Genomic DNA, 55,885 nt, shown 5'->3' with positions numbered 1-55,885 from the left:
ATGTACGGCAACACCATGATGCTCACCGCGCTTCTGGAGCGGGTCGGTCTCACGGCGTCGGAGCCGTGTGTGTTCGACCCCGTCTCGCCGTACGTCTTCCTGCGCATCGTGGATCCCGACACCGGGCAACAGGTGGCGGAGGGCGAGCGGGGCCAGGTGGTGGTGAGCCACGTCAGCAGGTCCATGCTGATCCCCAACAACAGGGAGCGGGACACCGCGTTGCGGGTCCGCCCGGCTGACGGCCACGCCGGGGACGCCGTCGCCGACGTCGCGCCGGTTCCCGCGGTCGAGGGTGAGACGGTCATCGAGGGTGTCTACTGATGGCCCCCGTACCGACCACCGAACCGCTGCACCTCGACGCCCTGGGCCCGCGGGGCACCTACCGCACACGTGTGCCGAGCACGGTGACCGACGTGGCCGGTGCACCGATCGCAGGGCTGAGTCTGGTTCCCCCTCTGTACGTGGCTCGGGCGATCGACGCCCTGCGCCACGCGCCGCCGATCGCCGCGGCCGACCTGGAGACCGTGTTCGCCACCGCCGGGGAGGCCTTCGTCGCGGGCACCGTGGGGGGCTTGAGCATCCGGGAATACGAACGTCACGTCAGCCGGACCTCGGGCACGCCGCTCGCCGTGGTGCGCGCCGCCACCCGGGGCACGGCGTACTTCGTACGGCACGCCGCCTCGTCCGCCGACCGTGGAAGGCCGCGCGGCGCCGCCCGCGACCTCAGCGACCCCGTCCTGCATGAGACGCACACGGTGTGGGCCCGTCAGGGCGAAGTGTTCGCCGTCAACGCATCCGGCAACCATCCCGGCGTACACCGTGTCTGGCTGGAGGCACTGGCGCTGGGTTACCGCGTCGCCGTGCGCCCGTCCCGGCGCGAGCCCTTTACCCCCCACCGGCTCGTCGCGGCACTGCGTCAGGCGGGAATCCGGGACGACCAGCTCATGCTGCTGCCCACCGACCACGCGACCGCCGACACGCTCGTCCACGGCGTGGACCGGGCCGTGGTCTACGGCGGCGACGACGTGGTGACCAAGTACGCGCACGACGCGAGGATCCTGCCGCAGGGGCCGGGACGGTCGAAGATCCTCGTCACCGCGGACACCGACTGGCGTGACCATCTGGACGCCCTCGTCGCGTCCGTCGCCGGCGAGAGCGGCACCGCGTGCGTCAACGCCACCGCCATCCTCATCGAGGGCGACCCGGCCCCGCTCGCCGAAGCCCTCGCGGCACGTCTGGCCGTCCTGCCCAGCCTTCCCCCGCAAGACGAGAGGGCCCGTCTGCCGGTGTGTCCGCAGGAGCGGGCGCGAGCCCTCAGCGCGTATCTGAAAACGGTGGCGGCCGGGACGCACGCCTGGCTCGGCGGCGACGGGATCGCCGACGACCTCGGAGACGGCAGCGCCGTACTGCGCCCCGCCGTGCACCAGACCGCGAGCGCCCGAGCCCCTCAACTGCGCACCGAACTGCCCTTCCCCTGTGTGTGGATCGCCCCCTGGACCCGCGCGGACGGCATGGCGCCGCTGCGCGACACGCTGGTGCTGTCGGCACTGACCCGGGACCGGGACCTGTGGGAGGCCCTGGTCGCGGAACCCAGCATCGCCAACGTGTATTTCGGCGATGAGCCGACCCACTGGATGTCGCCGGGCGTCCCCCACGACAGCTATCTCTCCGACTTCCTGATGCGGAGCAAGGCGGTGTACGAGGGCCCGTCCTGAACGGCGCTCGCCTCCTCGGCGCGGGCCTACCGTGAGCGGCGCCCGCCCCCTCGGCAGGGCGACGACCGTCGCTCCGACCGTCCGGCGCGGTGGTCTGCGGTCACTCGGCGCATGACCGCGGGCCACCGCGCCTTCGCCGTGCCGGGCGCGCGCCCGTTTTTTCTCCCCCGCGCTCAGTGGGGCAGGACCAGCATCACGGCCGTCCCGAGCGCCATCGCCCCTTCACCCACGTGCCGTGACGGCGTCGCCGCCGCGGCACGGCGCGCCGCGCTCACGGCCGAGCGCAGCGAGGGCATGGGGCGGGTCAGCGACCACGGCGCATACGCCAGCAGACAGGACGCCAGCGACAGCGTGATCACGGAGCCGCCGAGGGGGACACCAGCGCCCAGAGCTCCGGGCCCGGTGGAGTGCGCAGCCGACCCGAGGTGTGCGTGCGCCGGTCCGGTCCCGGTGTGCGGCACGCGCAGCATCCAGACCATCGCGGCCATACCGACCGCGTGCGGCAGCCGGTGGGTCATCGCCGCCCTCCTCCCGGCCTCCCGTCGGCCGACCGGCAGGAGAGACCACACCGCGCCGGCGGTGAAGACACCGCCGGCGACGGCAGCGGGCCCCGCGCGGACGTCGATCCAGGGCATCGCCGCCATGGACACGGCCATGGCGGCGGCCAGCAGCCGGTCCACCCGGACACCGAACCCGGTCCTGGGTGACCCGACGCCCCGCGCCAGCCCATGCAGGAGCACCGCCACGAACAGCAGCGTCAGCAGGCAGTGCACCAGGACGACGGGCGTGCCCATGCCGGGTCCGTGCCCGGTCAGGCGGTGGGGCGCGGTGCCCGCAGGTCGGCGCGCCCCGCCAGTTCCTTCTCGTCGACCAGTTCCAGCATGGGCTTGCCCGGAGCACACATCATGGTCACCACGAACCGGGTCCGCGCGTCGGAAAGCGCGTTGCCGTCCTGGTAGTGGATGGCGTCTCCGCCGGGCTCCCAGAAAGTGCCGCCCGCCTCCACCACGCGCTCGGGCTCGCCCTCGAGCTCGAAACGGACCGCGCCCTCGACGACGTAGCCGAAGGCGGGCCGGAGTGCCGGTGCGGGGGCGTGCCCGGGTCGCCCGGCTCCCACTCGACGAGAATGGTCATCGCCGACGCCCTCTCCGGGACGGTGATCGGTGCGGCGTCCTGGAGCACCTTCGCCGCCGTCATCCAGCCGGCGGTCCCCTCCTGGTCGCCGTGCCCGCGGTGGCCGTGGGCGGAGTGGTCGTGTGCTGACATGTTGTCCGACACTGTGTTGCACCTTCAGTGGGCGTGAACATCGTTCGTCACTGGTGACCGGAGGCCGGGCGCAGGTGTGACAACCGGCCTCCACACAGTCCTTTCACCCGTCGACCGCGGTCTTCCGGAGCATGGGGCGGGCAGCGATCCGGGGGCAAATCTGGCGGATCGGGCACAACGATTGCCACCGTGTGACCGGGGATCGCGAAAGAGATAGCGTGAGCAGATGCGGCCCGCAACACGTGCCTTTCCCCCTCGCGTAGCATGTAGGGCGCAAAGCCAGAAGGGACGACCCATGCGCGCTGGCGCCCACCCCGACACGTTCGACCGCGGTCTCGACGACTTCCTCTCGGCCAGACCCCTGTTGTTCGGCATCGCGTACCGCATCCTCGGCAGTGCCGTCGAGGCCGAGGACGTCGTCCAGGACGCCTGGCTGCGATGGCACAACACCGACCGCGCGCAGATCCATGAACCAGCCGCCTTCCTGACCACGGTCACCACCCGGCTCGCGATCAACCTGGCCCAGTCCGCGCGGGTACGCCGGGAGTCCTACGTCGGGCCTTGGCTCCCCGAGCCGGTCGACACCACCCAGGACCCGCACCTGGGGGCGGAACGCGCCGAGGCGGTCGAGCTGGCGGTGCTGTTGCTGATGGAGAAGCTCAACCCGATCGAACGCGCCGCCTACGTGCTGCGGGAGGCGTTCGAGTACCCCTACCAGCGGGTCGCCGACATCCTGGAGACCAGCGACGCGAACGCTCGGCAGCTGGTCAGCCGGGCGCGCAAGCGCCTGGGCGCCGAGCGCAAGGAGCGCGTCAGCCCCGCGGCCCACCGGCGTCTGCTCGAAGGCTTCCTCTCTGCCGCACGCACGGGAGATCTCTCCACCCTGGAGGACCTGCTGACCTCGGACGTCGTCAGTTATTCGGACGGCGGCGGCATCCGCGGCGCGTCCAGGATCCCCGTCATCGGCCGCGATCACGTCTCGCGTTACCTGGCCGCCTTCGCCCCGCGGTTCTGGCCGGACGTCGAGACCCGGTTCGTCGAGGCCAACGGCCGGCCCGCCGTGCTCGTCGCACGGGACAACGCACCGGTGGCCCTGTTGTGCGTGGACGCGTCCGAGGCCGGCATCGAGCGCATCATGTGGGTGATGAACCCGGTCAAGCTGAACCCCTACGTCCTGTCCCTGGGGGCCTGACCCGCACCCCTGCACGCCGTCCCTGAGTGGCTGACCCGCCGGTCCGCCGCACGCCCGGGCCAGGCCCGCCGCACCGGGCCCGGGCGGTTCACCACGGGAACCACAGGTCGGCGTCGACGGCCTCCTCCTTGCGGGCGGCGAATCCGGACAGGTCGTTCTTGACCGCGTGCTGCGGGGGCAGGGCCGCGACCACGGGATGGTCGGCCCGCGCGGCCCGCCCGGTGCCCGCCCCCGGCGCGTCGCGGAAGTACTCGGCGTTCACGGACCGGTACTGCGCCCACAGCGCCGGCAGGTCGTCCTCGTGGAAGACGGCCTCGACCGGGCAGACCGGCTCGCAGGCGTGGCAGTCGACGCACTCCCAGGGATTGATGTACAGCGTCCGCTCGCCCTCGTAGATGCAGTCGACCGGGCACTCGATCACACACGCCCGGTCCTTGACGTCGACGCACGGCTCGGCGATGACGTAGGTCATCGTCCCCACCTCCCCTTCGCCGGCCGGCGGTTGCGGACCGCACGGCCTTCGTGCGCCCAGCCGGTGTGCGGTATGACCGGCCCGGCCGCCGGGGTGTGACACCGACAGGCGGGCCCGGGCCGGGGCGGCGGTGTCACAAACCGTCACTCCACCTGGTCGTAGCAGGTGCCACCCCAAGCGATGGGAGCAATCGTGGTTGCCACCGAACGGCGTCTTTCCACCACAGTGCTGGTGATCGGCACCGGCGGAGCGGGCCTGCGCGCGGCCATCGAGCTGGCCGAGGCCGGCGGCGATGTCCTCGCAGTCGGCAAGCGCCCCAAGGAGGACACCCACACCTCTCTCGCCGCTGGCGGGATCAATGCGGCCCTGGCCACGATGGACCCCGAGGACACCTGGCAGCAGCACGCCGCCGACACCCTCAAGGAGAGCCACCTCCTCGGCGACCCCCGCACCGCCGAGATCGTCACCCGGGGAGCCGCCCTCGGCATCGACGACCTGGAGCGCTACGGCATGGCCTTCGCCCGGGAGGAGGACGGCCGGATCTCCCAGCGCTTCTTCGGCGCCCACAAGTTCCGCCGCACCGCCTTCGCGGGCGACTACACGGGCCTGGAGATCCAGCGCACGCTCATCCGGCGCGCGAACCAGCTGGACATACCGGTGCTCGACAACGTCTACATCACCCGTCTCCTGGTCCACGACGGCGCCGTCTTCGGCGCCTACGGCTTCGGCCTTGCCGACGGCAGGCGCTACCTCGTGCACGCGGACGCCGTCATCCTCGCGGCCGGCGGCCACACCCGGATCTGGCGGCGCACCTCCTCACGGCGCGACGAGAACACCGGCGACTCCTTCCGGCTGGCCGCGGAGGCCGGAGCCCGGCTGCGCGACCCGGAACTCGTCCAGTTCCACCCCTCCGGCATCATCGAGCCGGAGAACGCGGCCGGGACCCTGGTGAGCGAGGCAGCCCGCGGCGAAGGCGGCATCCTGCGCAACGCGCTCGGCGAGCGGTACATGAACCGCTACGACCCCGTACGCATGGAGCTGTCCACACGCGACCGGGTCGCCCTCGCCTCCTACACCGAGATCAAGGAAGGCCGCGGCACGCCCAACGGCGGGGTGTGGCTCGACGTCTCCCACCTGCCCCGGCAGACCATCATGAACCGGCTTCCCCGCGTCTACCAGACACTGCTGGACTTGTAGATGCTGGACATCACCCGGGATCCCATCGAGGTCGCGCCCACCGCGCACTACTCGATGGGCGGTGTGTGGGTCCGCCCCGAGGACCACAGCACGGACCTGCGGGGCCTGTACGCCATCGGTGAGGCCTCCAGCGGACTGCACGGCGCCAACCGGCTCGGCGGCAACAGCCTCATCGAGCTGCTGGTGTACGGCCGCATCACCGGACAGGCGGCCGCCGCCTACTCGGAGTCCCTGACCGCGCAGCCGCGCTCGGCCGCCGCGGTGGCACAGGCGCGTGCGGAGGTCGACGACCTGCTCGCCGCGGACGGACCCGAGAACGTGCGCGCCCTGCAGCGCGCGATCCGCAACACCATGACCGAGCACGCGGGCGTGGTCCGTGACGAGGAAGGGCTGCGCACCGGGCTGGCGGAGCTGGACGCCATCGAGAAGCGCATGGAGAACGTCGGCGTCCATCCGGACATCGCGGGCTTCCAGGACCTCGCCCACGCCTTCGACCTCAAGTCGTCGGCACTGGCGGCGAGGGCCACGCTGGAAGGGGCGCTGGAGCGGCGCGAGACACGCGGATGCCACAACCGCAGCGACTACCCCGACATGGATCCCGCGCTGCAGGTGAACCTTGTCTGGTCTCCGACCGACGGCATCACCCGCGAGCACATCAGCCCTGTCCCCGACGAGATCGCGGCCCTGATAGAGGATGTCTCGGCGGACGGAAAGCTCGTCGAATAGGAATCACCCTGCCCGGGAGAAGATTTCCGGAGTTTCGAGAAAGGTGTCACAGCGCCGATCAATTCCCGGTCCTACCTCGTGCAAGCGCCAGATGAGAATGAGTGAAAGGAACGTCCCCATGAAGGTCGTAGTGATCGGCGGCACCGGACTGATCGGCTCGAAGGTCGTCAGCAAGCTCAACGAACACGGCCACGAGGCGGTGGCGGCCGCCCCGAACACCGGCGTCAACACGCTGACGGGCGAGGGCCTGGCCGAGGTGCTGGAGGGCGCGGCCGTCGTGATCGACGTCTCCAACTCGCCCTCCTTCGCGGACGACGCCGTCATGGAGTTCTTCCGTACCTCCACCACCAACCTCCTCAAGGCTGAGGCGAACGCCGGTGTCACCCACCACGTCGCCCTGTCGGTGGTGGGTACGGAACGGCTCCAGGAGAGCGGCTACTTCCGTGCCAAGCAGGCGCAGGAGGAACTGATCAAGGCCTCCGGGATCCCGTGGTCGATCGTGCACGCCACACAGTTCTTCGAGTTCATGAAGGGCATCGCCGAGTCGGCGACCGAGGGTGACACCGTCAAGCTGGCCCCGGTGAAGATCCAGCCCGTCTATTCGGACGACGTCGCCGCCACTGTGGGCCGCACCGCCGTGGGCACGCCGGTCAACGGTGTGGTCGAGGTGGCCGGTCCCGACACCTTCCAGCTGGACGAGCTGATCCGCAAGGGCCTGGCCGCCAGGAACGATGCGCGTACGGTCGTCGCCGACGTGCACGCCCCGTACTTCGGCGCCGAGTTGCAGGAGACCACGCTCCTTCCCGGCCCGGACGCCCGCATCGGCGAGACCCGTTTCGTCGACTGGCTCGCCCAGCAGCAGTAGGCGCGTCTTCCCTGGCCTGTCGTTCCACGCCCCGTGGAACGACAGGCCTGTTTTTTGTACGGCGCCGTAGATCAGCCGGCGCGCAAGGCCGGTTCCGCATCCACGCCGATGAAAAGTGCTCCAAAAAGCACTGTCACAGCGTCCTTGGTCCCTCGGTCGTTGAGGGGGACACGATCGCCGGGTCTGTGAGCGCCTTGTGGCCGCATTCCGACAACCCGGGCCCCGGAGGAATGGAGTCAGAGGGACATGTATCCAGAGGCATCCCCCACAGAGGCACCTCCCGCGGACAGGAACCTCGCCGAGGCCGTCACCACCTTCGTGGAACTGCGGCCCCGGCTCTTCGGTATCGCCTACCGCGTCCTGGGCAGCGCAACGGAAGCCGAGGACGTCGTGCAGGAGGCGTGGCTGCGCTGGCAGCGGACCGACCGTTCGGCGGTGGTCAGCCCTGCGGCGTTCCTGTCGAGCACGACGACGAGGCTGGCCATCAACGTGGTGCAGTCCGCCCGCGTGCGCCGCGAGACCTACATCGGCCCCTGGCTGCCCGAGCCCATCGACACCAGCATCGACCCGGTGGCCGGCGCTGAACGCGCCGAGGCCCTGGAACTCGCCCTGCTCCTCGTCCTGCAGAAGCTCACACCCACCGAACGGGCCGCCTACGTGCTGAGGGAGGCCTTCGAGTACGGCTACTCGGAGATCGCGGAGATACTGCGCCTCACCCCGGTCAACGCCAGGAAGATCGTGAGCAGGGCGCGCAAGCACCTCACGGACGACGAGCGGGACAGTGTCGACATCCAGGAGCACCGCAGACTGCTCGATGCTTTCGTCGCGGCCGCCCAGGAAGGGGACGTGGCCTCGCTGGAAGCGCTCCTGACGCCCGACGTGGTCAGTCTGTCCGACGGAAACGGGCTGCGCGGCGCTGCCCGCGTACCCGTGATCGGTCGTGCCCGGGTGGCGAACCTGTCGACCGCCTCGTCACGCTTCTGGCCGACGGTCGAGATCGCACCCGTGCAGGCCAACGGGCGCGCCGGGGTTCTGCTGTACCGGGACGGCCGGCCCGCCACCTTCATGACCATCGCCGCCACACGGCGGGGGATCCACCGGGTTCTGTGGGTGTTCACCCCCGACAAGATCGCCGCCTTCCTCGGATCCCGCGCCCACTGTGCGCCCCTGCCCTCGCGTCCGGTGGACGCCGTGGCACGTGAGCTCACCCGGGAAGGGAACGGTTCCAGCTACGCAGCTTGTCGGGGTTGAGAACCGCCCAGACCTGAACGACCGGCGAGTCCGCGATGTCGAGGGTCAGCACCGCGGCGACCTGATCGTCGCACCGGGCGACGAGGCCGGTGCGCCCGCCCCCGTCCGTACCCGGCTGGTCGACCGGCCTGATCAAGACAGAAACTGCGGCATGATTTCACAACACACCGATGATGTGCCACTTAGTGTCACGTCTTCGTCGGTGCAGAGACGCCCGACGGGTCCGCCATCCGCAGCTGGGCGGGGGGCGGATGCGGCAGGGCCGCGCGGTCACGGGCCCGCAGTCCGTCGAACGCGATCTCCAGGAAGCGTTCCCACGCCCGCGGTTCACGGTCCAGCAGCGGCTGGGCGGTCTGGTGGATGCCGCCGAGGAGCAGCACGATGTCGGTTCCGGTGATGTCACCGCGGACGGCTTCTTGTTCTCTGGCCCGGGCGGTGAGGTCCTCGACCGTGTCGCAGAGCCGGTCGATCGCCTCGCGTACGTTCGCGTGCTGCAGCGAGGGCCGGCCGATGACGTCGCAGAACGCGCGGTCGGCGGCGAGCAGGCCGATCCCGTGTCCCATGAAGTCCTTCAGCGCACGGCCGGCGTCATCGGCGCGCAGGAGCCGGTCTGCCGTCTCGAGCAGCCGGTCGAGCAGCTGCATCATGATCGCCGCGAGAAGGTCGTCCTTCGTCGGGAAGTGCCGGAACACCGTGCCCTTGGCGACGCCGGCCCGCTGGGCGATCGTGTGCATCGACACATCCACCCCGCATTCGGCGAAGGCCTCGGTGGCCGCTCGCAGGAGCAGCCGTCGATTGCGCACGCTGTCGGCCCTGGCCTGCACTGCCGCTGTTCTCCCGGTCATGACACCTCCCTCTGCGTGTCACAACATTAACACTGAACATGACTCGCGGGTCATATTCAGTGTTACGCTGGCACAACGTGACCCCTCGGGTCATCTTCTCGGGCCGCCCTGTCCTGTCCTCGCACACGACACGGCCTGCCCGTCTCACCCCACTACCCCTTTCGGAGTTGACATGAGTTCCGTTCTCGACCCCAAGGTCGTCCTTGTCACCGGCGCCTCGTCCGGCATCGGCAGGGCGACCGCACTGGCGCTGTCGAAGGCGGGGGCCGCCGTGGCCGTCGGTGGCCGCAGGACCGACCGGCTCGACGCACTGGCGCAGGAAGCGCCCGGGGAGATCCTCGTCCTGGACATGGATGTCAGCGACCCCGAGTCGGTGCGCAAGGCCGTCGACCGGACCGTCGAACGCTTCGGCACCCTCGACATCGTCGTGAACAACGCCGGTATCATGCTCACCGGCCCCGTCCTTGACGCCGATCCCGCGGAATGGACCCGCATGGTGGAGACCAACCTGCTGGGCTCCATGTACACGGTGCACGCCGCGCTGCCCCACCTGCTGCGCTCCCGCGGCGCGGTGGTCCAGATCTCCTCCACCTCGGGCCGTATCTCCTCGGCCGGCGCCGCGGTCTACTCCGCCACCAAGTTCGGCGTCAACGCCTTCGCCGAGGCGCTGCGCCAAGAGGTGACCGAGCAGGGGGTCCGCGTCGTCGTCGTGGAGCCGGGCTTCGTCTCGACCGAGTTGGCCGACCACATCACGGACCCCACCAGGCGTGCCGCGGTCAAGACCATGGCCGAGTCGATGCGGACCCTTCAGCCGGAAGACATCGCGGCCGCGGTGGTCTACGCCGTCACACAGCCCGACCACGTCGCGGTCAACGAGATCCTCGTACGCCCCACCGACCAGTCCCGCTGATCACCCCTGATCACCCGCGGGGCGGCAACCACCGCCCCGCACCCCCTGTTTGCAGCCGAGTACGGGTACACCGGCCGTCACAGTCGGGCGCCCCGCACGGTCTGAGCTTCGGGAGGCACAAGTCGTGCCTCTGCCCGTACCTCGGCTGAGAGGCAAGCATGAACACGCGCATCGTTACCGTGGCCGAAGGAAAGCAGCTCGCGCGCTCCGTGGCGATCGGTACACACCGCCTGACAGCCGACGAACCGGAGCCCGTCGGCACCGACACCGGCCCCACCCCGGGCGAACTCCTCCTGGCCGCGCTCGGAGCGTGCACGTCCATGGCGGTGCGGGCCTACGCTCAGCGCCACGAATGGCCGCTGGACCGGGTGGACGTCGCGGTCCGCTTCGACGCACAGGGGCAGGTGGTCAAGAACATCGGGCTCGTCGGGGAGTTGACCCCCGCGCAGCGGGACCAGCTCCTGACAGTCGCGGGACGCTGTCCTATCCATCGGCTGCTGACCAAGGACGTCACGATCATCACGGTGCCCACCCTGCTCGCGGAGCCCGCACCGCTGCCGTGACGCGTCAGGCCCACACAAGAACGCGGGGTGGGGGGGGGGGGGGGGGGGGCGGGCCCCCCCCCCCCCCCCACCCCGCGTCCGTCAGGCGCGGGCCTCCGGCGCTCAGGCGGTCGCCTGCGCCGCCTCGTTGATCAGACGGGTCACGTCACCGGGGCGCGAGACGCTGACCGCGTGGGAGGCGGAGACCTTCATGACGGAGGCCCCGGCCCGCTCGGCCATGTAGGTCTGCACCTGCGGGGGGATGTTCCGGTCCTCGTCCGCCACCAGCACCCAGGAGGGAATGTCCCGCCACGCGGGCGCGGACGCGCCCTCCGCCAGCGCGGCACCGGCCACCGGCCGCTGTGTCGCGGCCATGACGGCCGTGGTCTCCTCGGGGATGTCAGTGGCGAACTGATCGTGGAACTTGGCCTGTTCGATGTACAGGTCCATGACCTGCCTGCCGTCGGGCAGCGTCACCGGCACGGGCCGGAGCGTGTCGCCGAGGGTGCTGCCGGGGAACTTGCCCGACAGGGTGGCGGCGCTCTCGCCCTCCTCCGGCAGGAACGCCGCGACGAAGACGAGCGCCTTGACCTCGGGCAGTCCCTTGGCCGCGTTGCTGATGACGGACCCGCCGTAGGAATAGCCGACAAGGACGACGGGACCCTCGACGGACGTCACGATCTGCCGGACGTAGTCGGCGTCGGTGGTCAGTCCGCGCAGCGGATTAGCGACGGCGATCACCGGATAGTCGTGCCCGAGCAGCTTGTCGACGACGCCGTTCCAGCTGGAGGCGTCCGCGAACGCGCCGTGTACGAGGACGATGGTGGGCTTGTGTGCACTCATGAAAAACGGCCTTTCGACGTGCCGGGGGAATGTGGTCGGGTGTGCGGTGTCAGTCGGTTCCGAGAGCCTTGCGCAGCACGTGGATGGCCTGCTCGATCGCGGCGGTCGACGCCTGGGTGCGGCGGACCGTGTTCAGCATCATGAAGTCGTGCAGGGAGGCGTTGTAGCGGATGCTGGTCGTCGGCACACCGGCCTGGATGAGCTTGCGGGCGTAGGCCTCGCCCTCGTCGCGCAGCACGTCGTTCTCGTCGACGACGACGAGCGCCGGCGGCAGGTCCCGGAGGTCTTCCAGCGTCGCCCGCAACGGCGAGGCGGTGATCTGGGCGCGCTCGGCGGGGTCGGTGGTGCAGGCGTCCCAGAACCATTCCATGGCCTTGGCCGTCAGATGCGGGCCGTGCGCGAAGGTCCGGTAGCTCTCGGTGTCCTGGGCCGCGTCGGTGACGGGGTGGTACAGCGACTGGTGCACGAAGGCCACGTCGCCCCGCTGCTTGGCCATGTGGGTCAGCGCGGCGGTCATGTTGCCGCCGACTGAGTCACCGGCGACGGCCAGGCGGGAGGCGTCGAGCCCTTCGCCGGCGCCCTCGGTGGTGATCCACCGGGCGGTCGCGTAGGCCTGCTCGATGGCGACCGGGTACTTGGCCTCCGGGGAGCGGTCGTACTCGACGAAGACCAGGGCGACGTTCACCCCGACGGTCAGCTCGCGCACGAGCCGGTCGTGCGTGCCGGCGTTGCGGAGGATCCAGCCGCCGCCGTGCACGTAGAGGATGACGGGCAGGGGGCCAGAGCTGCCGACGGGCTTGAGGATGCGCACCCGCACGTCGCCGACCTCCGCCGGAACGGTGATCCACTTCTCGTCCACGTCGGGCTTCTCGATGAGCTGCGCCTGCACGTCGTCGAGCAGCTTGCGCGCGCCCTCCACACCGAGCTCGTACAGCAGCGGCGGCTTGGCGGTCGCGTCGGCGAAATCCTGCGCGGCGGGCTCGAGAGCGATGTCGCTCACGGTGTGTTCCTTCTCCGGCGGTCAAGGAGGACTTTTCGCACCATGGGACCAGGCCCGCAGTAGACGTGTGACACCAAAAGGTCCCGGGCCGTCGAGCGCGGCCCGGGACCGGACACCGGAGCAGGGGCTAGGACCGGAGTGCGCCGGGCTTCGGCAGCGGCTCGCCGTCCACGAAGAGGTCGACGTGCTCGTTGTAGAAGGCCGTCAGGCCCGCGATGCGGTTGGCGTGGATGGTCGGGAAGTCGTACGCCCAGGCGATGTCCTCGTGAGCGGCGGTGGCGCCGTCGAACGACCAGTAGCCGCTCGTCGTTCCCTTGTACGGGCAGCGGGTCACCGTGTCGGTCCGCCGCAGTCGGGCCCAGTCGACGTGCGCGCGGTCAAGGTAGTAGCGCGTCGGCAGGCCGGTCTCGAAGAGTTTGACGCACGCCGGCGCCTCCGCCAGGACCACGCCCTCCAGCTCCACGCGGACGCTGCTGGAGGAACGCACGGCGTCCACACGCGAGTACGGGCTCCTGGGGTGGACGAAGACGGGTTCGTCCTCCTCGAACCAGTAGTCGATGGCCGGCCACTCGAAGCGCACCGTGCCCTGGAGCGGCGCCGGGGCGTCCTTCCCCCACACCCAGGCGGCACCGGGGCGCGAGTCCCCGTCCACGGACAGAGTGTGCCGGTGCGCCGTGCCCGCACCGTGCTCCTCGGCGACCCCTTCGTCGTCGAGGACGCCGTCGACGAGGTCCCGCACCGGGATGCTGAACTGCGGATAGGCCTGCCACTCCCAGACGTACAGGGCGCGCCGCGTGTCGAAGACGGTTCGACCGCCGATCACGCCCCTGATACGGCGAGGCACCGGCTCCACGTGCCCGACGGGCACGAGGAAGCTCGGATGCAGAACACTTTCGGTTTCCATGGTCATCACCTAAGTCGGTCGGAGGTTCCGCGCCCGTTCGGACCGGACGCGGAGAGTGTGTGCGCCCGGGACGCCCGCATCCTCGGGCCGTCGCGGACCGCGGGGTTCGTCCGGCGTCGACGCGCACAGCGCTGAGCTGGGCTTGTTTCGCTGTCACAGCAGGTGGCGAAAGCCGGTCTGTGCGGGGAGACAGTCCCCCGTGGAGAGGAGATCACGCCGTGCACACGGGTACCCATTATGGCGCCAGCACTCTTGACACTAACAAAACAACCTTCTCATGCACACTGTGCACACTGTTTCCGAGGGCCGGACCCGGCGGCGGCCGGGCCCGGTAACGCGCCGGGCCACACCACCCGGTACCGCCAGCCGCGCCCGACCGGAATCGCGGCTCCCTCCCCCACCGCTCCTTCGTCGGAGGATTCGCATGTCAGCCCTGCCCCTGCTCGCCCCGCTGCGACGCGTCACGACCGACGTGCTCGAAGTCGCCTATTACGAGACGGGCTCCCCCGACGGTGACACCGTCGTCCTTCTGCACGGTTTCCCCTACGACATCCACAGTTACGTGGACGTGGCCCCCCTGCTGGCCGAAGGCGGATTCCGCGTCATCGTCCCCCACCTGCGAGGGCACGGCCCCACCAGATTCCTGTCCGACTCTCTTCCCCGTTCCGGCGAGCAGGCGGCCCTGGGGGCCGACGTCATCGCGCTCCTGGACGCCCTCGGCATCGAGCGGGCCTACCTCGCCGGCTACGACTGGGGCGGTCGCGCGGCCACGGCCGCCGCGGCGCTGTGGCCCGAACGGGTCCTCGGCCTGGTCTGCGTCAACGGCTACCTGATCCAGGACATCGGCGCCGCCATAAACCCCATCTCCCCCGAACTGGAGGCAGGTTTCTGGTACTTCTACTACTTCCTCACCGAGCGCGGTCGCACCGGACTGGCCGCCGATCCACGGGGCGTCGCCCGGGTCATCTGGAAACGCAACTCCCCCGTGTGGGCCTTCGGCGAAGCCGAACTGGAGCGGGCCGCTGAGGCCTTCACCAATCCGGACTACGTCGACGTCGTCATCCACTCCCACCGGCACCGGCTCGGCCTGGCACCGGGCGCGGACGCGTACGCCGATCTGGAAGCCCGCCTCGCGGGCCTTCCTCCGATCACCGTCCCCACGGTCACCCTGGACGGCACCGCCGACGGCAACTTCCCGGCGACCGACGGGTCATCGACCGCTCACCACTTCACCGGCCCCTGCCTGCACCTCCAGGTCGCGGACGCCGGCCACAACCTGCCGCAGGAACGCCCCGAGGCATTCGCCGCGGCGGTACGGGACGTACGGGCCCTGCGACGGGGACACCCCCGCCACGACTGCCTCACCCACTGACACCCGAACGCGCGGCACCGCGGCCCATCGCCGCGCCGACGTCACATCGGACCGTGCCCACCGGTCACATCGCGTGCGGGCGGGCACGCGGCCGCCCGACTGCCTCAGGAAAGGAAAACCACCATGTCGTACCCCTACCCGGAGCAGAAGTACTTCGGAGACGACGGCGAGGTCAGCGCCGTGTTCCGGCCTGCCGACACCCCACCCGACCTCGGCGAGAGCGGGCCGGGCAAGGACGCCACCCACTATCTGGCCACCACCGCGACCACCCGCGGCGAGTTCGGGCTGTACCGCGTCGAGATGAGGCCGCGGGCCGGTGGCCCGAAGACGCACTTCCACAAGCGGATCTCGGAGTCGTTCTACATCCTGGACGGCACCGTGCGCATCTTCGACGGTGTGCGCTGGGTGGACGCCCGCAAGGGCGACTTCCTGCACGTGCCGCAAGGCGGACTGCACGCCTTCCGCAACGACTCCGACGCACCGGCGGACATGCTCCTGCTGTTCACACCGGGCGCGCCGCGCGAGGAGTACTTCGAGCAGGTGTCGCAGCTGGCGCACGCCTCGGAGGAGGAGCGCTCCGCGTTCTTCGACCGGCACGACTCCTACTTCGTGGAGTAGGTCCATCCCTCCGGTGTCCCGCGGCACCCGCGTCCGCCCCGCGGTCGTGGTCGCGGGACACCCGCCGTCGGGACGACCCGGGTTCGGGTAACGGGCAGCTTGTCACAACAACACCTTTCGTCCGGTCAACAAGGCAGGGTGCGCGGGCGTATCCGCCCTCGCCGCCGCCCTCTCCGCACGTCCTGGCCGTCACGCCCGACCGTCCCGCCCCGGCAAAGGAGACCGCATGAAAGTCGTCGTTGCAGGCACCACGGGACGGATCAGCTCGAGATCGGTCACCCGTCTACGGGACCATGGGGCGCAGGTGGTGCCCCTCTCCCGCGCCCTGGGCGTCAACGTCGGTGACGCACACGCTCTGCGCCGAGCACTGCGCGGTGCGCAGATCCTGGTGGACGTCACCGACGCGCCCTCGCGACAGCAGGACGTCAGCACGGCGTTCTTCGGCGGCACCACCCGCAGCCTCCTGATGGCCGCCAGGGAGGCCGGCATCGAGCACTACGTGGCCCTGTCCGCCGTGGGCGCCGACCGCGTCGCCTCGGGTTACCTCCGGGCCAAGGCGGCAGTGGAGGACCTCGTCCGCCGCTCCGCACTGCCGTATTCCCTGGTGCGCGCCACCCCGTTTTTCGAGTCCGTGGCAAGCGCCGTCTGCGCGGGCGTGCACGCGGACGGGGCGCACGTAGCCCTGCTGCTGCGGCCGGTCACGGCCGACGACGTCGCCGCCGCCTCGCCCACGTCGCCGTCGCGGTGCCGCTGTTCGGCGTCCTGGAGGCCGCCGGACCCGAGGAGCGACCGTTCGAGGACCTCGCCGCCGACGTGCTCGCCGCCCAGGACCGCGTGACTCCCGTGATCGGCGGCGCACATCGGTGTCCGCGAACTGGTCCACCTCTCGCTCTCCTACGACCACCGGCTGGTGGACGGCGCGGACGCCGCCCGCTACCTGACCACCGTGAAGAAGATCGTCGAGGCCGCGGCGTTCGAGGACATACGCTGAAGCGACGGCGGTGGTCACGGATACGCCGGACACGACCGCCGACGGTCCGGCAACACACGCCGGCCGGCCCCGCCGCAGCTCCACCACGGCCCGACACGAGGCCACTGCCCCGAGCCTCATCCACGAGGTGACCAGCGGCGCAGATGAGTTGTGTGGCCGAAGACCAGATGTATACGCTCGCAGCCGGGGGTGTTCATGAAAGGCAAGAATCCGGGCTTCCTGCACGGTCGGCAGAGCGAGCGAGCGGTGCTGGACCGGCATCTGGCCAAGGTCCGCGACGGCCACAGCGCGGTCCTCGTGCTGCGCGGTGAGGCCGGTATCGGCAAGTCCGCCCTGCTGGAGTACGTGGCCGAGACCGCCAAGGACTGCACCGTGGTGAGCGCGGCGGGAGTCGAGGCCGAGATGGAGCTGGCCTTCGGGGGTCTGCACCAGCTCTGCGCGCCTTTCCTGGATCGCCTCGGGCACCTCCCCGATCCGCAGCGGACGGCCCTACAGACCGCCTTCGGGCTCAGCGCGGGCACTCCCCCGGACCGGTTCCTCGTGGGGCTGGCGGTTCTCAGCCTGCTCGCCGACGTCGCTGAGGAGACGCCGCTGATCTGCCTCGTCGACGACGTGCAGTGGCTCGACCGCGTCTCGGCCCAGATCGTCGGGTTCGTCGCCCGGCGTCTGATGGCGGAGCGCGTGGGGCTGATCTTCGCCGTCCGCGAGGCGGACGGGGAACGCGCCCTGCAAGGGCTGCCCGAGCTCACCCTCGGGGGGCTGAGCGAGCCCGAAGCCCGCGCCCTGCTGACCTCGGTGCTTCCCAGCCGGTTCGACGAGCCGGTCCGCAGCAGAATTCTCGCCGAGGCGCGCGGCAATCCGCTGGCCCTGCTGGAACTGCCCCACAGCACCTCCGCGGCCGAACTCGCGGGCGGCTACGCCTCACCGTCGATGGGGCCGCTCATCGGCAGGCTCGAGCACAACTTCAGCCTGCGCGTCGAGGAACTGCCCCCGCAGACGCGGCGGCTGCTGCTGCTCGCGGCGGCCGAGCCCGTCGGCGATGTCTCACTGCTCCGCCGCGCCGCCGACATCCTCGGCGTGTCCATGAGCGAGGCCTCCCCCGCGGTGGCCGCGAACCTCCTGGAAGTGCGCACACGGGTCCAGTTCCGGCACCCGTTGGTGCGCTCGGCCGTCTACCGCGCGGCGGGACCGGCCGAGCGCCGGGAGGCGCACCGGGCACTGGCCGAGGCCACGGACGCGCGGTCCGACCCCGACCGCCGCGCCTGGCACCTGGCCCACGCCGCGGCGGAGCCCGACGAGGCCGTGGCGGACGAACTGGCCCGCTCGGCCGACCGCGCGCAGGCGCGTGGCGGCATCGCCGCGTCTGCGGCCTTCCTGGAACGAGCCGCCGAGCTGACGCCTGATCCCTCCCGCCGCCGCAGCAGAGCGCTGGCAGCGGCCCGGGCCAAGTACCTCGCCGGAGCGTTCGACGCCGCGCTCGAGCTGCTGAACGTGGCCGAGATGGGCGCGCTCGACGATCTGCAACACGCCCAGGCCAGCCTGCTGCGTGGGCAGATCACCTTCGGATCCCGCAGTGCCGGTGCCACCGTGCCGCTGCTGCTCACGGCGGCCCGGGAGTTCGAGCCGCTCGACGCCGGCATCGCGCGCGAGACCTACCGGGACGCGTTCTACGCGGCCCTCACCGCGGGCCGTGTGTCCAGCGGCCCCGGCCTCGAGGAGGTCGCCCGGGCCGCACGCACCGCGCCCCCGACGGCTCACCCCGGACCCACCGACCTCTTCCTCGACGGCCTGGCCTTGACCACCACGGACGGCTACGCGGCGGGCGCCCCGATTCTGCGCCGCGCACTGAACACGCTGCGCTGCGGCGGCTTCACGGTGGAACAGTCGCTGGGCTGGCTCCCGTTCGCCTGCCGCATGGCCCACAACGTGTGGGACTTCGACAGCTGGAGCACCCTGTCGGCCAAGCTCGTCCGTCTGGCACGGGAGACCGGAACGCTGTCCGTGCTGCCCTCGGCGCTCCTGCTGCGGCTGTCGAACCGGGTCTTCGCCGGTGATTTGGACGACGCGGACTCGCTCGCCGCGGAAGCGGTGACAATCGGCGAGGCCACCGGCAGCCACTTCCTCGCGCACTACGGGGCGTTGGTGATCGAACCCTGGCGCGGCCGCGAGACCGAGACGCTGCGGGCGATCGGGACGATCACCGGCGACCGGACCCTCAGCGGCGAGGGAAAGGCGCTCACGGCTCCCCAGTGGGCGCTGGCCGTGCTGTACAACGGCCTCGGGCGGTACGAGGAGGCCTGCGCCGCCGCCGCCAAGGGCTGCGAGTACCCGCAGGAGCTGGGGCTCGCCCTCTCCTCCCTGGTCGAGCTGGTGGAGGCGGCGGCCCGCAGCGGGCAGCGGGACCTCGCCGTCGAGGCCGCCGGTCGCCTCGCGACCATCTGCCAGGCCAGTGGCACGGCCTGGGCGACGGGCACTTCCGCGGCGGGGCGTGCCCTGATCAGTGAGGGGGACACGGCCGACGCCCTGTACCGGGAGGCGATCGCCCGGCTGGAGAGCACCCCGGTGCGAACGGCGCTCGCACGCACCCGGCTGCTGTACGGCGAATGGCTGAGCCGCGAGAACCGCCGCGCCGAGGCCCGGGACCAGCTGGCCCGCGCCCACGAGATCCTCGACCGGGCCGGCGCGGAGGCCTTCGCCGAGCGCGCCCGCCGGGAGCTGGAGGCCGCCGGGGAGACGGTGCGCAGGCGCGACACCGGCACCGACGAGGCGCTCACGCCTCAGGAGGCCCAGATCGCCCGGCTGGCCGGCGAAGGGCTGACCAACGTCGAGATCGGCGCGCAGCTGTTCCTCAGCCCGCACACCGTCGAGTGGCATTTGCGGAAGGTGTTCACGAAGCTCGGGATCCGGTCCCGCAAACAACTGGGCGCCGTGCTGCCGGGCGGGGCGGCGACCCCCGCCTGACCCCTGGGGGCGGCGCCGTCGGCGGGGGTGCGATCCGCGCGCCGCGCCGCGCCCCGTCGGGAGCCCGCGCGGGCCGCACAGGCGGCCTCCCCGCCTCGCGGTGCGCCCACGAACTCCTCCGACCATGGCCCGTGGCTCCGGGCCGTCCGGGGCAGGTCCTGTCGAGGTCCGGTCCCGGCCAGGGGCCCCAGGGGCGTGGGGGCCGGGGGCAGGCCCCGGGGGCGTCCGGGCCAGGGGGTGGCGGGCCCCGGGGCCTGCGGGCCAGGGGGTGGGAGGCCCTGGCCACGTGGCGACCACGGTACGACCACGGGGTGCCCCACGGTCTATCAGGGGCTCGGCAGTGCCCTTGTCGGCGCGAAGTTGGTGTCGGTGGCGAGAGAAGCCGCCGATCCCCAGCCAACAGAGGAGCCGACGTGGACACATCTGTGATCGCAACCCGGCAGAGTCCGCAGTCGGTGATGGTGACCATCACTGCCGCGCCCGTGGAACTCAATGACGCGGTCTTCGTGTTCGACCGCGTCCGGCCAGGACTGCTCAAGATCGCCAACCGGATCCTCCGAGATCGCGGCGAAGCCGAGGACGTCATCCAGGAGGCGTGGCTGCGCTGGCAGGGCACGGACCGCACCGTCGTCGCCGACCCCGGTGCGCTGCTCCGCACGACGACCGCCCGGCTCGCCATCAACGTGCTGCAGTCGGCACGCAGACGCCGCGAGTCCAGTGCCACCTCCTGGCTGCCGGAGTCCACGGACACCGGGATGACACCGGAGGCCCTGGTCGAACGCCAGGACTCGGTGGAGCATGCCGTCCTGCTGCTTCTGCAGACCCTGTCCCCCAACCAGCGCGCGGCGTACGTGCTGCGCGAGGCGTTCGGCTATTCCTACGACCAGATCGGTGACCTGCTCCGCCTGTCCGTGGCGAACGCACGGCAGCAGGTCTCCCGCGCGCAGGTCAGACTGAACAACCGGCGGCACCGGCAGCACGTGGACGCGGCCACCCATCGGCGGCTCGTTCAGGCGATCTTCACCGCCGCCCGCACAGGAGACCTCGACCGCCTGGAGCACGTGCTGACCGGCCAGGACGCGCCGTACTCCGGCGAGGGGACGGCCGCACGCGACGGCGCGCCTTCTTACCGGGCCACCGCATGACCGGCACGTCGCACGGGGACGTGGTGCGCGAGGTGCGCACCGGCCCTGCCGACGATCGCACGCAGTCCTGCGCGACCGACCGGTGGGACGCCCTCGACTGCCTCCACCGCCGGGCCCAGGGGACGGTGGAGCGGCGGCTGCGCGAGGAGAACGGGTTCGGGTTGAGCGAAGTTCAGGCCCTGCGTTACGTGGGAAGGAGCTCCGCCGCGGAGGCCGGCGCCGAACCCATGCGGCTCGGGGATGTGGCCAACGGGCTCGGCGTGAGTCAGTCCGCCACGAGCAGGCTGATGGCACGCCTGCGCCGACAGGACCTGATCATCTTGAGCGCCGTCGACCACGACCGGCGCGGCGGCAAGGTGCCGCGGACCCCGGCGGGGCACGCCGCGCTGCGCCGTACCGCGTCCCGCTACGAACAGGTCGCCCGGGACGCGGTCCGCGATCTCGGCTCCCAGGACGCGGATCCCCTCCTGTGGCATTTCCTCATCGGCGAGAGCGACGCCCGCACGGTCATCCGTTGAGGAAGTCACGCACGGCCGCCGTGAACCTCTCGGGACGCTCGATGTGCCCGAGATGGCCGGTCTCCTCCAGGATCACCAGCCGGACGTCGGGAAGGAGCTGGTGCATCATGTGCGCCCAGCGCGGCCCGCAGATGAAGTCGTCCCCGCCGACCAGGACCAGGGTCGGGACGGTGAGCCGGGGCAGTTCCTCGCGGACGTCGAACGGGGGCTCCGCCCCCCAGGCCGGTGCCGCGAACATCCGCAGGGATGCCCGCCCCGCGGCGAACTCCTCCTCGCGGCCCCAGTAGTCGTGGAAGTAGGCGGGCGAGATGGTGCGCAGCACCTTCGTCGCGCCCTCGTCGCCGGACCGGTCGAGTCGCGTGGTGAGACCCTCGACGTAGGTGGCCACTTCCGGCCGCTCGTCGGCGTGCCGCTGGACGAAGCTCTCCATGTTGGCCACGGCGGCCGCCCAGAACTCCTCTCCCGTCATCGGTGAGGTGTCGTACAGGACGAGGGACGCCAGGCGCTCGGGGTGGTCGAGGGCGTGGCGCTGCGCGACGAAGCCGCCATGGGAGTGGCCCAGCAGGGCCACCTTGGCGAGGCCCAGGTGCTCGATCACCGCGTGCAGGAAGTGAGTGCAGGTGGCGAGGGTGTAGTCGCGTGGGTCGGCCAGCCGGCCGGACTCGCCCGTGCGGACCGGCTCAAGGTAGTCGACGGTCATGCTGCGCTCCAGGTCGGGCATGCGCAGGTACTCCCAGCCGATGCCCGGCCCTCCGGAGTGTGCGACGCACACCGGCTGTATTTCGCACCGTTGTTCTCCGCCATGGAATGTCACAGGACCGCCCTTCGGACGGTCAGATGTATGAGAGGCATCCGCGACGAGTAAGGAGGCGCTGCCATGAGTTGGCGCGAGAGAGCGGCCTGCCGGGATGTCGACCCCGACCTGTTCTTCCCCATCGGCACCGCGGGTCTGACGCTGGTCCAGATCGACGAGGCGAAGGCCGTGTGCGCCCGGTGCCCCGTGCGGGAGCGGTGTCTGCAGTGGGCCCTGGACGTCAAGCAGGTCGAGGGCATCTGGGGCGGCACGACGGAGAGCGAGCGCCGCGCGACGCGACGACTCTCGGCACGTAAGGACATCGAGCGGATCGGTGCGAAGGCATCCTGACCCGGACACCTCCGGCATGATCGTTACTTACAACGTCATGTCATACCTTCACTACTTCCTCGGTCCCTTCTGATGAGGGCAATGAAACCCGGTGCGGCAGCTCGTCGCCATGCACCGTTTTGCTGCGCAGACCCGGCCGCAAGGCGCTCACGGTGATGTGTCGACGGTGGTAACGACATGAGCGACGCAATCGAACCGGTCACTGCGGCGGGCAGCCGCAGTGGTGGCAAAATCGCCGACTGGGCGAGACCACGGATGGGCATCGGGCCCACCACCACGACCGGCACACGCAGGGCCCGTCCGGAGCACTGGTCGTTCCTGCTGGGCGAGATCTGTCTCTACAGCTTCGTCGTCCTGCTCATCACCGGCATGTAGCTGACGTACTACTTCCACTCGTCGTCGAACGAGGCCGTCCACGACGGCAGTTACGCTCCGCTGCGCGGCCAGTTGGTGTCCGAGGCGTTCGACTCGACGAAGCACATCTCCTTCGACGTACGCGGCGGCCTGCTCATCCGTCAGGCCCACCACTGGGCAGCACCGATCTTCGTCGCCGCCCTGCCGGCCCACGTGATGCGCGTGTTCTTCACCGGCGCTTTCCGCAAGCCGCGCGAGCTGAACTGGGTGGACGGTTTCGCCCCGCTCGTCCTCGGCATGTTCGGTGGTCTGACCGGCTACGACCTCCCTGGCGACCTCCTGTCGGGAACCGGGCGCGCCGTGGTGAACGGGACACTCCTGTCGGTACCGATCGTCGGCACCTACCCGTCGATGTTCCTGATCGGCGGCGAGTTCCCCGGGCACGACCTGGTGCCCCGCTTCCACATGATCCACGTCCTGGTCATTCCGGCGCTGATGCTGGCGCTCGTCGCCTTCCACGCCTTCCTCGGGCACCGGCACCGACACACCCGGTACCCGGGACCCGGCCGTACGGAGCGAAACGTGGTCGGCCCGCCGGTGCAGGTGCACGTGGTCAAGGCGGGTGGCTGTTTCTGCCTGGTCGCCGGGGTCGTCTTCACCATCGCCGCGATCGCCCAGATCAACCCCGTCTGGGAGTTCGGCCCCTATCGCGCCGATCAGGTCTCCGCAGGATCCCAGCCCGACTGGTACATGGGCATCGCCGACGGGCTGCTGCGTGTCATGCCCGGGTGGGAGGTGAACTTCTGGGGCCACACCCTGGCCCTGGACAATCTGATCCCTCTCCTCGCCGGCCTCGGCTTCTTCCTCGTCATGGGCGCCTACCCGTTCATCGAGGCCTGGGTCACCGACGACGACCGCGAACACCACCTGCTGGAACGGCCACGCAACCGCCCCGTGCGCACGGCGTTCGGCGTGGCATGGCTCGGGGTCTACCTGGTGGCTCTGCTCGGAGCCGCGAACGACATCATCGCCGTGACCTTCCATACGTCGGTCAACACGGTCACCTGAACGGTCCGCATCGCCCTGTTCGTGGTACCGGTCGTTCTCTTCCTCGTGACCAGGCGCATCGCCCTGGGTCTGCAACGCCGCGATCGCGACAAGGTCCTGCACGGCCGCGAGACAGGCATCATAAAGCGCCTGCCGCACGGCGAGTACGTAGAGGTGCACCAGCCCCTCGACCCCTACGAACTCCATGCCCTCACGGCGCACGAGCAGTACCGGCCCCTCGACCCGGGACAACGCGACGGAGACGGCCACGCGAGCGGCAGGGTGCGGCAGTTGCGCGCGCGGCTCAGCCGCGGCTTCTACGGCGAGGGGACACAGATCCGCAAGCCCACCGTCCAGGAGTACAGGGAAATCACCGGCGAACATCACTTCATCAGCAAAAACGACTGAAAGGCACAAAATGTCACACCTGTGACACGCACACGGTCTTGAAGGTGACAGCACACCGTTTCCCGAAAGGTCCTCTCATGAACCGCAGTTCCACCTACCAGCGGGTCCGCACCCCACTTTCCCTCCTGGCCACCGCCTCCGTCGCCACCGCCCCTCATCGCCACGGCGGTCGCCCCCGCCCACGCGGACAGGACCACGTCCGCACCGGACAGCGAGAAGAAGCCCACGGTGGTGCTCGTGCACGGCGCGTTCGCCGATTCCACCAGCTGGAACGGCGTCATCAGGAGGCTGAGGCACGAGGGCTACCCCGTCGTCGCCGCGGCCAACCCTCTGCGCGGGCTGAACAACGACGCCTCCTACCTCAAAGAGGTCCCGGCCGGCATCGACGGCCCGGTGGTCCTGGCCGGACACTCCTATGGCGGATCGGTGATCAGCGACGCCGACAACGTCAAGGCCCTGGTGTTCGTCGCCGCCTTTCTCCCCGAAAAGGGAGAGAGCGCCGTCGAGTTGTCGGGCAAGTACCCGGCAACACCCTCGGCGACGCTCTGCGCTCCGTGCCGGTCACTCTCCCGGACGGCTCCCGCGATGCGGACCTGACGATCGAACCGAGCAAGTTCCACCAGCAGTTCGCCGCTGACGTCCCCCGCAACACCACGGACCTCATGTCCGTCACGCAGCGCCCGATCACCAATGCCGCCCTGGCGGACGACGCCTCCGAGCCCGGCTGGAAGAACATCCCGTCCTGGCCGTGGTCGCCACCCAGGACCGCAACATCCCGGCGCAGGTCCAGATCTTCATGGCACAGCGCGCACACGCCCACATCACGCGCGTACGGGCATCGCACGCCGTGAGTGTCTCCCACCCCGCCGACGTCGCCGGGGTGATCGAGGCAGCCGCTCGGACCGTGCGCTGACCCACCGGTGCCGCGGGTCAGGGGGCGTGCAGGCTCCGCCCCCTGACCCGCACACATGGTGGCCCCCTGGACCGTCGGTCCAGGGGGCCACCATGTGTGCGGGGGTCAGCCGCGATCTTCCGGAGCGACGTAGTCGAAGGTCGGGCCCGCGGTCAGGCCCTCGCCGTCGGGCATCGACATCAGGCTCTGTGCCTGCCCCTTGAGCGCGTACATCGTGCCCACCGACACCCCGAGCATCGCGGGATTGCCGTTGAACGCCTGCTCCAGGAGCTGCAGCAGCTTGCCGTACGCGATGTTGAACGCCTCCTGCGCCGTGCGGATCGCACTGCCCTCCGGATGGTCCGCCAGCCGCGGGTTGGGCCGCATCGGGCGCACCCCGGCGGGGTCGACGGTGAGCGTCTCGCCGGTGGGCCCTGTCTCCGGTGTGTCCCCCGGCTGGTAGCGCCGGCCCTGTGCGAGCTCCTGGAAGCGGTAGTAGTGCGAGACCGCCTTGGTCTGCGGGTGGAACATGTCCATGTCCCCGTCCCACACGTCGGCGCGTGCCGCGCCCTCACCCTGCTCCACGATCTCCTCCAGGGCGGAGAGCGCCGAGGCGAGATCGGTGACCGGGCTCAGCCGCCCGCCGGTGTGCCCGAAGGGTCCTGCGGCCACCTGGCGGGCGGAATCACCGGTGAAGACCTGTTCCTCGCCTAGCTCGGCGCACAGGTGCCGCAGACCCTTCTCGATCGCGTCGTAGAACTGGCCGATCGTCGTGTAGGCGTCGCCCTCGGCCGGTGCGCCCGGGTGGGCGGGTTGTTCGAGGCGGAGGAACATGGTGACCGCCTCCTGACCGAACGGCAGCAGGGACAGCTGCATGGAGGGGTCGGCGTGCGGCATGGGCCGCGGATGCGGCGACAGTATCTGCGGGGTGTCGACGCGAGGTTGCCCGCCGACCGCGTTCAGGAGGTTCGCCACCAGCGCGAGGTGGATCATCTCCTCGACGAACACGCTGCTGACCACTTCGACGGCGTGGGCGTTCCGCTCGGGGTCGAGCGAGTAGAGGGCTGTGAGGTAGGGCGGCAGCGTGGCGTGTTCCAGCTCGATGGCCCACTGCAGGTGTTCTCGCAGGTCCTCCATCGTCGTGATGGAGCGGAACCGGGTCCGGCCGGTGGGGTCTTGATGATTCATGGAGGGTCTCACCTGGGTTTCGTGCGTACGGTTCGGCCGCGGCTGCGGACCGACCTCTGGTCACCGGCATCGCTGCCGGCGGGGACCGCGCGGGGCGGTCGGTGTTGTAGCGCGGGGTTGGTCATGCGGCATACGAGCGGGAGAGGCGGACGGCGGAGAAGCCGATGGTGCTGTGTGCCGGGTCGATGGTGTAGACACCTGTCAGCGCTGTGTACGGGACGACGGTCGACATATGTGGGTCCTTGCGGTCGCTGGTCACGACGATCAGTCGTTGCGAGACGTCGCCGTGTGCCTGCCGGTGGTGGAGCGGACCGCGGCCGAGGAGGGCCGGGCAGCAGAAGGACAGACAATGGAGGGCCCGCGCGTGTGACACTGGGACGGCCGCCGGTACGGCGTTCTGTGTGTCACAGCGTGTCGAGGGGTCAACGCGTCGCCGTTACGCACGTCGCACGGTCAGCACCGCGGGATCGCCCGCGTCGGGCACCGGGGTGAATCCGTGCTGGGCCAGCTCAGCGGCGATGTCGTCCCGGGAAGCCAGCCACATCCAGAAGGTCTCGGTGTGCTCGCGCAGGACACCGGTCACGTCCCGCACCCGGTTGTCAAAACGGGTCCGGAGGCGGCCGGCGTCGGCCGACAGCACCATGCGCCCGCCGTACTCGTGCCGTCCTGGTGTCCGGGCGGGCATGGGGTGGACGGTGCGCACCCCATGCCCGCGGGAGGCGTGTCGCCGGGGGAAGCTGCAGCAGGAAGACGCTGCCGGGACAGAGCTCTTCTGTTCTGGGGCGAGCGCGACCCGGCCTGCCAGATCGAGTTCGGCGACGAACTCGGCGCCGCCCTGCGCGCCACCCGCGTCCTCCATCTCGACTGCAACCATTGGACGGTGCTGGAGCGGCCCGCGGAGGTGGCCGCCGCCCTCGAGGCGCACTGGGCGCAGGGCACCGGACGCTAGCCCGCGCCGGCGGCAACGAGGGGCGCGGAGCTGCGGACCGCCTCGGCCACGGTCGTGGAACAGGGACGTCGTCCGCGCCCTCGTCGCGCTGCTCCGCTCTGCCCTCGCAGGCCCGCACGCTGCCTCCGCGGCGCGGGCCGGTGTCACAAGCTGCGGATTCTCACGGTCTCTCCGCACGAGGGCACACCAGTGTCCGGTGCGCGCGCGGAGACGGGAACATCATGTCGCGGGAAAACGGGTTCGTGATCGTCGGGGGCGGTCTCGCCGCGGGCAAGGCCGCCGAGGAACTCCGGCAACAGGGCTACGACGGCCCGCTCGTCCTCATCGGGGACGAAGCGGAGCGCCCCTACATCCGACCGCCGCTGTCCAAGGGGTACCTGCTCGGCAAGGAGGACCGCGACTCCATATTCGTGCATTCCGAGAACTGGTACCGCGAGCACGACGTCGACCTGATGACGGGAACGCGCGTGACGGCCGTCGACGCACATACCCGCCAGGTCGAACTCACCGGCGGACGCCAGATGTCCTATACCAAGCTGCTCCTGGCGACCGGATCGTCCCCCGCCGGCTGACGGTGCCCGGGGCGGACCTGGACAACGTGCTGTACCTGCGCCGCGTGGGAGACAGCGAGCGGCTCAAGGCCGCCTTCACCCCCGGGGCCCGGATCGTGGTCGTTGGCGGCGGCTGGATCGGTCTGGAGACCGCCGCGGCGGCCCGGACGGCCGGGGCGCTGGTGACCGTCCTGGAGCACTCCGAGCTGCCGTTGCTGAAGGTGCTCGGCCGGGAGGCGGCCGAGGTCTTCGCCGACCTGCACCGGGATCACGGGGTCGTCCTGCGGCCCCACGCCGCCGTCGAGCGCATCACCGGTGACGGCGCCCGCGCCGACGGCGTCCAGCTCGCCGACGGAACCCGACTGCCTGCCGACGCCGTGGTGGTGGGCATCGGCATCACCCCCGACGTCCAGCTCGCCGAGGCGGCGGGACTGGAGGTGCGCAACGGCATCGTCACCGACGAGCGTCTGCGTACCTCGGCCCAGGACGTGCACGCCGCAGGGGACGTCGCCAACGCCTACCATCCCCTCCCTCCTGGCACCGGACGCCACGGTGTTCTTCGACGGAGGCGGCAAGGTCAGAACCCTGACCCGGCCCGTCCACGGCGCACGGCGCGTCACCCGCAGCCTGCTGACCCTCCTAGCTGGCCGCCCCCGAACCACACTGCACTGCCGGTCCGTCAACGGCCGCACCCGAATAGTGGTGCGCTACGGCGACGAGGTCGCCGCGGTCATCAGCCTGGACGTCGCGGGCGACCGCACCGTGCAGATCTGGGCGGTCCTCAACCCTGGCAAGCTCCGCCACTGGAACCGGGCGGCCACGCAGGAGAAATGAGGACAACGCGTGGGCCAGGACTTCGATTCGCGTGCCGCCGGTGTCCCACTGGCCGCGGAAGTGGCCGTGCTCGAGGCGCGGATCCGCATCCTTCAAGAAGCTCTTGACGACGTCGGCACCCGCATCCAACGATCGGCGGATCGGCTGCGCCACCTTCGCGAGCAGTCCCGACGGGAACCCGGCCGAACTCTTGAGGAACACCCGCCGACCACGGCCGATTCCGCCCTATCCGACCCGGAGTCCGGTCACCCACGACCCGACCGGTCCGCACCGTGTCCACACCGCTGAGGTGCCGCTCACGAAAGGGTGAAAGGACAGTGGTAGTCACCTGACTCGACGGGACTTCGCATCACCACCTTGCATCTTCCGGGTCCAAACCTCGTACGCTGTGACATACGATGCACTCACACACATCCCCGGGTCCGAGCCGAGCGGCACCGCAGCTGACTTCAGCGAGGCGCGGCACGGAGGGTTGAGGATGAGAGGAAGACATGGTCTCGGCAACTCGCGCAGCGCATGAGATTGAGGTCACTGCGGAGAGCCTCCAGGAGGACCTCGCCCGCCTGGAGATTCAGAAGCAGGCACTGGAGAGGGAACTGGCCGCCGTGGCCGCCCACCTCGACTCCGTCCAGCGCGCCCTGAGCGCCCTGACGGTCCTCATGGCCGAGCCATCCGGACGCCGCGCCGCCGAGCAGCCCGAACAGGCGGAGGCCGACACTCCGGTCGTCGCGCCCGCCGCCCGCACGGCGCGAAAGCAGTCCGCGCCGCGACAGGCGGAGCCCACGCAGAAGGAGAAGCCGGCGGCCTCCTCGCATGCGGAGGCCGACGAACCGCGCAGCTACGGCGCGCTCACCGAACAGATCCTGGAGTACTTCGCGGGCGTCGGTGATGCGGAGGTCCGCGCGCGCGACGTGGCCGCGGCGCTCGGCCGCGACACCGACTCCGGGAGCATCAATGCGGTGCGCAGCACGCTCGACCGTCTGGTCGGCACCTCCCGCGTACGCCGGGCCGGCCGCGGTCTCTACCGCGCCCAGAAGTCCTGACCGGAGCCCTCTCGGCGCCGTGCACTGAAAGTCACAAAGATGCCACGGGCACCTGCTCGCGGGGGATCGCACAGGCACCCGAGGCACGCACCCGCTGACGGACGGTCCGCGGGTGGGCGAGCGCTCCCATACCGGCGACTAAGCGTGTCACACGGTGCCGGATTCGCTGTGAAGAGTGTATAGCAATCCACATCGTCTTTGAATCAAACGCGCCGCTCCCGGGTGCACTCCTCCCCGAGGCCTAGGATCACGCCTGGCCCTTTAACCTTCGCAGCTGCCCCTCCCCACCTGCGCTTTCCGGCAACGCGCCTTTCTGAAAGGGATGTTACGATCTCTCCGCACAGCTCAGCCACAACACACGTGTGACGGAAGCAGTTACCCCTTCCGTGGCCACTGCAACAAACATGGCCCTATAGTCATCCGCGCATCGAGTTGTCGCCCAGGCCTTCCCCCCACGAGCAACCATGCCGCCGGCGCACCTTGATGCCCATGTTTCTTCCTCTGCGGAGCATCACCTTGCGCAGAAGAAAGAGGGCCGTTGGCGTACCCGTCGGCATCGCCGTGAGCGCGCTGGTCGCGGGCTCCCTGCTCACCCTGCCCGGCCACGCACTCGCCGACGACCCGAGCGCGACCGCGGACTCTCGCCGACAGGCGCTGCCGGCCCTGCCGAGGAGTTCGACATCCCGTCGAGCGTGCTGCTCGCCCTCTCCCACCATGAGTCGGCCGGGGAGGGCCACGGCGCCCTACCGAGCACCGACGGCGGTTACGGACCGATGAACCTCACGGACGTCACCCCCACCATGCCGGCGGGCGGTGCCGCGGGCGCGGCGGGCCGCGCCGACCTCGACGCCCTCGCCGCGGACCCCGCCCTGCACACCCTGCGCCAGGCGGGCGAGCCGACCGGACTCTCCGTCAAATCCCTGCGCGAGGGCGACACCGCGAACATCCGCGGGGTGCCGCCCTGCTCGCCTCGTACGAAAAGGAGTTGGTCCGGGCGACCCCCGCGGACCCCTCCCAGTGGTACGGGGCCGTGGCCCGGTACAGCCAGGCCAAGCAGAAGCAGGCGGCCGCCTCCTTCGCCGACCGTGTCTTCCGCACGATCCGCAGCGGCGCCTCGGCGACGCCCCAGGACGGCCAGCGCGTACGTCCGTCCGCCGGACCTTCCGTCGATCCCGCCCGCAAGCAGATCAACTCCCTGCGCCTGAAGGCCTCGTCGACGGCGGCCGCCACCGAATGCCCGACGACCGTCGACTGCACCTTGGTGGTCGGATCACCGGTCGGCCGTCAGGTCGCCGACCGGCAGACCAACGGCATCCGCATCGACACGATCGTCATCCACGACCTGGAGTCCACCTACGACGCCGGCGTGGCGGGCCTGGCCAACCCCACGAACCCCGCCGCGACCCACTACTTGATGTCCTCTTCCGGCGCGGTCACCCAGATGGTGCCCACCAAGGACATCGCCTTCCACGCGGGCAACTACTCGACTGATTTGCACTCGATCGGCATCGAGCGCGAGGGGGACGCCGCGCACGGCGCCGCCTGGTACACGCAGGCGCAGGTACCAGGCCACGGCGGACTTGGTGCCGAGTACCCGGCCGGCCTGGGCGCCTCCACACAGGCACCGCTGAGCATGTACGCCATTCCGACCGGACAGGCATACGTGGCCACGTGGGAAGCGGCCGCCGCCGACGACTACTTCCCCTCCAGCGGAGCGGTGGTCATCGGAGGCAAGAAGATGTACACAATCCAGTACAACCACCGTGTCGCCCTCGTCTACGCGAACGACGTCACCGCAACCACGGCCGTCCATCATTGGGAGAATGACGGCAACTGAACTACATGTCACGGTAGTTGAATGATTTCAAGAGGGCTCTCACGCGAAGTGCCGTCGGGCACACCGTATGAGGGCCCTCGCCTCGTCCGTCCAGCAGCACCGCGCTCCGGGCGGTCATCTGCGAAGGCGGCGACGCGACAGCACCGATCAAGCCCACCCGTCGCACGGACGCCTCGCCTTCCCGGGACAACCCAGTGGGGTCCTTCAGCATTGCCTCGCTGAATGCCGCAGAACGACAACGCACAGACCATGTCGAACCGAGCGCGTACATCGGCACCCGCCGACCCGTCACACGCGCGGGGCGTCGTCGGTCAGTAGGGACATGAGTCATTCCCTCACGTCGAAGACCAGCACCGACGAGCCTGTCACTGTCATCAAGAGCTACACCGTGCCGACGGACCAAGCCGACCGCTTCACCGTCGTGTACCAGGAGAACGCCCGAATCATGGCGGCCCAGCCCGGCTTTCTCCGCTCCCGCCTGCACCGTCCCCTCGGCGAAGGCCCGGAGACCCGCTTCCTCCACATCGCGGAGTGGACGTCGGGGACCGCCCTCGACAGAGCCACCGACAATCCCGAGTGGCATGCCTCGCTGCAGCGCATGTTCGCCGACCCCGACCTTCACATCACCTCGGAACCGGCGAGCTACCGCGTCGTCGTCGAACTCCACCCATCCTGACAACGCGTCACCCGGCACGCCAGTCCCAAGGGGGACCCGCAGGGCGCCCGTTCAGCCGGCCACCGCGTGTCGGTGTGCTGGACGTCGGTCGCCCTCGCCGACCTGGCCCCGTCCAGCTCACGCCGGGGTGGGCCTCCTGTAGGACCACAGCCCCCTCGCCCTCCGCCCCTGCCAGACGGGCTCGGCAACGGCGGCCGGAGGGCGACCGGCCTGCCCGGTGCGCACCGAGTGCCTGGTCTATGCCCTAGATCACCGGATCGAGCACGGCATCTAGGGCCAATGCCGTGACTCTGCTGGTGATGTTGGTAAGTCGCTGACGGCCGGGTGTGTGCGGTGCTCGGCTGGGTGTGCGCGGGGTGGCGTCGTCGTGGAGGTGGTCGCGGTGTCGCTGCGGCCGGAGAGTCACCAGCGGATCCCGGCGCGGACGGTGCAAACAGCGCGGGCGGCGTGCCCGAAGGGCACCCCGGCCATGCTGTGGTGTGCAACTGATGATCATTGATTACGCCTGGGTCGCGGTCTTCTGCTTGAGGCGTTCGTAGGGGGTCTGGCCGCCGAGGCCGCCGTGCGGGCGATGGTAGTCGTAGTAGTCCTCCCACTCGCGCAGCTTGCCGTTGAAGACCTCGGCGTCGTCGATGATGACGCCGTCGAGGAGCCGGTAGAACTCTTCGGCGTCGATGTGGAGCGTTCGACCTTGCTGTCAATCCCTCGCAGCGTGGAGACGATCTATGCGGCCAGTCCCTCGGCGAGGGTGGCCCTGTACTCGCGTTCGTAGTCGATCGGGCTCTTGAACCCGCATACGCTGTGTAGCCGCCTGGTTTTGTGGAAGTCGGTGATCCAGGTGGCAATCTTGATGCGGGCCTCGGAGCGGGTGCGGAAGGTGTGCCGGTGGACGACGAGGTCGGGCTCCTTGGCGGTGAAGTCCCGGCGGACGAAGTCCGGGGCCGCGGGCCGCTTGCCCGGCCTGGTCAGTGACCGGCGCCGGCGGACCTTCCGTCCGTCCGGCCCGAGCTCGGCCATCAGCTTCGCGACGGTGTTCACCGATACCCGCCAGCCCCGGCGCACCGGCTCGACGAACACCTTCGGCGAGCCGTAAGCGCCCCCGGAGCGGCGGAAGATCTCCTCGATCTCCGCCACCAGGTGCTGCCGGCGCATCTCCCGCTCGGTCGGCGGCCGGTCGCACCATGTGCAGTACCACGACTCCGACACCCCCAGGGCCCGGCAGGCGACGCGGTGCGGAATCTTCTGTTCGGCCTTGCAGCTGCTGACCACCCTGACCGCCACGGCCGGGTCCGTGTCAGCCACTTCACCCACAAGGCCACGAATCGCCTGCACACATCGCGCCCTACCTTTCTTCTCGGGTCTGAGCCGGTCACTCGTAAGATCGGCGGACCCGGGGACCCGGGGTATGGCTGACATCACGCTGTGCCACTTGGATGGTTTATGGAGCTTGGCCGCCCGGGGTCCTGCGACGACTCGACCGCCAATTGGGAACTGCGACTTGATCGCTTCGTAGGGCAACGCCGGCGAGGTCGTCTGCGGAAACCGTGTACGACGAGCTCACGGAGGATACGTGCCGGAGATCTGGGCCGGACTGGACATCGGCAAGACGCATCACCACTGCGTGGTGATCAACGCGGACGGCACCCGCCTGCTGTCCCGCCGGGTTTCCAACGACGAGGCCGAGCTGCTGCAGCTCATCGGCGACATCCTGGAGATATCCCGTGACGTGCTGTGGGCCGTCGACCTCAACCACGGCGGTGCCGCGCTGCTGATCGGCCTGCTGGTCAACCACGGTCAGCCCGTCGCTTACCTCACCGGTCTGGCCGTTCACCACGCCTCGGGCACCTACCGCGGCGAAGGCAAGACCGACGCCAAGGACGCCTTCGTGATCGCCGACCAGGCCCGCGTCCGCCGTGACCTCGGTCTGCTCCGGCCCGGCGATGAGATCGCCGTCGACCTGCGCACCCTCACCACCCGCCGCCTCGACGTGGTCTTCGACCGCACCCGGCAGATCAACCGGCTCCGCGCACAACTGGTCGAGATCTTCCCAGCGTTGGAGCGGGCTCTGGATCTGACGAACAAGGGTCCGATCACCCTGCTCACCGGCTACCAGACCCCGGCCGCCATCCGCCGCGCCGGCGCCAAACGGCTCGAAAACTGGCTGAAGAACCGCAAGGTCCACAGTGCCGCTGCTCTCGCGAAGACCGTGGTGGAGGCCGCCCAGGCCCAGCACACCGCGCTGCCCGGCGAGACGCTGGCCGCAGCCATGGTGCTCCGGCTGGCGAAGGGGGTGATGGCCCTCGACGAGGAGATCGCCGAACTCGATGCTTTGATCGAGGCCCGGTTTCGCGAACACCCGCATGCCGCGGTGATCCGCAGCCTGCCCGGTATGGGCCCCAGGCTCGGCGCCGAGTTCATCGCCGCGACCGGCGGCGAGATGGACGCCTTCGGCACCGCTGACCGGCTGGCCGGCTTCGCCGGCCTGGCCCCCAGACCCCGTGACTCCGGTCGCGTCAGCGGCAATCTGCACCGGCCTCGGCGCTACCACCGCGGGCTACTGCGAGCCATGTACCTGTCGGCCATGGTCAGCCTCAAGTGCTGCCCCGCGTCCAAGGCGTACTACGACCGCAAGCGCAACGAGGGCAAGAGCCACAAACAAGCCCTGCTGGCCCTCGCGCGCCGCCGCGTCAACGTCCTGTGGGCGATGATCCGTGACGGAGAGTGCTACCAGCCTGCACAACCCGCTGCCGCGTCGGCTTGACAACAAGATTGGGAAGCTCCATCTCCAGCTCGCGGATGCGCTTGTCCTTCTCCCTGGCCTCGGCCCGCAGCCGCTCCGGCTCCGCCCGTTCACTCTCCCGCAGCCGGCCACCGGACGGCTCGGCCATCGGCCGGTCCGACGACGGCGACCCGTTGCGCCGGGCCCGCGAGACCCGGCTGTGCAGCGTCCCGGGATGGATGCCCAGATCCTCGGCCACCTCCGGAATCGGTTTCCCGGTCTCCGTCACGATCCGTACCGCCCCGTCACGGAACTCGGCGTCGTAGACGCGTTTCCTGGAGGCCATGACCCCCAACCATCCCTCCGGTCACGGTCTCCACCGTACGAGGGGAGGTGCACCGGCGCCGAAGTCAAGATCGGTCAGATCGGTTCGGCGGCGCCCGCCGGGCCGGTCGTCCTGGGGCTGCCGACGCCCCGGTCCGACCGGCGCGCGTGAACGGCTCCGGGCGGGGCCAGGGACGACGGCATCTCGGGTCAAGGCGGTGATCCGAGATGGCCGGCCCGATTCGGACGGGGATCGTCTCCTTTACGACAGGTGCGGTGCGGGAGTCATGCGTCGTGGAGTTCCGCCTGGACGCGGCGGGAGGGGCGGAAGGTGTAGAGGTCGAGGATGTCGGGCGGGTCGGCGAGGCCGGGACCGCCGTCCTTGATCCAGGTGGTGATGTCGGTGGTGGCGTCGGGGTCGTTGACGAGGCCGAGCCAGACGGGGCGGCCGCCGTTCTTGCGGCCTTCGGCGGAGGGCTGGACGACGATGACGTTGGCGCGTTCGCAGGCGTCGAGGCAGTCGGTGACGCGTACGGTCGCCGCGCCGTCGAGAGCCTGGCGGAGATCGCGGAGCTGTGCGGTGTGGTCGAGGCCGGGGACCTTGGGTGTGCCGCAGCAGCAGCCACGGCAGACGGTGACGGTGGGCCGTACGGCTCCGGGGACGGGGGCGGCACGGCGGGTGCGTTTGCTCATGCGGTGTCCTTGGTGAGTCGGGGCCAGGCGGCCTCTCGGAGCAGGCGCAGGCCGTTGAGGCCGACGATGACGGTGGAGCCCTCGTGGCCGGCGACACCGAGGGGCAGGGGCAGGGTGCCGATCAGGTCCCAGGCGACCAGGACGGCAATGAACGCCCCGGCGATGACCAGGTTCTGGATGACGAACCGGCGTGCGGTACGGGAGAGCCGAACGATCGAGGGGATGGTGACGAGCTCGTCGCGGACGACCACTGCGTCGGCGGTCTCCAGGGCGAGGTCGGAGCCGGCCTTGCCCATCGCGATACCGGAGTGCGCGGCGGCCAGCGCGGGGGCGTCGTTGACGCCGTCACCCACGACCAGGACCTTGCGTCCCTGGGCTTCCCACTCCTTGACGGCCCTCACCTTGTCCTGGGGCAGCAGCCCGGCACGGACCTCGGTGATGCCTACCTCGGCGGCCAGGTGCCTTGCGGCGCGTTCGTTGTCGCCGGTCAGCAGGATGGGGGTGCGGCCGGTCAGGCAAGTGAGGGCGGCGACGGTGGCTGCCGCTTCCGGCCGCAGCCGGTCCGCGATGCCCAGCACGCCCACCGGCGCATGGTCGCGCAGGACGACAACCGCGGTCCGGCCTGCCTCCTCCAGCTCGGCCACCACCGCCCGGTGCGGCTGGTGATCGGGACCGGCCGACAGCCGCACCGGGGCGCCGACCGTGACGGTGTGGCCGTCGACGGTGGCGGTGACACCCTGGCCGGGGGCGGAGGTGAACTCTTCGGCATCGGTCAGGAGCAGGCCGCGTCTGCGGGCGGCGGTGACCACGGCCCGGGCGAGCGGGTGCTCGCTGGGGTGCTCGGCGGACGCCGCCAGCGCGAGGAGTGAATCCTCGTCCAGGCCGCTGCCGGGCAGGGGGCGCAGGTCGGTGACATGGGGGGTGCCTTCGGTGAGGGTGCCGGTCTTGTCCAGGGCAACGGTGTCGATCTGGCCGAGGCGCTCCATGACGACGGCGGATTTGGCGAGTACGCCGCGGCGGCCGGCGTTGGCGATGGCGGACAGCAGCGGCGGCATGGTGGAGAGCACCACCGCGCAGGGCGAGGCCACGATCATGAACGTCATGGCCCGCAGCAGCGCCGACTGCAGGCTGTCGCTGAAGGCGAGCGGGATCGCGAAGACGGCGAGGGTCGCGAGGACCATGCCGATCGAGTAGCGCTGCTCGATCTTCTCGATGAACAGCTGTGTGGGGGCCTTGGTCTCGGAGGCTTCCTCGACCATCTTCACGATGCGGGCGATCACCGAGTCCGACGGGTCGCGCTCGACGCGTACCCGCAGGGCGCCGGTGCCGTTGACGGTGCCGGCGAACACCTCGTCCCCCGCCTGCTTGGCCACCGGGAGCGGCTCGCCGGTGATGGTGGCCTGGTCCACGTCACTGGCCCCGTCGAGGACCTGGCCGTCCGCGCCGACCCGCTCGCCCGGCCGAACCCGGATCGTGTCCCCGACCGACAGCTGTTCGGTGTCCACCGTCTCCTCGGTGCCGTCCGGCCGGAGCCGGGTCGCGGTGGCGGGGGCGAGGTCGAGCAGGCCGCGCACGGAGTCGGCGGTGCGTGCGGTGGCGACGGCTTCCAGGGCGCCGGAGGTGGCGAAGATGACGATCAGCAGCGCACCGTCGAGGACCTGGCCGATCGCGGCGGCCCCGAGGGCGGCGACGACCATCAGCAGGTCCACGTCCAGCGTCTTGTCCTTCAGGGCCTTCAAGCCCTCCCAGCCCGGCTCCCACCCGCCGGTGACATACGTGACGGCGAACAGGGTGCCCCACAGCCACGCCGGGCCGTCCAGCAGGTGGACCGGCAGGGCGAGCAGGAACAGCACCAGCGACGCCAGCGCCCACCGGGCCTCCGGCAGCGCCAGGAGACGGGTGCGGCGCCGGGGCGGAACCGGCCGCCGGGCGCCGGCGGGCGGTGCGGACCGCTGCCGGTCCAGGACAGAAGACATGACAGAACAACCCTTCACGGGCGGAACAACTGCGACACCTTCACCGTACAGGAACATCTGAACAGGTCTTCAAGTGTCACCGGTATGATGGAGCGTATGGGCCACGGACGCGACACCATCACCAGCAGTGCCAGCACCCGCGAACGCCTCGACGCCGTCGGCACCGCCGATGTCGCCGCCACCCTCCAGGCCCTCGCCACACCCTCCCGGCTCTACATCCTGGCCCGCCTCCAGGAAGGCCCCTGCGCGGTCGGAGACCTTGCCGAAGCCGTCGGCATGGAAGCCTCCGCCTGCTCCCACCAACTCCGGCTCCTGCGCAACCTCGGCCTCGTCACCGGCGAGCGGCAGGGCCGCTCCATCGTCTACTCGCTCTACGACAACCACGTCGCCGAACTCCTCGACCAGGCCCTCTACCACGTCGAGCACCTGCGCCTGGGTCTGCACGACACCCCGGCCGGCGCCGGGCGCTGAAACGCGGCAGCACCGGCGACCTGCGGCATTCCGTACGAGACGGCCCGATGCGAGTCCAAATGACACACCACCTGACCGGCACCGGGCCTCACCGAGGAACCGATGACGCACGTCCGGGCATGGGCCATCGGGTTCGGCGCTGCGGTCCCGTCAGCGGTTGAGGATTTCCTCGACCTTGTCGGCCACGCGCTCGGACTGAATGTCACGGCCATTGGCAACACGGCGTACGACGGCGCCGACCGGCACATCAGCGGGCTGCTGGAGACCTCCCGGGTCAAGTTCCGCGCCCGGCTGTCCAGCCGCCCCTTCCCGGCCCCGGCCCCGGCCCCGGCCCTGAAGAGCTCAGCACACTTGGCGGCCGACTCGCCCCCGCCGCTGTCGCACAGGACCGGACCGGAAGGATCAACGCACGCCACACCCCCGTCGGTCGGGGTGCGAATCCGGCCCTGCCCAACTCCTTTCCTGGGCACGTGCTTTCGGCCAGTTACAGCGGGCCGGAGTGGAATGCACCGGCTCCTACGGAGCCGACCTCACCCGCCATCTGCACCATGAGGGCATCACGGTCACCAAGGTCAACCAGCCCGACAAAGCGGCCCGCCGCCGGTACGGCAAGTCCGACGCGATCGATGCGGTGGCCGCGGCCCGGGGCCGTGCTCTCCGGCCGGGCCACGGACGCCACCAAGACGACCGACGGCCCCGTCGAGACGATCCGACTGTTCAAGATGGCCAAGAACTCCGCCGTCAAGCTCCGGTCCATGGCCATCAACCAGCTCAAGGCCGTTCTCGTGACGGCGGCCCCGGCGCTTCGGGAGTCCCTGGCCAGGCTGAGCGGCCCCGAACTCATCCCCCGGTGTTCGCAGCTGACGCCCGCACCCGGCACGGAACCGCAAGCCGCATCCCGCCACACGCTGCGGTTGTCGGCCAGGCGGGTCCAGCACCCTCACCGAGGAGATCAACGACCTCACGGCCCGAATCGGTACTGCGATCGGCGCTTGCGCGCCCGACCTGCTGGGCCTCTACGGCGTCGGTCCCGCTACTGCTGCCGCCTTGCTGACAGCAGCCGGCGACAATCCCGACCGTCTGGCCAGCGAGGCATCGTTTGCGGCTCTGTGCGGTGCCGGCCCCGTGGAGGCCTCGTCCGGAAAGACTCTGCGACGCAGACTCCACCGGAGCGGCGACCGCCAGGCCAGTTCAGCGCTCTACACCATCGTCATCGCCCGCTCGTTGACATCCATAGGGGCATCAAACGCGCGGTCCGCTACGAAGCGAGTCCTTGTCGCCGGCATCAACGAGTGGCTCTGACCAGCCCCATCACGATGCCGCCGCGTAACAGTGGATGACCACCGACTGAGAGGGGCTCCATCGTTGCTCAACCGTGGCCATGAGCTCCCACCCCAGTCGCTCGTACAGGGCTGCCGCGGCAGCATCGGACGCCACGACGTCGAGCACCGGATGCAGGCCACGGCGTCGTGCTTCCTCCACGACCTGGCCGATCAGCAGGGAGCCGATCCCATGCCCCCTCGCCTGCGGAGCAACGAACAGCCGACTGACCACCGCGGTCAGATCCTTGCTCGTCCCGCTCCGCTCGCTCCACAAGCCGGGGGCCAGATCCCCTTCGCCGCTGCGGGACAAGCTGACATGGCCAACGAGACGTCCGCCGAGTTCCGCGACCCAGGCCCCCAACACAGAAGCCTGCGACAGCCAATCATCAGGCTGATCAGGCCAATTCACCGGGTAACCGTCACGGTGATGGACTTCCGCGAGTACCCGCACACAGTTCTCGACATCGCCATCAGTCCTCCGCCGGACACAGGGCCCTGGCCTCTCCACATCAGCCCCGAAGCTCTCGATGTTCACTCCGGCATGGAAACACAAGCCCCATACCTACACCCAGTCATTTTCGGCAGACGCCCTAGGCGTGCCCTAGGCGGGCGGTGCGTGGGCGATGAGCTGAGCCGACGCGATCTTGCGGAAGTCCGCCACCAGGCGGGTGCGATCGTCGGCGCGGGTGGCGAGTACGACGTGCACGGGCTCGACGCCTTCGAACGGGACCGTCGCCCGTCGTCAGATCGGGGCGTAGTGAGCTCCAGGCCAGGGAGGGGAGTCGGGGCCGCCCGCTCGTGCGGCGTCATGGCCGTGCCAGCCCTTGATGACCTCGGCGGGCCCTTTAGGCGATGCGCTGTGCGAGCACTTGCTGTCAGGCGACCCACCCCGGTCCGGTTCACCGGCCGGGCAGGTCGCCGAGTCAGAGCGATGCGATGAAGGGGGGATCACGCCGTGTCCTGGCCCATGTGGTGGGGCGCGAGCCGGTTCACGGCGGAATCCTCACGCGGATGGCGCGGTCAGCCCGTTGCCGAGCAGTTCACGGGCGTGACGGTTGGGTGACCGGTCACGGTCTGAGTGCACCGTCGATGAAGGAACCAGCTCGACCAGTCCCTGCCCGGACTCTGCTGCCAGCGGTGGACGATGGCGCCCGCGCCGTTGACTCCGAAGAGTTCGAGCGTCCCGTCCGGGTCGGCCTCGGCCGCGACCTGGCGGAGTTCGCCGTCGAACTGGTTCCGGTCCGACCAGGTTCCACCCGGGGTCCACTGCCACGCGATTCGGGTCGGCCGACGCATGACCAGCGCCGGCATGCGTCGGCGGAGCCGAGGAAGTGTGGCTTCAGGTCACGTCGAACCGGTCGAGGTCCATGACTTTTGCCCAGGCTGCTGCGAAGTCGTGGACGAACTTCTCCTTGGCATCGTCGGCCGCGTATACCTCGGCGAGGGCCCGCAGTTCGGGATTGGAGCCGAAGATCAGGTCGGCGCGGGTGGCGGTCCACCTGGTCTGTCCGGTGGCCGCGTCAGAGCCCTCGAAGGCGGTGGTGTCGCCGGCAGTCAGTGGCTTCCATGTGATGGCCTGGTCGAGCAGGTTGACGAAGAAGTCGTTGGTCAGGGTGCCTCGCCGGGTGGTGAGGACGCCGGCGGATGGCGATTGATGGTGGTTGGCTCCCAGCACACGCAGTCCCCCGACGAGGACTGTCATCTCGCTCGCGCTGAGCTTGAGCAGGTTGGCCCTGTCGACCAGGAGGTACTCGGCGGTCAGCCGGTTGCTCTTGCCGAGGTAGTTGCGGAAGCCGTCTGCGGACGGTTCGAGCGGGGCGAAGGCCTCGATGTCGGTCTGCTCTTGAAGGGCGTCGGCGCGCCCCGGGGTGAACGGTACCTGGACCTCGATGCCGCCGTCCTTGGCAGCCTTCTCGATCGCGGCACCGCCGGCGAGCACGATCAGGTCGGCCAGCGAGACCTGCTTGCCGCCACTGTGCGCGACGTTGAAGGAACGCTGGATGCCCTCCAGTGCGCGCAGCACGCGCGCCAGCTGGTCCGGCTCATTGGCCTCCCAGCCGCTTTGTGGTTCCAGGCGGATGCGGGCGCCATTGGCACCGCCGCGCTTGTCGCTGCCCCGGAACGACGCGGCCGAGGACCAGGCGGTGGAGACCAGCTCGGACACCGACAGGCCGGAGGCGAGGACCTGCTCCTTGAGAGCAGCGATGTCTGTGTCGTCGACCAGCGGATGGTCCACGGCGGGTAGCGGGTCCTGCCAGATCAGCATCTCGCTGGGGACCTCGGGTCCGAGGTAACGGACGATCGGACCCATGTCGCGGTGGGTCAGCTTGAACCACGCGCGGGCGAAGGCGTCCGCGAACTCCTCGGGGTTGTCCTTGAACCGCCGGCAGATGGGTTCGTAGATCGGGTCGAAGCGCAGTGCCAAGTCCGTGGTCAGCATGTTCGGTGCGTGGCGCTTGGTGGGGTCGTGCGCATCCGGCACGGTGCCGGCGCCGGCACCGTCCTTCGGTCGCCACTGGTTGGCGCCGGCCGGGCTCTGGGTGAGCTCCCACTCGTAGCCGAAGAGGATCTCGAAGAAGGAGTTGTCCCAGGTCGTCGGCGTGTCGGTCCAGGTGACCTCGATGCCACTGGTGATCGTGTCGTCGCCGCTGCCCGTTCCCAGGGAGTTCTTCCAGCCCAGGCCCATCTGCTCGATGGGCGCAGCCTCAGGTGCGGGGCCGACGTGGTCCGAATGCCCGGCGCCGTGGGTCTTGCCGAAGGTGTGGCCGCCGGCGATGAGGGCGACGGTCTCCTCGTCGTTCATCGCCATCCGGCGGAACGTCTCGCGGATGTCGCGGGCCGCGGCGATCGGGTCCGGGTTGCCGTTGGGGCCCTCCGGATTGACGTAGATCAGGCCCATCTGCGTGGCACCGAGGGGCTGCTCCAGCTTGCGGTCGCCGGTGTAGCGCTCGTCGCCGAGCCAGGTGGTCTCCGGGCCCCAGTAGACGTCTTCGTCGGACTCCCAGGCGTCTTCACGGCCGCCGCCGAAGCCGAAGGTGTGAAAACCCATGGTCTCCAGGGCCACGTTGCCGGAGAGGATCATCAGGTCGGCCCAGGACAGGTTCTTGCCGTACTTCTGCTTGACCGGCCACAGCAGGCGGCGGGCCTTGTCCAGGCTGGCGTTGTCCGGCCAGCTGTTGATCGGAGCGAAGCGTTGCTGGCCCGCGCCCGCGCCGCCGCGGCCGTCGCTGATGCGGTAGGTGCCGGCGCTGTGCCAGGCCATGCGGATGATGAGCGGGCCGTAGTGCCCGAAGTCGGCCGGCCACCAGTCCTGCGAAGTGGTGAGCACCTCGGCGATGTCCCGCTTGACCGCGGGCAGGTCCAGGGAGCTGAAGGCCTTCGCGTAGTCGAAGTCCTCGCCGTAGGGGTTCGCGGAGGTGTTCTTGGAGAGCATCTTCAGGTTCAGCCGGTCCGGCCACCACTGACGATTTCCCCCGCCCTGAGCCGGGTAGGGCGCCTGGCCGTTCACGACAGGGCAGCGGGATGCTTCGTCGGTCTTGGGGTCGACGACTGTTGCTTCGTCATTCTCGGACATGAGAGCCCTTCCGGACGAGCAGGTCAAGGTCGGACAGCAATCACTCGGCCGCGAGCCGTGACGGCTCCACGACCCTCCTGGGAACAGCGCCGGTCCGGAGCACGTCCGTCCACTGGCAACTGCATGCCAGCCTGTTGCGCACAGGGCAAACCGGGCCGCCCCTTCGCAGACGGCACCGGGCAAGGTCATGTGCATCCCTTGCCTAGCCCTGTGCTACCGCATCACTGATCGCGGTGACGGCCGGGTACGACCGCACACACAAAAACTAGACCCATGCGCAAATCAAAACAAACTGGACAATTTTTGGTGTTCTGGAGCGGCGCCCGGAGCATCCTGCTGCCGTCGCCGATATCGACGCCGGGAGGAAGTCCGGGGCACGGCATCGGCCCGCCTACGGGGATGCGCGCACACCGCCTCACGGATCGGGCGGGGGGCTCGGGGCGCACCGGGGCGGGCTGCGCTCTCCCCCGCGGGAACGTGTGCGGCGCCGGCTGCCTACAGCGGGGCGATCCACGCCGCCTCGGACCGTGTGAGCCGGAACGACAGGAGGCTGACGGCTCCGAGCAGCGCGCCGACGAAGATCGCCGCGGTGGACAGCAGCCGCCGCCCGGCCCTGCCCCCGTTACCGCCGGCGACCTTGCTGCGAGAGGCCATGCCAGTGGCGTTCTGATGATGACCCAATGCCACGCTGAGCAGGGCGATCAGTATGTACCGGGAGGCCGCCGCATGTGCGGGGCCGGTGTTCAGTGCGAGAGCGCAGGCCCCGACAATCAGGACGGTCTCCAGAATCAGCGCTCGGTGCAGCACGCGCCCACGATGGACACGGGAGCGATGGGCGATGCGCCCGCCGAGGAACGCGCCGAGGGCGAGGGCAGCAAGGGCGACGAGCGAGGCCACCAGCGAGTACCCGGCAGCGCCGGCAAGGGCGAATCCGGAGAAGACGATGTTCCCCGTCATGTTGGCGACGAAGACATGTCCCAGGACGAGGCAGCTGTAGGCATCAAGACCCGTCACCACGGTCATTGCCGGCATCATCGACGGCAGCGGACCATGCCGGTCCTGCCGGTCGGGGACCACGGTGCTCCACGCTTGCCGCAGCGTGTCATTTCTCGTGTCGATCACCGTTGTCCTGCCCGTCCCGCTCGCGTCAGGTCTTCCTGTCCCCGAGACCATGGAGGGGAGCTCTCCAACCTCTCCAGCATGTGGATACGAGCGCAGCGATCGGTATGTGCGATTGAAGCTGGGGCAGTGATGCCGCCGACGGCCAGTTCGGGGCGGTCCCCGCCGAGACCACGTACGGCTGACGCGATGCGTCCTTGCCGTCGGTGCGGAACCCGCACACACTCGGGCAAACCGTCACCCGAAGCGGACAGAAGCGCCACGATGCCCTGGCGCCACGCGCTTCGAAGCGTCGGCCCGATTCCGCTCCGATCCGGCTGTAGGCGCCCTCGATCTGGTGGCCGGGGCGCGCGGAGTCCACTTAGAGGTCCTGACAGAAGTTTTTGATCATGTGTCTGTCGGTTCGGTTGCTCGTTGGTGTAGCCGTGGGGGAAGCACCGGCCGAGGCCGTGGATCTTCTCGGATGAACTGTGGTCGTCGATCGAGCCGTTGCTGCCCGAGCCAGGCCCGAAGCTGGTCGCGGGCCGACCTCGGGTGCCGGACCGGCAAGCGCTGTGCGGGATCCTGTTCGTACTGCACACCGGGATCCAGTGGGAGTACCTGCCGCAGGAGCTGGGCTTCGGCCCGGGCATGACCTGCCGGCGGCGCCTGACCGCCTGGAACCAAGCCCGTGTGTGGGACACGCGTTCTCGGTCCGCTGGGCTGCGGGAAAGCCTCGTGCGGGCTCCTCGTCCGGGGTGGCGCCGGCGGCGTCGATCTCGGCGACGACGTGGAGGGCCCGGTCGTGGTCGGCTGGAGCCGGGTGCACTCGGTCTTGCGTGTGGTGCCGAGCCGGCCGAGGAGGATCGCGGTGCGTTGAGCGTGCCGCGCCAAGGGTGATGGGTTGCCTGCGGGCAGCGGGCGGAGCCACACATCCCGACCAGCGGAGGGTCTGCCGTCGGGGACCGACGAGCTTGAGGCGGCGCGTCCGGCAAGGGTCGGTGAACCAGCGGTAGTTTGCCGAGACGAGGTGAAGCACCTTGGCGCATTCACCGGGCGAAGCACCGGTAGACCGTCGGCCAGGCCGCCCCGGACACCAGGGGCAGTTGTCCACGGCATCAGCTCAGCTCACCTATGGTGACCTGCCGAAAGAGGTTGCGACACAGCCTCTGGAGACCGCGGCGGGGTTATATGCCCGCGGTAGTGGCCGACGAAGCGGTACGTGGGGCTGCGCTCCGCTCGGCCAAGTCGAGAGCCCGTTGTGCCAGCCACTGGTCGTGTACGGCACTCGGGGAACGCAGCAGGGAGCGTTGGAGCAATGCCTCGCTCCGTTCCAGGCGCTTGCGTACCGCCGATGCCGAGACGGACAGCGCGGCAGCCGTCGGAACGATACGTCCATCGAGGCGAAGCCAGGTGGTGAGCGTCTGCGGGATCGAGACCGGGACACCCGGCGCTCGTACGGGACGGAACTGTCGTTGGGCCCACATCACGACGTGGGGCAGCGCAAGGAGTCCGTCCAAGGAGGGCGCCCTTCCCCCGGCATCTGACGTGCGGTGCTCCGGGCCGGAGGGGATGCCCGCGCCGATCACGCGAAGTGCGAGAGCCAGTGCAGCCTGGTCGGGCAGCCGCTCCAGGTCAAGACCCATCAACCTCTGCACAAGCGTGAGACGCGCCGCCAGGGTGTTGCGGTGGATCTTGAGATGGGTCGTCGCCTTGGAGGAGAAACTGAGCCATGACGCGACGGTGGCCAGCAGCTCCGCGCTGTCCGGGTCCTGCGGACGCCGCGCACGGTAGGCACGCAGCGGCGCGAGGAAGACCGCCGCCCAGGCTTCCGCGGCCGGCCCGATGGTGAGCGCCAGGTCGGGGTGGCCCGCGAACGACGCACGCCGCTCAGCACTGTGACGTGCAGCGGCCAAGGCGTGGAAGGCCTGCGCGTAGCCGATGGCGGTGTCTCGTAAGGGCACCGGGTCGCTCACCCCGATGCAGCAGGTCTCCGCCACCGAGCGGGGCCAGACCGGCTCGACGGCCATACCAGCGTGAGTCCCGCAGTCGGCCGGCGCAAGTACCACCAGATGGTTTGCGTACACAGGACACGGCACAACCCACGCGCCGTCGGCCGCCTTGGCCCACGTGTCCGCGACCGCCCTGCGTTTCGTGTGCGGTCCCTCGACGACGTAGATCCGCGTCACGTCGGGCAGCGCGGGCCGCAGTGCCCCCGCGACCAGGCGTGCGGTGGTCACCTGACCGTTCATCAGGAGGTGCACGACGGCCTCCCGGATCCGCGCGTCGGCGTCCCGGAGCCGACGCTGCTGCTGCCGGGTGCGCTCCAGTTGCCAGCACAGGCTGAGGCCGGATGCGGCATCCGCGAGCAGGAGCAGCAGGCCGGGTGGCATCGGCCGTGCCACCACGGCCGCGAGAAAGGGCGCGCGGACGCCTGGTGGGCCGTCGAGAGGAAGGACGACGCAGGTGAGGTCTTGCTCGTCGAGGGTCACGGACCTGAGCCCTCGCACGGAGGCCTCCCGGATCCCGTGCAGTACGAGATCGTGCTCGGCCCTGCCGAGGGGCTGCGGGGGCGGGGAGGCGGGGTCGCCCGAGCGGTTCGCCAGGAGGACGGCGGCCCCGGTACGGCCGGCCAGCCAGCGGAGCAGCAACGCGCTGCCACCCGTTCGAGCCGCGCGCTGCATGTCCAGCACGTCGTCGGCCCGCCGAGCCTGTCCCGGTGCCGCCGTGGCCGTACGCGGATCATGACCGTGCATGTCACTCCCCCGAGAGACTGCCGAATCCGTTCGGCCGGAGCGTATCCCGGGCTCTGCCAGGCGGACAAAGGGGCTCGCTGTGCGGTCCGGCACCAGAGGGACCGCCTCACTGTGCAACGGCGTCCTTCGCGCCGCCTTCATCCGCCGTAGTCTCTGCCGTGCCCTTCCGACGCCGGGCCCGGCTGTGCGCGGGGGTGATCCGGCCGGGAGTACCAGGAGTAGCGCCGCATGCGTGCACAGGCGAAACGACCGCTCGCCGAATTCTGTCCGATACAGGGGGAAACGTGGGGAAGACCGTCAAACTCAGTGCCGTGGCGGCGATGGTAGCGCTGGTCATGGTCGACGTGGGCATGGGGACGGCCCACGCGAGCCCGGGGAACTGGCAGCTTCACACGCCGTACGCGAGCAACATGTGTCTGGACGCTGCCTACGCGCCCGGCGACCCGCACCAGGATCCGTCGAAGGACGGTGACAAGGTGCAGATGTGGGTCTGCAACGGTCAGGCGCAGCAGGGGTGGATCTTCCACCCTGTCCGTACCCCCAGTGGCGTACCCGCGTTCACCATCACCAACCAGCGCAGCGGCCTGTGTCTGGACATGGACATCAGTGGTGGCACTTACGACAACATCCCCGACGACTACAAGGGACACCGGGTCCAGCTGTGGCACTGCATCACCCAGAACGGACAGCCCGAGGCGAACCAGGTCTGGTACCAGCTCTCCGGTGACTACGACGGGTGGGCACGACTCCAGAGCGGATCCGACTCCGGAGGCAGTTTCGATTTCATGGACGCCAAGAACTACGGCGGCACCGACCCGTCGCAGAACGGGGACCCCGTCCTGGTCTGGGACTACTACTCCCCGACCCTGCCGGACGGGCGGCACGGGGACGCGCCCCAGAACTGGAACTGGACCTGACCGTCACCCGCAGGACAGTGGCTGTGCCGGCTGCCCTGGGCCGTGCCGTGCACGATGACCTGCGCGCCGGCCCTGGCCTCGGCGCGCGGGCCTCCTGGTGCCACGGTTGCCTGCCGCTGCGCTCCTCCAGGCCCAGCCGATGCAGGTAGCCGGCGCCGCCGTCCTCGCTGTGTGCCGCCGTCGAGCGTGACCACACCTGGCACCTCGCGGCTCAGCTGCAACGACGCCTCCTACAGCTACTGGGTCTCTCCCTGCACCCGCTCCCCTCCCCCGGGCCTGACCCGGACCGGGGGCCCTTCGTCAGCCAAGGAGCACGACCGTGCCCTCTTTCGTACCTCTGATCGGAACAACCCGGCTGGCGCTTGCCGCCGCGGTCGTACTGCCGATGACCTGCCTCGGGGTTGTGGCATCATCCCCGTCGGCCCACGCCTGCGGCTACAGCGCCATGGTCGGCTCGCACACGCTGACCGACAGCAGGGACGGTTGGACGCTGGGAACGATCACCCTCTACTACGACTCGTGTCAACGGTCCACCTGGGCGGAGTTGGACGTCGACTACAACAGCATGGACTGCCACTTCCCGTCGGGCCCGGGTTGGTGGCTCGCGGTCGACCTCGTCGACCAGAACGGGCACGTCGTCTCACACGGTGACTCCAACGGATTCAAGCGCTGGTACGGCGTCGTGAGTGCGTCCCAGGCCATCGACAGCTACCCGGCGCCCAAGTCCTTCCAGGCTCGGGGCTGGGTACGTACCGCCTACTCCGACGGCAGCCAGGAGAACAGCGTGTTCTTCGACTCCGACTGGCACCAGTACTCGACCGGAGGCGACCCGGGAGGCGGGTGGGATGCCGCCCTCGACAGCCAGAGCATCTGCTAGAGATCTTTGACGGTACGGGTCACACCGAGTCGTGACGGCTGCCTGAACCGCCACGCGCCGCCTCCTTGAGCCCACCACGCAGTTCAGGCGCCTTCCCGTTGGTGTGTGAGCAGACGATCCGCACCGACGTACCGAGGAACGTCACCGAGATCACGCACAGGACCCGGGGGGACCCGAGCGTGCCCCGGCCCACCGGACCACCGCGCCCAGGGCCGGGGCCCGTGGCAACTGTGCTCGTCCTGCCGGTTGTCCGGGGCGGGTCAGTTTCCACAGCCGATCGGCAGCGGTCCTCTGAAACCATTCACCAGCGGCAGCGACACAAACCAGTCGGCTACCACCTCGCCGCCCCAGTCGCCCTCCACAAGGGCGCCGTACTCGGAGCCGCGCTGTCTTGTTCCACTCCCGCGCCGGCAGCCCGGTCAGGCATGCGCGAGACCCTCACCCGCCGGGCCAGTCCGAAGAACAGGTCGTGGAACCGGGCCGCTCAGAGGTCCTGACAAAGGCGTTGGACGTGGCGGTGGGTGGCGAGGCCAAGGACTCGCGGTCGACCGGGCTGGGACCGCTTTGGGGCCCCTTCGGGCCGCCCGCACGTGGGAGGAGTCGATCACCGCCCGCGACCAGTCCGGTTTCTTCGCCGACCGCAGCTTTTTCAGCAGCACCAGGTGCAGTCCCACGCGCCGGCTTCGTTCCATGCGGCCAGGCGCCGCCGGCAGGTCATGCCCGGGCCGAAGCCCAGCTCCTGCGGCAGATACTCGCACTGGATCCCGGTGTGCAGTACGAACAGGATCCCGCACAGCGTTTGCCGGTCCGGCACCCGAGGTCGGCCCGCGACCAGCTTCGGGCCTGGCTCGGGCAGCAACGGCTCGATCGACGACCAGAGTTCATCCGAGATGATCCACGGCCTCGGCCGGTGCTTCCCCCACGGCTACACCAACGAGCAACCGAACCGACAGACACATGATCAAAAACTTCTGTCAGGACCTCTAGCCTTGACTGATGCGGCCGATCTGGCGGCCTGCTCGATCTTCGCGCAGTAGGCTGCACGGGCTTCCTCGTCGATCCGCTGCTCGTGTTCGGCGCGCAGCCCGGTCCGGCCGTCGAGGCCCTCGCGCAGGATATCGGCGTGCCCGGCATGCCGGACGGACTCACTGAGGACATGAACCATGACGGCGAACAGGTTCGTGTTGGGACAAGGCTCCGGCCACCACGGCACGTGGCCGGGGGCGTCGAGGGGAAGCTCGTTGATCGTCGCGTCCGAGTGTTCCCACGTGCGCTGATAGAACCCGATGATCTGATCGCGGGTCTCGTCCTCGGTCGCCCACTGATCGCTGCCGTCGTGGTCCTGCCACCGGGGCAGCGGTTCCGGGGAAGGGCGGTCGAAGACCTCGCCGAAGTACCTGGCCTCGACGCTGGCCACGTGTTTGACCAGGCCGAGGAGGTTGGTCCCGGTCGCGGTCAAAGGTCGACGGGCGTCGTATTCGGACAAGCCGTCGAGTTTCCAGAGCAGCGTCTTGCGGTCCCGCCGCAGTCTCCCGTGCAGGTTGTCTTTCGCGAACTCATCGATCATGCGGCATGAGCCTGCCATGGGCTGCTCGTGGCCTCAAGATTCCGTACGTGGTCTCAACGACCGGCAGGGCCGGGGCCTGGCCACGGCCACCGCCCTGAGCTGCCGCAAGAGGCTCGCGAAACTTGCCACGTGAGACGCCCTTTTAACCCCTGAATTCTCGTGAGGGGGTCATACGACCGCCGCTTTCCGGGATCGTCCGTTCCCTGGCACCGCGGGATGGCCCGGTGAACAGCGAAGTGGGCAGGTCCAGATGCGGAAGCTGCATCTTTCATACTGGGGCCCGAACGAGCACACTGGCGTGCGACACGTTGGCTGATCCTGCTCTGGAGTCCCGCTTGTTCGCGCTGAGCGCCGTCGTTACATCGCTTCTGCTGCTGGAAGTCGTGCCATCTGCGCTTGCGGCCCTGACCAGGTTTGGGCCCGGCGTGGAGCGCCTGGACAAACTGACCCGGCTCGGCCTCCGAGAGGGGAAGGTGGCATGGTTGGTGCCCGCCGCCGGCGTCCTGCACACCCTGGCCACCGTAGCCCTGCTGGTTGGCATCTGGCACCCGAAATGGGGGCTCGTCGGCGCGGCGGCCGAGGCAGTGTTCTTCGGCTGGGTCCTGGCCCGCCAACTGCGCTTCGGCGACCGCGGCATGGCTCTCTTCGCCTACAGCCTGTTCGCGTCCTGGTCAGTCCTGGTGCTGCTGGCAGCCGCGGTCCGACTGTGAACTTGTGCCGTTCCACCAGGCATTGACGAGTGCCGAGCGCCCCGACGTTGCTCCGGCCTGGATCTCCCGGCCAAAGGTCCAGGACCTGCTCGAACGCATCGGCCGCGACGAACGCCTGTTACCCACGACATCCTCGACGACCTTCCTTCGGGCAAGGTGCTCGCGCACCTTCGCAGCGTCCTCGTCGCCACGGGTGCCCTGACGCCGCGTGACGAACGGCTCGCCGCCCAGGGACTCGCCCTGGACACCTCCATGCAAGCCGACCTGGAACGTCGGATGACCGATCCCGCCTTCACCTACAGTGACGAGACCGGCCACTTCGTCCGCTGGTCCGTACAGCTCCGCCATGCCCATGGCCTCACCTTCGGCACCGTCCGCTGGACGGGCCCGCAGGGCACCATCGACAGCGAAAAGCGCTGGGGCGACGCACGACGCCTCCTCAACGACGACACCCTGCCCACCGCGGACCGCGTCGCCGGACTGCTGCTGATCCTCTACGCACAGAAGATCTCCACCATCAGCCGGCTCACCGTCGACGACGTCAACATCACCGGCGAGACCGCTGCGATCACCTTCGGGACCTCGCCGGTCGTCCTCCCCATGCCGCTGTCCACCCTGGTCCGCGAACTCCTCGCGAACCGACGAGGCAAGGCCAAGATCGGCACCCCGGATGATGGCCCCTGGCTCTTACCCGGAGGCCAGCCAGGTCGCCCGCTCAGGGGCAGCCAGATCGGCCTGCGGCTCCACAAGATCGGCATTCGCCCCCAACAGGGTCGCTCCACTGTCCTGTTCACCCTCGCCGCAGAACTCCCCGCCGACGTCAGTGGCCTGACGAGTTCGACGTGACACTTGTGGAAGGCCAGTCCAGGACAGTCAGTTCAGGCCATTGCTCTCGCCACCGCTCTGCCTTCGCCTCATAGACCGCCCGAGGGGCAAGCACCGGGTTTGGCCGAACGACGAGGTTGAACACGTCCGACAGGCCGTGCGGTGCATACACGCGCCACTGACCGTCCGCCTCCACTCGTACTCCGAGACAGCACGTCGTGGCGGCGAAACTGTCGATCGCCGCCTCGGTGGAGTCATACGGCGGACACGCGACCCCGAACTTTTCCTCGTACCAGAGGTGGACCCGTGCCTCGTTACGGATCTCTACCTCTACAGGCAAGTCGGCGAAAATCTCTCGCCCGGCCTTGATCACCGCGTCTTCGGCTTCCCAGGACAGATCACCGGCGTCGAAGTAGAAGAGGTCGTAGTCCTTGATGCCGTTGGTCGGCGGGCTGTCCGTGACGACGTTCCACACGGTCTGGAACAGACACCCGGCCGTCACATACCACCCGGGGAGATCCAACGTCGCAGCCCGCGCCAACACCTCCGTCAACATGCCGTTACGGGACAGAACTACACGAAGGGACTCGAGTTGCTGATCGAGAGGGAGTCGACTGATCATCAGACCTGCCTACCACGGCTCGTGCGCAGGAGGGGCCCGGCAGTTGCGCGGCCGGCGGCACGGGCGCCTCGGGATCGGGCAGTTCCAGCAGTGTCTTGCGGGTGATCCGGATCTCCTCGGCAGCCGTGTCGAGCCCGTCCAACAGTGCTGTCAGCTCCGCGATCTTCTCCCGGGCCGCTTCGGCCTGCGCGGCGATCTCCCGCTGCCGCTCCTCCAGCCGCACCAGCAGTGCCCCCAGGGTCAGTTCCCCGCCGGTCATGCGCCGCGCCGGGCAGAGCTGGAAGTGCCGGTCAGCATCCGACATCCGGTCGCTTATCGCTCAGCACACCCTGGACGAGGCCGAGGCGGACCGATGCTCGTGGTCGCGCACCAACTTGCGGTGCAGCATCAAGATCCCGTTCGTCTGCTCCACGATCCACCGCTTGGGCTGGGGGGCGAACCCGGCGTCGGCCGGGTTGCGCTCGACGACTTCGTCCTCGATGCCCACCTGCTGCCCGTGATCCACGACGGTTTTCTTGAACCCCTGGTCCACCAGGGCCTTCTGCACGGCGCCGGTGCTGGCTGCGACCTTGTCGAGCAGGGCGGTGCCGAAGGCGCTGTCGTGGACGGAGGCGGCGAGCACCACCACCGCGATCACCAGGCCCAGGACGCCGACGGCCAGTCCCCGCATACGACCTGGCACCTTCTTGTTCGCGTCCCGTCCGGTTGTGCCGGCCGGGACTCCGGCGGCGGCGTGCAGGCTCTGGGTGTCGAGCGCTACCAGGCTGGGGTCGGCTGATCGGCCCTTCTTCTCGCGGACCTGCCAGCGCAGCAGGTCGTGGATGGTCTGGTCGGTTCCGTCGTCGCGCCACTTGTAGAAGTAGTACTTCACCGCGTCGGCGGGCGGCAGGTCGTGCGGGAGGTAGTCCCACTGACAGCCTGTGCGGGACTGGTGGAGCAGGGCGTTGACGATCTCCCGCATGTCGTAGTTGCCCTGGTGGCCACTGACAGAGAGATGCCGGGCTTTCCAAGAGGTGACCACGGGCTCGATCAGGGCCCAGCGCCCGTCGGACAAGTCGCTCTTGTAGGACTGGCGGTCGCTCACGGGCGACACTCCAGCACTCCCGAGTCTCCCAAACAGCGGAGATGCGGCTGTGCCACACCTTCCGGTGACGTCAGATGCGACATCACGTCACCTACCACCCTCTCAGGTGGAGTTTGCTGGTGAACCCGCCTCGCGAGCGGCCCAGACCCTCACCTCCACCAGGCGGGCGACGAGACTCTGCCGCGGTGTCTCGTCCTGGCGTTCCACCCTTTCGGCCTCTTTTGATCCCGGGGCCGGAGACGAGTAGCGCGCTCATCCCGCGCCGGGCGCGAGGGCCTCTACGGTCGTCCGGCCGGCGGGATGGCGTGCACGCCATACAAGGAAGACAGACGTGGCTACCAGGCACCACACGGCGAGCACCATGTACGGCTCGACGTGCTGGTTGTGCGGGAAATAGATGGCGTTGCGCTGGGCATTCACCGATGCCCCCGGAGGTAGGAACCGCCCCAGAAAGCCCAGGACCGGCGGAAGCAGCGGCCACGCGACCGCGCCCCCGGACGAGGGGTTGCCGAGGATGACCAGCAGCAGCCATGTCGGGAGCAACGCCCAGCGGCCCAGGAAGGTGTGGAACGCGGTGAAGATCATGCCCGCCGTGACCATGGTGAATGTGCAGATCCCCCATGACTGGGCGAACGGCAGACGCACCACGCCGAGCACCCAGTCGGCCATGATGCAGATCCACAGGCCGCCCAGCACGGAATAGCCGATGGTGACGGCGATCCGTTCAACCGGCCGTAGCGTCTGAGCATGCACCCCGAGCTGGATGGCACCGACGAAACCGAGAATGGTCGACCCCAGCGCGATGTAGAAGAGAGCGAGCCCCTGAGGGTCGGTGGCCGGAAGCGGTTTGACGTCCCTGACCTGGACGGGAATGCTGAGCGCCCGGCCCACCTCCGGGGCGCTCTGGCCGAGGACCCGGGCGACCGACGCGCCCGCCGCGCTCGCCACATCGACCTCCACCCCAGCCGGTCGGCGCTGCAGGATCGCGAACTCCCGCTGGGCGTCGACCGCGGCGAGCGCCCTGTCGTATTCCGGGTACGGGTGGAGGACCAGCGACGTACCTAGCGTGGCCTCCAGGGATTTGATGAACCGGTCGCCCGCGACCGACTTTCCCGTCACCGCGACGGGGATGCGATGCGGTACGGGATTGGCCATGGCCCAGCAGTAGGCGCCGACGAAGAGCCCGGCCAAGGCCGCGATGATCAGCGAGATCACCGCCGCCGGCACGAAACGCGACGACGTCAACCGCGACCATCCGCCCTGCCGAGGCGGCCGAGGCGCCGCCGCAGACCACCGCTCGCCCATAGCCGTGATCGTATGAGGGGTGCGCGACGACAGTCGGCTGCCGCGCCGGACTCCCACCGGCATGCCGCAATTCCAGAAGGCAGACGAGCGCCGGGCCGCCCCTGGTGTGGGGCGCGGCGGTGCACGGCGAGGCCGGCACGCGGAAGACGACCCAGGTGACTCCTCCTCCGGCTGAAGCCGGGGGCTTCTCGTTACGCCGGGTTGGCGTTGCGACGGACCAGCCCGGCCCGTAGAACGTTGGTGGCTCCCACTGTGTCGGCGTGCGCGGTGTGGCCGCACGAGAGGCAGTGGAACTTTTCCTGTGCGGGCCGGTTCTCCTTCGCGGTGTGCCCGCATTCGGGGCAGGTGCGGGAGGTGTTGCGGGGGTCCACGGCGATCACTTCCCGTCCGGCGCTTTCAGCCTTGGCGTGCAGGATCGTCAGGAACACCCCCCATCCGGCATCGTGGATCGACTTGTTGAGCCCGGCTTTCGCGGCGGCCCCGTTGGGCAGGAACGCGCCTGCCCGGCCGGGGTCGGGCCTGGGTGCGGGGGCCTTGTTCATGTTGCGGATCTTGAGGTCTTCGTGCGCGATGAAGTCGTGTGCGCGGACCAGACCCAGAGCGGTCTTGTGTGCGTGGTCGAGCCGCTGGCGCCGGACCTTGCCGTGGAGCTGGGCGACCTTCTCCACCGCGCGCCGGTGGCCGGCGGTGCGGTCTTTGGCCTTGCGGCGCGGGAAGCGGGACAGGGCCTGCTGCGCCGCCTGGAGTTTCGCGGCCGTACGACGGCCGTGGCGCGGGTTGGGCACGAAG

General features: G+C 69.7%; 48 protein-coding genes and 9 pseudogenes (1 of these 57 cut by a window edge). 32 read left to right on the top strand and 25 right to left on the bottom strand.

The genetic code is table 11. The features are described from left to right. Together ACIRR9_RS43925 and ACIRR9_RS43920 are read left to right on the top strand one after the other, a co-directional pair. Positions 1-321, top strand: the 3' portion of a protein-coding gene (locus tag ACIRR9_RS43925) for a phenazine antibiotic biosynthesis protein (protein WP_403764403.1). 780 nt of this gene lie to the left of the window's left edge; the window shows 321 of its 1,101 coding nt (coding positions 781-1,101); the start codon falls outside the window, past its left edge; it ends in the stop codon at positions 319-321. Beyond that, positions 321-1,715: an aldehyde dehydrogenase family protein gene (locus tag ACIRR9_RS43920; protein ID WP_403764401.1), complete on the top strand. Its 1,395-nt coding sequence runs from the start codon at positions 321-323 to the stop codon at positions 1,713-1,715. Before ACIRR9_RS43925 ends, ACIRR9_RS43920 begins: the two co-directional genes overlap by 1 nt. A gap of 173 nt (positions 1,716-1,888) precedes the next feature. On the opposite strand, the gene ACIRR9_RS43915 is transcribed toward ACIRR9_RS43920, so the two are convergent. Further along, positions 1,889-2,509, bottom strand: a complete 621-nt coding sequence (locus tag ACIRR9_RS43915; protein ID WP_403764399.1) for a DUF5134 domain-containing protein — start codon at positions 2,507-2,509, stop codon at positions 1,889-1,891. Between the two features lie 17 nt (positions 2,510-2,526). Then, positions 2,527-2,912 (bottom strand): annotated as a pseudogene (locus tag ACIRR9_RS43910) (cupin domain-containing protein). A gap of 364 nt (positions 2,913-3,276) precedes the next feature. Here ACIRR9_RS43910 and ACIRR9_RS43905 point away from each other — a divergent pair. Continuing rightward, positions 3,277-4,173, top strand: a complete 897-nt coding sequence (locus ACIRR9_RS43905; protein ID WP_403764397.1) for an RNA polymerase sigma-70 factor — start codon at positions 3,277-3,279, stop codon at positions 4,171-4,173. A gap of 88 nt (positions 4,174-4,261) precedes the next feature. Here the strand turns inward: ACIRR9_RS43905 and fdxA are convergent, their stop codons facing one another. Further along, a complete protein-coding gene (fdxA, locus tag ACIRR9_RS43900; RefSeq protein ID WP_403764395.1) occupies positions 4,262-4,645 on the bottom strand; it encodes a ferredoxin in 384 nt (127 codons plus the stop codon). Between the two features lie 180 nt (positions 4,646-4,825). On the opposite strand from fdxA, the pseudogene ACIRR9_RS43895 reads away from it, so the two are divergent. From ACIRR9_RS43895 to ACIRR9_RS43885, 3 genes and pseudogenes are all read left to right on the top strand, one after another. Further along, positions 4,826-6,568 (top strand): annotated as a pseudogene (locus tag ACIRR9_RS43895) (L-aspartate oxidase). A 118-nt stretch (positions 6,569-6,686) separates the two neighbouring features. Beyond that, positions 6,687-7,433, top strand: a complete 747-nt coding sequence (locus tag ACIRR9_RS43890; RefSeq protein WP_403764393.1) for an SDR family oxidoreductase — start codon at positions 6,687-6,689, stop codon at positions 7,431-7,433. Positions 7,434-7,679: 246 nt separating this feature from the next. Continuing rightward, positions 7,680-8,684 (top strand): RNA polymerase sigma-70 factor, encoded by a 1,005-nt coding sequence (locus tag ACIRR9_RS43885; protein WP_403764391.1) that lies wholly within the window; start codon positions 7,680-7,682, stop codon positions 8,682-8,684. 188 nt (positions 8,685-8,872) lie between these two features. Here the strand turns inward: ACIRR9_RS43885 and ACIRR9_RS43880 are convergent, their stop codons facing one another. Beyond that, positions 8,873-9,529, bottom strand: coding sequence for a TetR/AcrR family transcriptional regulator (locus tag ACIRR9_RS43880; protein ID WP_403764389.1), 657 nt, complete (start codon positions 9,527-9,529; stop codon positions 8,873-8,875). A gap of 172 nt (positions 9,530-9,701) precedes the next feature. Here ACIRR9_RS43880 and ACIRR9_RS43875 point away from each other — a divergent pair, with 172 nt between their 5' ends. Both ACIRR9_RS43875 and ACIRR9_RS43870 read left to right on the top strand, forming a co-directional pair. Then, positions 9,702-10,439: an SDR family NAD(P)-dependent oxidoreductase gene (locus tag ACIRR9_RS43875; protein ID WP_403764387.1), complete on the top strand. Its 738-nt coding sequence runs from the start codon at positions 9,702-9,704 to the stop codon at positions 10,437-10,439. Positions 10,440-10,597: 158 nt separating this feature from the next. Beyond that, positions 10,598-11,002, top strand: coding sequence for an OsmC family protein (locus tag ACIRR9_RS43870; RefSeq protein WP_403764385.1), 405 nt, complete (start codon positions 10,598-10,600; stop codon positions 11,000-11,002). A 102-nt stretch (positions 11,003-11,104) separates the two neighbouring features. On the opposite strand, the gene ACIRR9_RS43865 is transcribed toward ACIRR9_RS43870, so the two are convergent. The 3 genes from ACIRR9_RS43865 to ACIRR9_RS43855 form a co-directional block, all read right to left on the bottom strand. Then, entirely contained in the window at positions 11,105-11,824 is a 720-nt protein-coding gene (locus tag ACIRR9_RS43865) for an alpha/beta fold hydrolase (protein ID WP_403764383.1), read from the bottom strand. Between the two features lie 49 nt (positions 11,825-11,873). Then, positions 11,874-12,824 carry an alpha/beta hydrolase gene (locus ACIRR9_RS43860; RefSeq protein ID WP_403764381.1) on the bottom strand — a complete coding sequence of 317 codons (951 nt, stop codon included), beginning with the start codon at positions 12,822-12,824 and terminating at the stop codon, positions 11,874-11,876. A gap of 127 nt (positions 12,825-12,951) precedes the next feature. Further along, positions 12,952-13,728: a DUF427 domain-containing protein gene (locus ACIRR9_RS43855; protein ID WP_403764380.1), complete on the bottom strand. Its 777-nt coding sequence runs from the start codon at positions 13,726-13,728 to the stop codon at positions 12,952-12,954. A 424-nt stretch (positions 13,729-14,152) separates the two neighbouring features. Here ACIRR9_RS43855 and ACIRR9_RS43850 point away from each other — a divergent pair, with 424 nt between their 5' ends. The 7 genes and pseudogenes from ACIRR9_RS43850 (at position 14,153) to ACIRR9_RS43820 (ending at position 21,333) form a co-directional block, all read left to right on the top strand. Next, the gene (locus ACIRR9_RS43850; RefSeq protein WP_403764378.1) at positions 14,153-15,100 is read left to right on the top strand and encodes an alpha/beta fold hydrolase; all 948 of its coding nucleotides are present in this window, start codon (positions 14,153-14,155) and stop codon (positions 15,098-15,100) included. Positions 15,101-15,223: 123 nt separating this feature from the next. Beyond that, entirely contained in the window at positions 15,224-15,718 is a 495-nt protein-coding gene (locus ACIRR9_RS43845; RefSeq protein WP_190154102.1) for a cupin domain-containing protein, read from the top strand. A gap of 226 nt (positions 15,719-15,944) precedes the next feature. Continuing rightward, positions 15,945-16,556: an SDR family oxidoreductase gene (locus ACIRR9_RS43840; protein ID WP_403764376.1), complete on the top strand. Its 612-nt coding sequence runs from the start codon at positions 15,945-15,947 to the stop codon at positions 16,554-16,556. A 21-nt stretch (positions 16,557-16,577) separates the two neighbouring features. Beyond that, positions 16,578-16,709: pseudogene (locus tag ACIRR9_RS43835) on the top strand (2-oxo acid dehydrogenase subunit E2); the annotation flags it as partial. A gap of 195 nt (positions 16,710-16,904) precedes the next feature. Then, entirely contained in the window at positions 16,905-19,670 is a 2,766-nt protein-coding gene (locus ACIRR9_RS43830; RefSeq protein WP_403764374.1) for an ATP-binding protein, read from the top strand. 413 nt (positions 19,671-20,083) lie between these two features. After that, positions 20,084-20,815 (top strand): sigma-70 family RNA polymerase sigma factor, encoded by a 732-nt coding sequence (locus tag ACIRR9_RS43825; RefSeq protein WP_403764372.1) that lies wholly within the window; start codon positions 20,084-20,086, stop codon positions 20,813-20,815. After that, the gene (locus ACIRR9_RS43820; protein WP_403764370.1) at positions 20,812-21,333 is read left to right on the top strand and encodes a MarR family winged helix-turn-helix transcriptional regulator; all 522 of its coding nucleotides are present in this window, start codon (positions 20,812-20,814) and stop codon (positions 21,331-21,333) included. The genes ACIRR9_RS43825 and ACIRR9_RS43820 overlap by 4 nt, the downstream gene beginning before the upstream one ends. On the opposite strand, the gene ACIRR9_RS43815 is transcribed toward ACIRR9_RS43820, so the two are convergent. Next, entirely contained in the window at positions 21,323-22,105 is a 783-nt protein-coding gene (locus ACIRR9_RS43815) for an alpha/beta fold hydrolase (protein WP_403764368.1), read from the bottom strand. The genes ACIRR9_RS43820 and ACIRR9_RS43815 overlap by 11 nt on opposite strands. Positions 22,106-22,210: 105 nt before the next feature. Here ACIRR9_RS43815 and ACIRR9_RS43810 point away from each other — a divergent pair, with 105 nt between their 5' ends. The 3 genes and pseudogenes from ACIRR9_RS43810 to ACIRR9_RS43800 all read left to right on the top strand — a co-directional run bounded on the left by ACIRR9_RS43810 (position 22,211) and on the right by ACIRR9_RS43800 (position 25,199). Then, positions 22,211-22,477, top strand: coding sequence for a WhiB family transcriptional regulator (locus ACIRR9_RS43810; protein WP_403764366.1), 267 nt, complete (start codon positions 22,211-22,213; stop codon positions 22,475-22,477). Between the two features lie 177 nt (positions 22,478-22,654). Next, a pseudogene (locus ACIRR9_RS43805) lies at positions 22,655-24,286 on the top strand (cytochrome bc complex cytochrome b subunit). Positions 24,287-24,514: 228 nt separating this feature from the next. Then, a pseudogene (locus ACIRR9_RS43800) lies at positions 24,515-25,199 on the top strand (alpha/beta hydrolase). A gap of 105 nt (positions 25,200-25,304) precedes the next feature. Here the strand turns inward: ACIRR9_RS43800 and ACIRR9_RS43795 are convergent. Both ACIRR9_RS43795 and ACIRR9_RS43790 read right to left on the bottom strand, forming a co-directional pair. Further along, complete coding sequence (locus ACIRR9_RS43795; protein WP_403764364.1) at positions 25,305-26,366, bottom strand: ferritin-like protein; 1,062 nt, start codon at positions 26,364-26,366, stop codon at positions 25,305-25,307. A gap of 436 nt (positions 26,367-26,802) precedes the next feature. Beyond that, complete coding sequence (locus tag ACIRR9_RS43790) at positions 26,803-27,051, bottom strand: hypothetical protein (RefSeq protein WP_403764362.1); 249 nt, start codon at positions 27,049-27,051, stop codon at positions 26,803-26,805. A 21-nt stretch (positions 27,052-27,072) separates the two neighbouring features. On the opposite strand from ACIRR9_RS43790, the gene ACIRR9_RS43785 reads away from it, so the two are divergent. From ACIRR9_RS43785 to ACIRR9_RS43760, 6 genes and pseudogenes are all read left to right on the top strand, one after another. Beyond that, positions 27,073-27,315, top strand: a complete 243-nt coding sequence (locus tag ACIRR9_RS43785) for an alpha/beta fold hydrolase (protein WP_403764360.1) — start codon at positions 27,073-27,075, stop codon at positions 27,313-27,315. A 221-nt stretch (positions 27,316-27,536) separates the two neighbouring features. Then, a pseudogene (locus tag ACIRR9_RS43780) lies at positions 27,537-28,417 on the top strand (NAD(P)/FAD-dependent oxidoreductase); the annotation flags it as partial. Position 28,418: 1 nt separating this feature from the next. After that, positions 28,419-28,700 carry a hypothetical protein gene (locus tag ACIRR9_RS43775; protein WP_403764503.1) on the top strand — a complete coding sequence of 94 codons (282 nt, stop codon included), beginning with the start codon at positions 28,419-28,421 and terminating at the stop codon, positions 28,698-28,700. 491 nt (positions 28,701-29,191) lie between these two features. Beyond that, complete coding sequence (locus tag ACIRR9_RS43770; RefSeq protein ID WP_403764358.1) at positions 29,192-29,743, top strand: hypothetical protein; 552 nt, start codon at positions 29,192-29,194, stop codon at positions 29,741-29,743. Positions 29,744-30,728: 985 nt separating this feature from the next. Then, a complete protein-coding gene (locus tag ACIRR9_RS43765; RefSeq protein WP_403764356.1) occupies positions 30,729-31,580 on the top strand; it encodes an N-acetylmuramoyl-L-alanine amidase in 852 nt (283 codons plus the stop codon). Between the two features lie 322 nt (positions 31,581-31,902). Further along, entirely contained in the window at positions 31,903-32,256 is a 354-nt protein-coding gene (locus ACIRR9_RS43760; RefSeq protein WP_403764354.1) for an antibiotic biosynthesis monooxygenase family protein, read from the top strand. Between the two features lie 723 nt (positions 32,257-32,979). On the opposite strand, the gene ACIRR9_RS43755 is transcribed toward ACIRR9_RS43760, so the two are convergent. After that, positions 32,980-33,558, bottom strand: coding sequence for an IS3 family transposase (locus ACIRR9_RS43755; RefSeq protein WP_403764352.1), 579 nt, complete (start codon positions 33,556-33,558; stop codon positions 32,980-32,982). Between the two features lie 268 nt (positions 33,559-33,826). Here ACIRR9_RS43755 and ACIRR9_RS43750 point away from each other — a divergent pair, with 268 nt between their 5' ends. Further along, a complete protein-coding gene (locus ACIRR9_RS43750) occupies positions 33,827-35,017 on the top strand; it encodes an IS110 family transposase (RefSeq protein WP_403764350.1) in 1,191 nt (396 codons plus the stop codon). Here ACIRR9_RS43750 and ACIRR9_RS43745 read toward each other — a convergent pair. The 3 genes from ACIRR9_RS43745 to ACIRR9_RS43735 all read right to left on the bottom strand — a co-directional run bounded on the left by ACIRR9_RS43745 (position 34,944) and on the right by ACIRR9_RS43735 (position 37,968). Further along, positions 34,944-35,321 (bottom strand): transposase, encoded by a 378-nt coding sequence (locus ACIRR9_RS43745; RefSeq protein WP_403764348.1) that lies wholly within the window; start codon positions 35,319-35,321, stop codon positions 34,944-34,946. The genes ACIRR9_RS43750 and ACIRR9_RS43745 overlap by 74 nt on opposite strands. 263 nt (positions 35,322-35,584) lie before the next feature. Further along, positions 35,585-35,992, bottom strand: coding sequence for a (2Fe-2S) ferredoxin domain-containing protein (locus tag ACIRR9_RS43740; RefSeq protein WP_403764346.1), 408 nt, complete (start codon positions 35,990-35,992; stop codon positions 35,585-35,587). Then, a complete protein-coding gene (locus tag ACIRR9_RS43735; RefSeq protein WP_403764345.1) occupies positions 35,989-37,968 on the bottom strand; it encodes a heavy metal translocating P-type ATPase in 1,980 nt (659 codons plus the stop codon). Before ACIRR9_RS43735 ends, ACIRR9_RS43740 begins: the two co-directional genes overlap by 4 nt. Before the next feature lie 96 nt (positions 37,969-38,064). Between ACIRR9_RS43735 and ACIRR9_RS43730 the strand changes: the two genes are divergently transcribed. Then, a complete protein-coding gene (locus tag ACIRR9_RS43730; protein ID WP_403764343.1) occupies positions 38,065-38,439 on the top strand; it encodes an ArsR/SmtB family transcription factor in 375 nt (124 codons plus the stop codon). 1,047 nt (positions 38,440-39,486) lie between these two features. Then, positions 39,487-39,741 carry a transposase gene (locus tag ACIRR9_RS43725; RefSeq protein ID WP_403764341.1) on the top strand — a complete coding sequence of 85 codons (255 nt, stop codon included), beginning with the start codon at positions 39,487-39,489 and terminating at the stop codon, positions 39,739-39,741. A 9-nt stretch (positions 39,742-39,750) separates the two neighbouring features. Here the strand turns inward: ACIRR9_RS43725 and ACIRR9_RS43720 are convergent, their stop codons facing one another. From ACIRR9_RS43720 to ACIRR9_RS43710, 3 genes are all read right to left on the bottom strand, one after another. Further along, positions 39,751-40,212 carry a GNAT family N-acetyltransferase gene (locus ACIRR9_RS43720; protein ID WP_403764493.1) on the bottom strand — a complete coding sequence of 154 codons (462 nt, stop codon included), beginning with the start codon at positions 40,210-40,212 and terminating at the stop codon, positions 39,751-39,753. Positions 40,213-41,100: 888 nt separating this feature from the next. Then, complete coding sequence (gene katG, locus ACIRR9_RS43715; RefSeq protein WP_403764339.1) at positions 41,101-43,335, bottom strand: catalase/peroxidase HPI; 2,235 nt, start codon at positions 43,333-43,335, stop codon at positions 41,101-41,103. A 495-nt stretch (positions 43,336-43,830) separates the two neighbouring features. Beyond that, the gene (locus ACIRR9_RS43710; protein ID WP_403764337.1) at positions 43,831-44,457 is read right to left on the bottom strand and encodes a DUF1275 family protein; all 627 of its coding nucleotides are present in this window, start codon (positions 44,455-44,457) and stop codon (positions 43,831-43,833) included. A gap of 450 nt (positions 44,458-44,907) precedes the next feature. On the opposite strand from ACIRR9_RS43710, the pseudogene ACIRR9_RS43705 reads away from it, so the two are divergent. Next, a pseudogene (locus ACIRR9_RS43705) lies at positions 44,908-45,135 on the top strand (transposase); the annotation flags it as partial. Positions 45,136-45,620: 485 nt separating this feature from the next. Here ACIRR9_RS43705 and ACIRR9_RS43700 read toward each other — a convergent pair. After that, positions 45,621-47,189, bottom strand: coding sequence for a helix-turn-helix domain-containing protein (locus ACIRR9_RS43700; protein ID WP_403764335.1), 1,569 nt, complete (start codon positions 47,187-47,189; stop codon positions 45,621-45,623). Positions 47,190-47,509: 320 nt separating this feature from the next. Here ACIRR9_RS43700 and ACIRR9_RS43695 point away from each other — a divergent pair, with 320 nt between their 5' ends. Next, complete coding sequence (locus ACIRR9_RS43695; RefSeq protein WP_403764491.1) at positions 47,510-48,106, top strand: RICIN domain-containing protein; 597 nt, start codon at positions 47,510-47,512, stop codon at positions 48,104-48,106. 319 nt (positions 48,107-48,425) lie between these two features. Further along, positions 48,426-48,983 (top strand): hypothetical protein, encoded by a 558-nt coding sequence (locus tag ACIRR9_RS43690; protein WP_403764334.1) that lies wholly within the window; start codon positions 48,426-48,428, stop codon positions 48,981-48,983. A gap of 540 nt (positions 48,984-49,523) precedes the next feature. Here the strand turns inward: ACIRR9_RS43690 and ACIRR9_RS43685 are convergent. Together ACIRR9_RS43685 and ACIRR9_RS43680 are read right to left on the bottom strand one after the other, a co-directional pair. Further along, a pseudogene (locus tag ACIRR9_RS43685) lies at positions 49,524-49,878 on the bottom strand (transposase); the annotation flags it as partial. 66 nt (positions 49,879-49,944) lie between these two features. After that, on the bottom strand, positions 49,945-50,550 hold the full coding sequence (locus ACIRR9_RS43680; protein ID WP_403764332.1) for a DinB family protein: 606 nt from the start codon (positions 50,548-50,550) through the stop codon (positions 49,945-49,947). A 335-nt stretch (positions 50,551-50,885) separates the two neighbouring features. On the opposite strand from ACIRR9_RS43680, the gene ACIRR9_RS43675 reads away from it, so the two are divergent. Both ACIRR9_RS43675 and ACIRR9_RS43670 read left to right on the top strand, forming a co-directional pair. Then, positions 50,886-51,260 (top strand): hypothetical protein, encoded by a 375-nt coding sequence (locus ACIRR9_RS43675; protein ID WP_403764330.1) that lies wholly within the window; start codon positions 50,886-50,888, stop codon positions 51,258-51,260. A gap of 156 nt (positions 51,261-51,416) precedes the next feature. After that, on the top strand, positions 51,417-52,106 hold the full coding sequence (locus ACIRR9_RS43670) for a hypothetical protein (RefSeq protein WP_403764328.1): 690 nt from the start codon (positions 51,417-51,419) through the stop codon (positions 52,104-52,106). Here the strand turns inward: ACIRR9_RS43670 and ACIRR9_RS43665 are convergent. The 5 genes and pseudogenes from ACIRR9_RS43665 to ACIRR9_RS43645 form a co-directional block, all read right to left on the bottom strand. Continuing rightward, the gene (locus tag ACIRR9_RS43665; RefSeq protein ID WP_403764326.1) at positions 52,081-52,707 is read right to left on the bottom strand and encodes a nucleotidyltransferase family protein; all 627 of its coding nucleotides are present in this window, start codon (positions 52,705-52,707) and stop codon (positions 52,081-52,083) included. The two genes, ACIRR9_RS43670 and ACIRR9_RS43665, sit on opposite strands and share 26 nt — an antisense overlap. Then, positions 52,646-53,011 carry a hypothetical protein gene (locus ACIRR9_RS43660; RefSeq protein ID WP_403764324.1) on the bottom strand — a complete coding sequence of 122 codons (366 nt, stop codon included), beginning with the start codon at positions 53,009-53,011 and terminating at the stop codon, positions 52,646-52,648. The genes ACIRR9_RS43665 and ACIRR9_RS43660 overlap by 62 nt, the downstream gene beginning before the upstream one ends. Positions 53,012-53,032: 21 nt before the next feature. Then, a pseudogene (locus ACIRR9_RS43655) lies at positions 53,033-53,791 on the bottom strand (IS5 family transposase); the annotation flags it as partial. Between the two features lie 252 nt (positions 53,792-54,043). Continuing rightward, on the bottom strand, positions 54,044-55,105 hold the full coding sequence (locus ACIRR9_RS43650) for an ABC transporter permease (RefSeq protein ID WP_403764490.1): 1,062 nt from the start codon (positions 55,103-55,105) through the stop codon (positions 54,044-54,046). Between the two features lie 182 nt (positions 55,106-55,287). Continuing rightward, positions 55,288-55,885 (bottom strand): RNA-guided endonuclease InsQ/TnpB family protein (locus tag ACIRR9_RS43645; RefSeq protein WP_403764322.1); only part of this gene is annotated, 598 nt, incomplete at its 5' end.

It is taken from the genome of Streptomyces sp. NPDC101234 (assembly GCF_044767525.1).
GTDB lineage: Bacteria > Actinomycetota > Actinomycetes > Streptomycetales > Streptomycetaceae > Streptomyces > Streptomyces sasae.
The sequence above is the reverse complement of the archived record's forward strand: the minus strand, read 5'-3'. Positions and strand labels throughout refer to the sequence as shown.

Excerpts from the sequence above, each read along its gene's own strand:
- ACIRR9_RS43660 (WP_403764324.1), bottom strand. The coding sequence starts at position 53,011 with ATGTCGGATGCTGACCGGCACTTCCAGCTCTGCCCGGCGCGGCGCATG.
- ACIRR9_RS43760 (WP_403764354.1), top strand. The coding sequence starts at position 31,903 with ATGAGTCATTCCCTCACGTCGAAGACCAGCACCGACGAGCCTGTCACT.
- katG (WP_403764339.1), bottom strand. The coding sequence starts at position 43,335 with ATGTCCGAGAATGACGAAGCAACAGTCGTCGACCCCAAGACCGACGAA.
- ACIRR9_RS43785 (WP_403764360.1), top strand. The coding sequence starts at position 27,073 with ATGCCCGCGGGAGGCGTGTCGCCGGGGGAAGCTGCAGCAGGAAGACGC.
- ACIRR9_RS43875 (WP_403764387.1), top strand. The coding sequence starts at position 9,702 with ATGAGTTCCGTTCTCGACCCCAAGGTCGTCCTTGTCACCGGCGCCTCG.
- ACIRR9_RS43915 (WP_403764399.1), bottom strand. The coding sequence starts at position 2,509 with ATGGGCACGCCCGTCGTCCTGGTGCACTGCCTGCTGACGCTGCTGTTC.
- ACIRR9_RS43740 (WP_403764346.1), bottom strand. The coding sequence starts at position 35,992 with ATGAGCAAACGCACCCGCCGTGCCGCCCCCGTCCCCGGAGCCGTACGG.
- fdxA (WP_403764395.1), bottom strand. The coding sequence starts at position 4,645 with ATGACCTACGTCATCGCCGAGCCGTGCGTCGACGTCAAGGACCGGGCG.
- ACIRR9_RS43865 (WP_403764383.1), bottom strand. The coding sequence starts at position 11,824 with ATGAGTGCACACAAGCCCACCATCGTCCTCGTACACGGCGCGTTCGCG.
- ACIRR9_RS43730 (WP_403764343.1), top strand. The coding sequence starts at position 38,065 with ATGGGCCACGGACGCGACACCATCACCAGCAGTGCCAGCACCCGCGAA.
- ACIRR9_RS43770 (WP_403764358.1), top strand. The coding sequence starts at position 29,192 with ATGGTCTCGGCAACTCGCGCAGCGCATGAGATTGAGGTCACTGCGGAG.
- ACIRR9_RS43735 (WP_403764345.1), bottom strand. The coding sequence starts at position 37,968 with ATGTCTTCTGTCCTGGACCGGCAGCGGTCCGCACCGCCCGCCGGCGCC.
- ACIRR9_RS43880 (WP_403764389.1), bottom strand. The coding sequence starts at position 9,529 with ATGACCGGGAGAACAGCGGCAGTGCAGGCCAGGGCCGACAGCGTGCGC.
- ACIRR9_RS43870 (WP_403764385.1), top strand. The coding sequence starts at position 10,598 with ATGAACACGCGCATCGTTACCGTGGCCGAAGGAAAGCAGCTCGCGCGC.
- ACIRR9_RS43830 (WP_403764374.1), top strand. The coding sequence starts at position 16,905 with ATGAAAGGCAAGAATCCGGGCTTCCTGCACGGTCGGCAGAGCGAGCGA.
- ACIRR9_RS43850 (WP_403764378.1), top strand. The coding sequence starts at position 14,153 with ATGTCAGCCCTGCCCCTGCTCGCCCCGCTGCGACGCGTCACGACCGAC.
- ACIRR9_RS43840 (WP_403764376.1), top strand. The coding sequence starts at position 15,945 with ATGAAAGTCGTCGTTGCAGGCACCACGGGACGGATCAGCTCGAGATCG.
- ACIRR9_RS43810 (WP_403764366.1), top strand. The coding sequence starts at position 22,211 with ATGAGTTGGCGCGAGAGAGCGGCCTGCCGGGATGTCGACCCCGACCTG.
- ACIRR9_RS43855 (WP_403764380.1), bottom strand. The coding sequence starts at position 13,728 with ATGGAAACCGAAAGTGTTCTGCATCCGAGCTTCCTCGTGCCCGTCGGG.
- ACIRR9_RS43700 (WP_403764335.1), bottom strand. The coding sequence starts at position 47,189 with ATGCACGGTCATGATCCGCGTACGGCCACGGCGGCACCGGGACAGGCT.
- ACIRR9_RS43920 (WP_403764401.1), top strand. The coding sequence starts at position 321 with ATGGCCCCCGTACCGACCACCGAACCGCTGCACCTCGACGCCCTGGGC.
- ACIRR9_RS43795 (WP_403764364.1), bottom strand. The coding sequence starts at position 26,366 with ATGAATCATCAAGACCCCACCGGCCGGACCCGGTTCCGCTCCATCACG.
- ACIRR9_RS43790 (WP_403764362.1), bottom strand. The coding sequence starts at position 27,051 with ATGCCCGCCCGGACACCAGGACGGCACGAGTACGGCGGGCGCATGGTG.
- ACIRR9_RS43845 (WP_190154102.1), top strand. The coding sequence starts at position 15,224 with ATGTCGTACCCCTACCCGGAGCAGAAGTACTTCGGAGACGACGGCGAG.
- ACIRR9_RS43745 (WP_403764348.1), bottom strand. The coding sequence starts at position 35,321 with ATGGCCTCCAGGAAACGCGTCTACGACGCCGAGTTCCGTGACGGGGCG.
- ACIRR9_RS43890 (WP_403764393.1), top strand. The coding sequence starts at position 6,687 with ATGAAGGTCGTAGTGATCGGCGGCACCGGACTGATCGGCTCGAAGGTC.
- ACIRR9_RS43905 (WP_403764397.1), top strand. The coding sequence starts at position 3,277 with ATGCGCGCTGGCGCCCACCCCGACACGTTCGACCGCGGTCTCGACGAC.
- ACIRR9_RS43885 (WP_403764391.1), top strand. The coding sequence starts at position 7,680 with ATGTATCCAGAGGCATCCCCCACAGAGGCACCTCCCGCGGACAGGAAC.
- ACIRR9_RS43665 (WP_403764326.1), bottom strand. The coding sequence starts at position 52,707 with ATGATCAGTCGACTCCCTCTCGATCAGCAACTCGAGTCCCTTCGTGTA.
- ACIRR9_RS43820 (WP_403764370.1), top strand. The coding sequence starts at position 20,812 with ATGACCGGCACGTCGCACGGGGACGTGGTGCGCGAGGTGCGCACCGGC.
- ACIRR9_RS43695 (WP_403764491.1), top strand. The coding sequence starts at position 47,510 with ATGGTAGCGCTGGTCATGGTCGACGTGGGCATGGGGACGGCCCACGCG.
- ACIRR9_RS43680 (WP_403764332.1), bottom strand. The coding sequence starts at position 50,550 with ATGATCGATGAGTTCGCGAAAGACAACCTGCACGGGAGACTGCGGCGG.